The organism is Hyphomicrobium nitrativorans NL23 (assembly GCF_000503895.1).
Lineage (GTDB): Bacteria > Pseudomonadota > Alphaproteobacteria > Rhizobiales > Hyphomicrobiaceae > Hyphomicrobium_C > Hyphomicrobium_C nitrativorans.
Genome location: NC_022997.1, coordinates 2581500 through 2637453, shown reverse-complemented (window position 1 = coordinate 2637453; position 55954 = coordinate 2581500). Strand labels below are relative to the sequence as shown.

Genomic DNA, 55954 nt, shown 5'->3' with positions numbered 1-55954 from the left:
GCGCTCGACAGGAAGACCGGCAAGGTCGTGTGGTTCGAGAAGTTCGAAGACCATACCGCCGGCTACACGATGACGGGCGCCCCCAACATCATCCAGGACCAGAAGACGGGGAAGACGCTCCTTATCCACGGCTCGTCGGGTGACGAGTTCGGCGTCGTCGGCCGCCTCTATGCGCGCGATCCGGACACCGGCAAGGAAATCTGGATGCTCCCGCTCGTCGAGGGTCACAAGCGCCGGCTGAACGGCGAGGAAGTCGGAACGGTCGGCGATGCCGCCGCGCCGTCGTGGCCGAACAACGAAGACGGCACCAAGGTCGAGGCCTGGCATCAGGGCGGCGGCGCGCCGTGGCAGAGCGCCACCTACGACGTCAAGACCAACACCATCGTCATCGGCACCGGAAACCCCGCGCCGTGGAACCATCACTATCGCTCGGGTCCGAACGGCGACTGGAAGCCCTACGACAGCCTCTTCACGTCGGGCCAGGTCTATGTCGAGCCGTCGACAGGCGAGCCGGTCGGCTTCTTCTCGCACACGCCGAACGACGCGTGGGACTACTCGGGCAACAACCCGATCACGCTGTTCGACATGGAAAAAGACGGCCAGACCATCCGCGCTGGCGCTCACGCCGACCGCAACGGCTTCTTCTATGTCACCGACATCGACAAGCTCGCGGCACGCGACGGCAAGATCCACAAGCAGGAAGGCACCGCGATCGGCATCTATCCGTTCGTCCGCGACATCACGTGGGCCACGGATTGGGACATCGCAACAGGCCGTCCGAACGAGGTCGAAGGCCAGCGTCCGCCCGCACCGGCGGCGGGTGAGGACAAGGGTGCTGTGATCCAGGTCACGCCGCCGTTCCTCGGCGGTACGAACTGGATGCCGATGGCTTACAGCCAGGATACGAAGCTGTTCTATATCCCGGCCAACGACTGGACCGAGGACTATTGGACCGAGAACGTCACCTACAAGAAGGGTGCCGCATATCTTGGCCAGGGCTTCCGCATCAAGCGCCTGTTCGATACCCACATCGGCGCGCTGCGCGCGGTCGATCCCACGAACGGCAAGATCGTCTGGGAGCACCTGGAAGAGATGCCGCTTTGGGCCGGCACGCTCGTCACCAAGGGCGGCTTCGTTCTCACCGGCACCAGCGACGGCTACGTGAAGGCGTTCGATGCCAAGGACGGCAAGGAACTCTGGAAGTTCCAGACCGGTTCGGGCGTCGTCTCGCAGCCCATCACCTGGGAGCTGGACGGCAAGCAGTACATCGGTCTGGCCTCGGGCTACGGCGGTGCGGTGCCGCTCTGGGGCGGTGACATGGCCGACATGACGAAGCAGGTCAGCCAGGGCGGTTCGTTCTGGGTGTTCGAGGTGCCGCAACGTACGGCCGCGAACGACTGATCTTTCGCAATCAAGAGCGCGAGCGGCTCCCTTCCTCTCCTCCAGAGATTCCGCTCGCGCACCTTGGGCAGCCGGCTTCGACCCACGAACCTGAGTCGGCTGCCCCTTTGGCTTTTGTCAGGGGGCATTGCCTGCTTCTGGGAGAGATCATGCTCGCGCATTCGAAACGTTTGCTTCCCGGCCTCGTGCTGCCGGTCCTGGCCGTCGCATCGATGATGGCGGCCGGAACGCTTGAAGCGGCCGCAACCGACTATCCCGTCATCCACAATACGGAAGAACGCCCCGATCCTTGGATCGAGAACGGCTGCACGATCGCGCCGAAGACGAATTGCGACGGCGTCGACCTACGCCATGTCGATCTCAGGCAAGCCAACCTCGAAGGCGCGAGCTTGAAAGGCGCCAACCTTGCGCGCGCCAATCTCACGCACGCCAATCTGCAAGGCGCCGATCTTTCGAGCGCCAATCTCGACGGCGCAAACTTGAAGACCGCGTTCATGGGCACAGTGAAGTTGATGCGGGCGTCGCTGCGCGGCGCCGACCTCTCCTTCACGCGCATGGCGAAGGCGAACCTATCCGAAGCCGATCTGACCGCGGCAACGCTGGAAAAGGCGATGGCGAAAGGGGCGAATTTCAGCCGCGCGCGGTTCGTCAACACCGACGTGATGGAAACGAAATTCTACGAGGCCGATCTGTCCAATGCCGTCTTTGACGGCGCGAAAATCCGCTTCGCCATCTTCCAGGACGCCTACATGGAAGGGTGCGAGGGCTGCCCGCACACGTGGCAGAGGGGCACCAAGACATGGGAGCAAGATCACCCGACGCCATCGCAGGCCGCGCGATGATACGCACGGCGTCGACCGTAAGCCGGCTCTCGGCGTTCGGGCTCGGCCTCACGATGTCGCTGCTCGCGACGCAGGCGGGTGCCGCGACGGAAGCGCACGACGCTTTGCGCGCCTGCCGCAACGTCGCGGACGATGCAGGACGCCTTGCCTGCTACGACCGTGAAGTTGTGCGCCTGTCTGCGCCGCGCTTCTCCGGCCGCCTGGGCCGCGTCACCGACCCGTTCGAAATCGACGGTCCAGCCGTCCTCCGCTTCCAGAGCGATGGCGCGATTTTCGTCCTCTATCTCAAAAGCGCAGACGGCGAGGTTCTCCAAAATCTTCATCTCGGCGGCGGCGGAGAAGCCACCTACCGCATCGAGAGCCCCGGCACCTACGTGCTCGACATCAACGGCAGCGAGTCTTGGCGGATATGGCTTGAGCCGATCAACGAAACCCGCATCAATTGACGACGAGGAAGCCCAATGACGTTACGAGCTCTTTTCCTTGCCATGGCCTGCTTGATCGCGGCGCCAGGCCATCAGGCGCTGGCGCATGGCGACGGCGCCCCTCAGCCTGTCGATACCACCGGCCTCACGCCGCTGGGAGACGATTGGCGCGTAACCAACCCGTATCGCGAAGCGGGGCCCGAACACGATCGTGCCATCGAGATCGGCGCCCGCGGCTACAATTCCAACTGCGCCCGTTGCCACGGCCTTGACGTCAAGTCCGGCGGCATGGCGCCGGACCTGCGCCTTCTCGGCGAGACGGAAATGGACGACGCATGGTTCACGTCGCGTGTCCTGGGCGGAGCGAAGACGGGCGACAGCGTAAAGATGCCGCCGTTCGACGGGCTTTTGAGCCAGGAGGCCATCTGGGCCATCCGCACCTACATCGACGCTCAGTCCGAATAGGGGAGGGTGTTATGCAGAGTGTGGTCGGCCGCGCCGGTACGTTCGCAGCGTTTCTTTTGGTTTCCGCAGGGATGGCGGCTCATATCGCGCGAGCCGACGACAGCTCATGGGCCGGGATACGCGCCGGTCTCTATCAGGAACGCGCGATCGAAAGCGGCGGCGAAGCGGTGAAGCTGTTCGCCCCACGCCGGGCGGACGATGCCGCGCTTGTTCCGATCCGCATGTTTGTCGCGGGCGATGTCGTCGCAAAAGCGCAGACGCTCACCCTGATCGTCGACGAGAACCCGGCGCCGGTTGCGGCGGTGTTCCGCTTCGGCCAGTCGTATCGCGCCGGCGGCGACATCGGTGACCGCACCATCGAGACACGGGTTCGCCTTGAAAACATGAGCAACGTCCGCGTCGTTCTCGAAACCGGCGATGGCCGCCTGTACGAGGCGAGCCAGTTCGTCGCCGCGGCCGGAGGCTGCACGTCCGCGTCCCTCAAGGATATGGACGAGGCATTGGCCGGCCTCGGCAAGACGAGGTTCAGGGTTGGCGAGGACGCGACGCGTGGCGAGGCCTGGAGCGAGCTGGTGATCAATATTCGCCACCCGAACTTCTCCGGCATGCAGATCGACACGCGCACCAACGCGTTCGCGCCCGCGCATTTCGTAGAGCATGTCGACGTCCGGATCGGCGACGAAGATCTCGTGTCCATCGAGAGCGGCATTGCCATCTCGGAGGATCCGCACTTTCGCCTGAGCTTTGCCGGCCGCGAGCGCACGACCCTCCGTCTCGTCGCGCGCGACACGGAAGGCGGTGTCTTCCGCGCGAATGGGGAGCACTGAGGCGTTGAGTGCTAGGCTGCGTACTCATAAATGGATGGGACATTGATGAGTCAAGACAAGCCAAAGGCCAGGAAAAGCGCGCAGCGCGATGCCTACGCATCGGGCAAGCGGTTTGACGCCGCCATTGGCTTGTCTTGGCTCACCCCGAAGGGGCGCGGTCCTTTCGCACTGCCGGTTCGTCGCGAAAGCTTGCAAACCATCGAGGTTTGCTGCGCTTTCGCTCCTGCCGGAAGCACGAAAGTCCTCGCGTCAATGCCCATCCATTTATGAGTACGCAGCCTAGAGCACGGCGGCGTGGGCCCGCAAAAGCGGAAGGGATGCGGCTCGCGGCCGTCGTACTGGGGCTTGCCGCACCAGCCAGCGCGTCCGCGGAAATACACGACTACATGATCCGCCGCCTCCTTTATCTCGATACCTCCTGCGGTGTAGACCAGTTGGAACGCCTGCCGCCGCCGACGGAAAGCACGCGGCGATTCAAGGCGCTCTGCCGCAACGTGTCCGCCTATCCGGACGGCATCGTCGTAACCTGCACGGACATCGCCGACGACCGCTCCTGCAAAATCGAAACGGCGCCCAAAACGTTCGACAGCCTGAAGCTCATGCGCCCGGAAAACCGTGAATAAGATGGCCGGTCGTGCGCGCCGGATGCGCGCGTCCGCAAGCCGCACGACCCAGTGTCCCCGTCTTTTTTCGAACGTGGGCAAACTTCGCGGCGAGGTTGTCAGAGCGAGCGGAAACGAGGCTAACAGCTTGGTCGGCCAGACAAAGAGATCGGGACCGGGCATCGTGCGCCATCCGCGGCGGCATTCGTCATGTCACTGAAGAGCAACGTCCGGCTTCGGATGAATACGGAGGGCACTTTGCGGGTTTCTCTTTCCTGCTAGCTTGCCTGGGCGGGCCGCGCGTGGGCTTCCGCCGGGCGGAGCGATCTGGCCAGGCAGCGCCGTTGGGTCCTGTCACACGACTTTCTTGGGGAGAGACATATGTTGAGAGCATGTTTTGAAAGAGCCGCACGCGTTTGTGCGGCGGGGGCTGGGTTTGCAGCAATCGCATGGGCCGCCGCGGCGCTTCAGCCGACGGAAGCCGGTGCCCAGGCCGCGAAGCACGAGATCACCGTAACCGTGACGCGCTTCAAGGCGCTCGACCGTGCGGACGAACTGTCGGCCGGTGACTTCTTCGCACGCGTCACCATCGACGGGGCAAGCCAGCAGACGGCCGTGATCAGCGACAAAGCCGAGGTAAAGCCCGACTGGAAGCTGTCCAAAGAGGTCAAACCCGGCGTACACAAGGTCAAGCTGGAGCTGATCGACAAAGACGTCTCGGTCGACGATCCGATCGACATCAACCGCCTGCCGAACAAACGCGATCTCGACTTCACCGTCGATACGCGCTCCTGCAAGCTCGACGGCTTCGCTCAGAGCTACAAGTGCGGCGCCACGATCACGCGCGCAGGCACCGAGCGCAAGAAGGCGGAGATTTCTTTCAAGGTCGACGTCAAGAAGAAGTAGGCTGCCGCTGGCCATGCGCGGGCTCGCGTGTCAGAACGGAGCCATGAAACGCGCGTCCATCGTTGTCCTCACGGGCGCCGGGCTCTCTGCCGAGTCCGGCGTCCCGACGTTTCGCGACAAAGGCGGCATCTGGGCGCAATACGATTACCGCGAAGTCGCGACGCCCGAAGGGTTCGCGCGCAATCCCGTGCGCTTGCATGAATTCTACAATTTGCGCCGCAAGGCTCACGCGGATGTGCGCGCGAATGCGGCGCACCATGCGCTGGCGACCCTCGAACGAGAGCATGCGGGCGATGTGTGGGTCGTCACGCAGAATGTGGATGCTCTGCACGAGGAGGCCGGGAGCCGCAACCTGATCCACATGCATGGCGAGCTGTTTCGCGCGCTCTGCGGCGCGTGCGGCACGAGCGTATCGTGCCATGAAGATCTTTCGCTTGCCGCCACGTGCCGTGCGTGCGGTGAACAGGGTTTCATGCGCCCTGATGTCGTGTGGTTCGGCGAGATGCCCTATCACATGGAGCGGATCGCCGAGTTGCTCGCAGCGGCCGATCTTTTCATTTCAATCGGAACGAGTGGCAACGTCTATCCGGCAGCAGGCTTCGTCGCGGAGGCGCGCGCCGCCGGTGCGCATACGGTGGAACTCAATCTCGAACCGTCCGAAGGACAGCCGCTGTTTGCAGAAGCCGTTTACGGCCGCGCAACCGAGATCGTTCCTGCGTACGTGGCGAAGCTGCTCTCGGAGAGCTGATCGCACACCCTCTATCATCCCGGAAAGGCGGAGCGTCAGCGGAGCCTTATCCGGGAGCCAGCGTCAAAGTCGTCGAAGACGCAACAATTCGCGATAGAAGCTTTTCCTGGGTCCCGGCTCGGCGTTTCCCCGGCTCAAGGCCGGGGTCAACTTGGCCGGGATGACACGTCTGGCACGGCTTCGGGAGCCTACGCCTCTCCTCGGCCCGCAATTTTTATCGCAAACGCATAGTCGAGCGCGACCTCCCGCAGCCGCTCGTAACGGCCGGACGCCCCGCCGTGTCCGGCTTCCATGTTCGTCTTCAGCAGCACGAGGTTATCGCTCGTGTTAAGCTGGCGCAGTTTCGCAATCCACTTCGCGGGCTCCCAGTAGGTGACGCGCGGATCGGTGAGCCCGCCATAGGCGAAGATGTGCGGATAGGACTTGGCCTCCACGTTGTCGTAGGGGCTGTAGGAGCGGATGATCTCGAAATCTTCAGCGCTCTCGATCGGGTTCCCCCACTCCGGCCATTCGGGGGGCGTGAGGGGAAGGTCTTTGTCGAGCATGGTGTTGAGCACGTCGACGAATGGCACGTCGGCGATGATGCCGAGAAAAAGGTCGGGCGCCCTGTTGGCGACCACGCCCATTAGCATCCCTCCCGCCGAGCCCCCGTTGGCGACGATGCGCCCGCGCTGCGTGAAACCCTTCTGGACGAGATGCTCGCCCGCAGCGATGAAGTCGGTGAAGGTGTTCAGTTTCTTTTTGTGCTTGCCGTCGGTATACCAGCGATAGCCTTTATCCCGGCCGCCGCGCACATGCGCGATGGCGAAGATGAAGCCGCGGTCCACGAGCGAGAGGCGTGCGGTGGAAAACGAAGCTGGGATCGAGATGCCGTAGGATCCGTAACCGTAAAGAAAGAGCGGCGCCGAGCCGTCGAGCGGCGTATCGCGGCGATAGAGCAGCGAGACGGGAACGGTTTCGCCGTCTGCGGCAGGCGCGAACAGCCGGCGCGTGACGTAGTCCGAAGGCTCGTGCCCCGACGGCACCTCCTGGCGCTTGCGCAGGACACGCGTGCGCGCGGCCATGTCGTAATCGTAGGTCTCGGCGGGCGTCGTCATCGAGGAGTAGACGAACCGCAGCGACGTGGTGTCGAACTCGTAGCCCTCGGCCATGCCGAGCGCATACGCGTCTTCGTCGAACGCGATCGCGTGCTCGCTGCCGTCCGCGATGGTGCGGATCACGATGCGCGGCAGGCTGTCCTCCCGTTCGAGGCGAACGATGTGGTCCTTGTAGGCGGCCGTATCCAGGATCAGCCGGCCGGGGCGATGCGGGACGACCTCACGCCAGTTGGCGAAGCCGGGCGCAGCGACGGGCGCTTCGCAGATACGAAAATCTTCCGCGCCTTCCGAATTGGTCAGGATGAAGAGGCGGTCGCCATGGTGATCGACGCTGTACTCGTGCCCCTGCCGCCGCGGCTCGACGACCATCGGTGTCTGGTCGGGATTGTCGGCGTCGAGAAGATGGATCTCGCTCGTCTGGTGGTCGTGCGTGTCGAGTATCAGAAAACGCGACGAGAGCGTTTTTCCAAGCGCGATGGAGAAGCCGCTGTCGGTCTCGGTATAGACGAGTACGTCGTCGGAGGCCGGTGTGCCGAGGCGATGGCGATAGACCACGCGCGGGCGATGATGCGCATCGAGGCGCACGTAGAGAAGTGTATGCCCGTCGTTGGCCCACACCACGTCGCCGCGCGTGTCGGGGATGGTGTCGGGAAGATCGCGGCCCGTCGCGAGATCGCGCACACGGATCGTGTAGAGTTCCGAGCCCTTGTCGTCGACGGCGTAGGCGAGGAGACGATGGTCGGGGCTGTGCGTCGCCGCGCCGAGATCCCAGTAAGGCTTGCCCTCGGCTTCGGCGTTGCCGTCGAGCAGAACCTCTTCCGCGCCGCCCTCGCGCGGCATGCGGCACAGGCGCGGATACTGACCGCCCGTCACATAGTTCGAGAAATAGGCATAGGGCCCGTCAGGGCTCGGCACCGTCCAATCGTCCGGTTTCAGACGGGCCTTCATCTCCGTGAACAGAGTGTCCTGAAGGCCCCGCGTGTCGGCGAGGGCATCTGCGGTGTAGGCGTTTTCCGCTTCCAGATAGGCGCGGATCTCCGGCTCCAGGATAGCCGGGTCGCGCATCACGTCCTGCCAGTTGGCCGCCCGCAGCCAGGCGTAGTCGTCGATGAGCGAGATCCCATGGCGGACTGTGGTGACAGGCTTGCGCGCGGCCTGGGGTGGCGCGGACAGGAGGACGCGCGAAGTGGGCCCATGCATGGCGGGGACCTTTTGACTGGAGTTGCGAAAGGAGTCGCCGGAAACGGCGTTCGGGCTCCCCGCATGTTTCGGCCGGGAGCGCCAAGCTTGTCAAATAGGCATGACCCAGGCCCACCGAAAGGTGTCATGCGGCTCAGCAACACTCTGCCGCGCCCTCAAGTTGGTGCGAGGCAAGAGACGGCAATCCCGTGACATAAAGAAAATTTACCAAGGACTTCGCGGTACTCCGGCGCAAACCGCGCGGGATTTATTAGAGATGGGCCAGTTTGTGCGGCATTTAAGCTTGAGAGATCCGCGTGCACGAAGTGTGGATGGCAAAAAACCCCACATTGTCGCGCCGACATTCAAATAGCCGGAAGTTAGGCATTGACCAAGATTGCGGCGGAGGTCGTTGACATCTAACGGGGAATGTTGTCCAAAGTCGTCAAAAGCCGGAATGCTCGACGGCAGAACAAGCCCAAGGGTCGATAGCACGTTCATATTCAAGTGAGCTTGAGGATGAGGCAGGAAGACTGCGTTAGCCTTGAGTTCGACTTCGCATAGCAAAGGTTTCGGCGTCTGCGCAGAGGCGTGGGATGCTTGGGAAGGATTGATCGATGGAAGAGGGTAGCCGGCCGGAGTTGGTCGAGCTGACAGCGAAGATCGTGTCGGCGTTCGTAAGCAACAATACGATCGGCGCGGAAAACGTGCCGCAACTCATCAACGAAACGCACGCCGCCCTGAGCCGTGCGACGGGTTCGAGCCCGCAGCCCGAGCGTGAGGAATTGAAGCCGAAGGTGCCGGTGAAGAAGTCGGTGATGCCCGACCACATCGTCTGCCTGGAGGACGGCAAGAAGTTCAAATCCCTGAAGCGCCATCTCCGCACGCATTACAATCTCTCGCCGGAGGAATACCGCGAGAAGTGGGGCCTGCCGCACGATTACCCGATGGTGGCGCCCAACTACGCGCGTGCGCGCTCCGACCTCGCCAAGAAGATGGGACTTGGCACGCGCCGCGAGAAGTAAGCGTGTAGGGTGCGATCGGGCAAGGATATGCGGGCGTCGGCTTAACGGGCCGGCGCCCGTTTTCTTTGCGGCTTGCGCGCGCCGCACCGATTTGCAGCATCATGCAGGGCCAACGCGGCGCGCTCCCGTCGCCACGCGGCGAGGAGGGCGGCATGGCGTGCAAGGTCGTAAGTCCAATGTCCACCGACCCCGCGCTGGCGTTCGGCTTTGAGCGCCCGGTAGAGCTTCGCGACGATCCGCGTTCGGCCTGCCCGCGAGGTATCCGCAATCTCCGACGGCCAGAGCGGGACGAGGCGGGCGAGTTCGTCAGCGCGCTCCTCCACGGACCGTTGCGTATCGACATCGGATAAGCGGGCACGAAATTCGGAACGCATCGGCAGAGCGTCTCCTCGGAGCGAGGGACACTGTCCCATGCAACGCAGAGGCGGGGATTGGCGAGGGTGCCGCTGCGCGTTGCTGAGGCCACCGACTTATCCTCGCCGTTCACCGCTCCGGTAGGTTTGGCTCCAGGCCGCACGCATCCGTGCCTATGATCCGTAGAAAGAATGCGGTGGCCGCAAGGTCCAACACGAGGATCGCATGAGCCTCAGATCCGGTATCGAGCAAGGCCATTCCACCCTTCACGCGCTCTTTCGCGACATCGACGGCGACGCTGTCGAGCCGTGGTTCGGACGCGGGCGGGCGAGCGGATGGGAGAATTGGCGCTGCGGCGCACCGGCGCCTCAGGGCAGGCCGTCGGCCGGCGAAGCCGCAAGGCTGCGGCGTATCATCGAAGGGGCGATCGGCGACATCTTCGGCGTACCGCAGGCCGATCTCTCAAAGCCCTCGCGCGGAAAGGCGCCTGTCGCGCTCGCGCGTCAGGTCGCCATGTATGTCGCGCATGTGGCGTGCGGCTTGAGCCTCACGCAAGTGGGGCAGATTTTCGCGCGCGACCGCACCACCGTCGCACACGCGTGCGCCGTCGTCGAAGACAAGCGCGACGACCCGGTGTTCGACCGCGCGCTTGAGCTTATGGAATGGATCGTGCCCGCGATGGTGGGGCAGTCGCTTTCGATGGCGAGTTTCAATTCAGCCTGACGCGTGAACCATCGATCTCATCAATGAGAGGGAGCGTTTTCCATGACACGGTCGACACCAGCCGAAATGCGCCCCAAACGGGCGCGAAAAGTCCGCGCGCCTCTTGCCGATCGTGTCGGGCCCGGCAGGAACGCGTCGGAAAGCCCGCTTGCGTGGCTCTTCAACCGGCGCGACCGCGACGGCAATCCGCTGATCGGGGAAGCCGAGTTCAATGCAGGAGAACGGTTGCGCGCCGATTTCTGGTTTGCGCAGATGTCGCCGAATGTCACCCAGAGTTGGAGCGTCACCGCGTCAACCGGCAGCGGACGGCGTGGGGCACACGCGGCGGATCAGGCCGATAACGTGATCGCTGCGGCCGAACGTGTGCGGCGCGCGCTCGACGCGGTCGGCCCGGAACTTGCCGGCATCCTGATCGACGTGTGCGGACACCTGAATGGCCTGGAGGAGATCGAACGGCGCGCGCGCTGGCCGCAGCGGTCGGCGAAACTCGTGCTCGGCATCGCGCTCTCCGCACTCGCCCGGCATTATGGCTTGATAAGCGAGGCTCCAGCCGCGCCGCGCACGGCACGTGTCCGCCATTGGGGCGCCAACGATTATCGCCCCGCGATCGACGCAGGTTAGCAAGACGATGCGCCGTCAGCCGATCTCAAGCGCCGCGCGTGCGTCCGTCCGGATGCGCTCCACCATCGATGCGAGACCGTTCGAGCGCTGGGGCGTCAGGTGCTCCTTGAGCCCGAGCGCGTTGAAGACGGTTTCCGGTTCGGTGGAAAGAATGTCCTTGGCGGGCTTGCCGTCGTAAAGCGCGAAAAGGATCGCGATCAGGCCGCGCACGATGTGGGCGTCGCTGTCGCCGATGAACCGCAATGTGGGTTCCGCCTCGCCAGAGGTACCGTCGGTCTCGCTGACGAGCCACACCTGGCTGGTGCACCCCCGGACCTTCGTGGCCTCCGTCTTGAGGGCGTCGGGCATGGGCGCCAAGGTGCGGCCAAGCTCGATGATATAGCGGTAACGGTCCTCCCAGTCGTCGAGAAGTTCGAAGTCCGACTGGAGATTTTGAAGCGTCATAGGCAGATGTCCTCCGGGCATCGCGACGAGGCGGCGCTCACGTGCCGATAGGAGGACATAGGCGCCCGCAGGTGGCGTTAGCAAGGGTTCAAACCCGGGCTAGACGCGGGTGTGACGACGCGCGCCTGAGGAGAAAGCAGGCTCAGATGCCGTGCTCTTGCGGGGCACCGCGCCAGTCGGGCTCAAGATCCCGAGGGCTCAGCGTGCCGCGCCCTTCGGACGAAGCCGGGATCGCCTTGAGGCTCGTGTCCTCCGGCCCTGCGGTATGGAGCGCCACGTCGTAGACCAGCTTCCCGGCGAACTCGGCCTTCTTGAGGAAAGCATCCCAAAGTCCGGCCGAGACCTCACACGTGCGCCCGTTGCGGTCGCAGAAGGTCATCGTCCAATGAGCGGCCGAGGCCGCGCGCGTATACAGCTCTTCTTGCTGCGCCCGGTCGGACGGCATCACGGCCACCCCGAGCGAGAGGACAATCGCAATCCTGAACAAGGACATGCCGCGTTACTCCGGTCACACACCTTCGGGAAAGCCGTTTGAGGCCCCGATGGTTGCGACGCTACCGGAGAAGATTTGAGGAAGCCCGGCCTCACAGCCGTCAATTTAAGGAATCATTGAAGCAACTTAAGCGAAAATCTGAGACGAATTTTATCGATCTCGGAGAGGACGCGTGCCGGGCAAGGCGTGCTGGGTTAACGGGATCTTAAAATGTGTCCGCAACACTGGTGCGGTTCTCCCGGGGACTGGGGACATGGTCCAAGGGGCTTGGGACCGGGAGCGAAGCCGAAAATGACTCCGACTTCTGTACGATTGGGTGTCCTCGCCTTCACGCTGCTGACGGGCGCCCTCGCGACGAACATGTTCATCCTGCAACCGCCGGGCCGGCAGATCGCAGGGCTCGATAGCGCGCGTCAGCCCGGCGTCGTCGAGGCGGCGCGCACGCCCCAATCCGGCCGGTCCGCAGCGGCGCCGAACGCCGTCGTGCCGCCGCTCGCCATCGAGACGGGCGCCGTGCGGCCGCTTGCCGGAGCGAGCGACACCTCCGACCTGACGCGTGCGATCCAGCGCGAGCTCAAGGCGCAAGGATACGAGACGGGCGCCGTGGATGGCGTCCCGGGTCTCGTGACGCGCGGCGCCATCATGGCTTACGAAAGCGACGCAAACCTGCCCCTGACCGGCGAGCCGCGCCACGCGCTGCTACAACACATCGTGCTGGGCTCGGCGGAGATCGCCCCCGCTGATCGGACCCGCCCGGCCGCGCCTGGGCCCGAGGCCGAGGCCGTCATTCGGGCCGTGCAGAACGCGTTCCGCCAGCTCGGCTACATGACGACGGTGCCCAACGGCCGGTTGAACGAGGAGACGAGACGTGCGATCCGGAAGTTCGAAACGGAGCGCAACCTGCGCGAGACGGGCCGCATCTCGGGCGAGTTGCTGGCGCGTCTTGCAACGCTGGCCGGCGATGCGCTCCGCACTGCGGAGCGGTGATAGTCTGAGAAGACGCACGCCGCCCGTTTTCATCGGAAACGCAAAACCGGGACGCGATGCGGCTCAAATCCGAGATCTGGGTCAAGGCTTATGTGCGCCGCCTCGCGAGTGCGGGCCAGCAGGCCTATGTCGTGCGTCACGGAGACGATGACGCGGGCGCCATCTATATCCGGATCAATCTGCTTGACGGCACGTCGTGCCTCTTCGGCCCGGCGCCGGCGAGCCTCTCGGGCGCGGAGACCGACAGGCGCTGGGTCGGCCACTTCAAAGGCGAAGCGCGCGCCGACATGGAAGTCGACGCCTCACTGGAACGCGAAGCGCGTACCGATCCCGATCTCTGGATCGTGGAGGTGGAATCCCGCAATGGCGCCCATGGCCTCGAAGGCTGGCTGACGGACGCGTGAGGGTTTTGGGCAACGTACCGGGTTGCGAACCGAACGCGCGAAGAATCGGACACCGCGATGTCGAGGCGCTTTTGTGCCTCGCCGCCAGTGATCGTTATGCCGCGCTCATCTCCTCGATCTGGTCGAGTTGCGTTTTCAGCGCCTTCTCGGCGATCTTGAGATCGTAGCCCGTCTGCATACTTATCCAGAACTCAGGCGAGGTCTTGAAGAACTTCGCCAGACGCAACGCGGTGTCGGTCGTGATCCCAGTCTGTTCGGCAGCGATGCGCTCGATCCGTGTGCGGGGTACGCCGAGGCGTTTTGCGAGGGCGCCGGGGCTCAATTTGAGCGGAACAAGGAATTCCTCGCGCAAGTATTCTCCGGGATGGATTGGAGGCAAGATGCTCTTGTTCATCGGATGCTCCTTCCGTCAATGGTAATCGACAATTTCAACCTGTTCCGGTCCGGCTTCGGTCCACACGAAACAGATGCGCCACTGGGCGTTGATGCGGATCGAGTGCTGCCCCTTGCGGTCGCCTTTGAGAGCTTCGAGGCGGTTTCCCGGTGGGCTCCGAAGGTCATCAAGGGTCTTCGCGTGATCCAGGGCCAAGAGCCTTAGAAGTGCGCGCCTTGCGAGGTCGGCCGGGAAGCCCTTCGGCGCTTTTCCCCTGGCGACCGCCTCAGTCATCGCGTTCCGGTAGCTCTTGATCATCGAGCGTCCCTCTCCGTCCGGATTGTATCATCGCGTGATACGGACGAAATCGCAAGAGATAATGTATCACCAGGAGATACAATCTTGCTGCCCCAAGGCAGTCCGGCAGTGTGTGGGGGATGGCATGGCAGGCGCGCGGCTGGCGTTGCACGCGGACAACGCGATCGAGCAACAACGTGCTCGCCCTGCGTTTCTCGTCGGCGACGGAACGCGCGTTAAGATCTCGTTAACCGAAGCAGAAGCGAAATCGTCTGACCCGCTAGATGGAGTGCTTCCGGAAAAGTGGGAACCGGTCATGGCGGAGCCATGCAACGCACGATGGCCGATCAGAAGCACGACCAGACAAAAGCCGAGAGCCGTTCCGCGATTCCACCAAAATCGGAACGGCTCTAGGAAAAGAAACGTCGGAGCGAATGGCCCCCGACAGGGGAGAGGAAACGAGGTCGCACGGAATAAGGAGCCACGTCGATGGCCAGTATTCTGGAGTTCAGAAGTCTGCCCGCGAATGCGAAGCCGCGCTCTACGGCCGATGGGACGAGAGGCACGGCCGACATCGTTCTCTTCCCCGGCGTCCGCTACGAGCGGATGACCGAAGACGCGGAGCCGGCGCAGAAGCCGCGTGGTCGCGCGCGCCGCGATCGCCTCGAACTCGACGGCTGAGATCGAAAGCCCTCACGTAGCGTTCGAGATCTCTAGGCTCCAAACCCAATCAGGATGGCATCACGATGAGATAAGATTGATCGAGGGCCAGGAGAAGCGCGAAGAGCGATGCCTACGCATCGGTCGAGCGCTTCATGCCGGAGGCGTGCTTCCAGCACGACGCCGCCATCGATCAATCTTGTCTCACGGCGGAGCCGCGCGGCTCTTTTGCCCGTCTGGTTCATGCCGGAGGCGTGCTTCCAGCACGCCGCAAAGTCTTGCAAACCATGAGGTTTGCTGCAACCTCGCTCCTGCCAGCCGAACAAAAGCCCTCGCGTCGTGATGCCATCCTGATTGGGTTTGGAGCCTAGACCATGATCGCTTCAGGCCCTGTCAGCCTGAAGCGTGAATCATCGGTCTCATCAAAAAAGTAGAGCGTGATTTCAATTCAATCAGAAACAATCACACTCTACGAGGTGCGGCCTTTGCTGGGCTCGCACAGCGCCCGGCCCAACTCGGCGAGTGTACGGTTGCGGTAGGCTTCGCCCTGATCGGGCGCTCGGAGCACGGCAATGCCCTCGTTGGCGGGAATGGTGAGCATCGAATCGCGCGAGACCGTGGTCAGCGTTCCGCGGTTCGTGAGTCCGGTGACGAGGCCCGTGGGGCGGGCGCCCATGCGCCATATGTCCTCTCCCGGCACGATCATGAGCGACACCTCGGTGCGGCGCACCGGCGTGCCGACGGATGTGAAGAACGCCTCGCCCTGGGGCGAATAGAGCGCCAGCATCCATCCAGGCTCCGGCAGAACGGCCGAGAGCGAGACGGCGCCGTCGGACGTGTCGAAATGGCAGACGGCATAACGGGCATCCGACGAGAGGAACGGCAGTGGCTGGGCCCCCGGCGCCACCTCGGGCAGGAGGTGCATGGTATTGGCGGGAAGCGCGCGCGCGAGGCGGTCGTAAGCCGAGGTCGGCGTGAAGAGCGGCGTGGCGAGGGTGGCGAGAATGTGCAGGATCGCGCTGGCGAAAAGCGCGGCCGCCACGAGGGGAACGTTGATATTCGTCACGCGGGCCCAGAGCTTTTTGAGCATTCCTAGCAATCCTTCCGCGTGACGGCGGGGAGGAAGGGCACGACCTCCTCGCCTTGCGTAAGCGAGCGCGATCCGTGATCGAGCACCGTGAAGACAAGCGCGAGACGCCCCGCGCCTCCAATCGGAAGCCAGTTGCCGGGATGCGCGTCGCGAGACAGCGTGGCGAGGAACGTGCCGTTGCCGCGGATGGCCATCGTATCGCTGGTGTAGGCGGAACGGCCGAGCGTGTTGGGGATGAGACGGCCCTGCGCATCGAACACGGTGAGGCTCCACCAATGGGTGGGTAGCTCGTGGCCTTCGACCGCGTAATCGCATGAAGAATGGAGGGCGCGCCCCTCGCTGTCGGTCCGTGCGATGAAGGTCTGCGCGATTTCCGTGCTGAGCGGGAGAATGCCGAGCCGGGCTTCGTGCGCGCGCGTGTAAGGATCGGAATCGACGCGCGCCGCCGAGACCCACGACACCCAAGGCCCGGCCGTCAGCGTCGTGAGCGGCGAGCCGCGTTCGATCATATACCAGCTTGAGCCGAGGCCGAGGATGAGTACGACGCCGATGAAGAGCGCCCAGTCGGCCGTGTAGGCGACGGCCGCGGCGAGACGCTTCTTGAGCCGGTGAAGCGTGAAGCCCATCAGGTTCGAGGCGGAACGTGAGCGTAGGACGCCGGAGCGAAGCATGAGGCCTCAGGGAATGGTGGCGGAGGGAGCGCGAACGGGGCCGAGGTCGGCACGGTCGCCTGATGTGCGGGACGCGGGAGCGGATGGTCCAGGCGTGGATGCGGGTTCGGGCTCGGCGACGCCGGCCGCCCTGCGCAGCTCGGATGTGATCCGTTTCAACGCGTCGCGCGCCGGGGTGGACATGGTGAGGGACGGAGCGCGTCTTGCGCCGGATAGCGCGGCGGCGGCAGCCGGGTCTGTGCGTTTGAGCTCCGCGATGCGCTGCTGTTCGGCGATCTGAACCGGATGAGGTTGAAGGCCCGGAATGGTCGGGATGTTCATGCTCCGATGCGCGACCGACATGAAGGAAGCCCAAAGCGGCGCGGCGAGCTGGCCGCCGGTGTTGCCGTTGGCCATCGGCCGGTTGTCGTCGTTGCCGAGCCAGACGGAGCCGACGTATTTGCCGGTGAACCCAAGGAACCAGACATCGCGCGGGCCGGTGCTGGTGCCGGTCTTGCCGACGACGTGCGTGAAATCGAGCGCGGCACGTTGGCCGGTGCCGGAGGTCACGACCTGATGCATCATCTGGTTCAGGCCTTCGGCCACCTCCTGGCTCACGAGGCGCTCGCGCTCGGGCTCGTCCCGCGCGCGATCGTAGATGAGTTCGCCGCGCGAGTTGACGATGTCGAGGATGCCGTAAGGCGTGGCGCTCATGCCGCCGTTCGCGAACACGGCGGCGGCGCCCACGTGCTGAATGGGCGGGAAGCCGTAATCGCCGAGCGCCATGGAGCACGTCTTGCGGATGCCGGTGATGCCGAGCCGCTGCGTGAGCTCGATGACCTTTTCGCGCCCGACGGCGAAGGAGAGCTCGGCTGCGGTCGTGTTGAGCGAGCGGGCGAGCGCCATGCTGAGCGGCATGCGCGCACCGCTGCCACGGCTGCCGCCATAGTTCTGCGGATGCCAGCGGCCGCAGGAGCGCGACGTGTCCCGTACCATCGACGACGGCTTGTAACCGTTTTCGAGCGCGGCCGCGTAGACGTAGATCTTGAACGAGGAGCCTGGCTGCCGGCGTGCGTGCGTGGCGCGGTTGAACTGGCTCTCGCCGTAGTCCGGGCCGCCGGTCAACGCGCGAACCGCGCCGTCCGTCTCCATGGCGACGATGGCGCCCGAGTTCATGCGCAGCCGCCGCCCGTTCTGCTTGAGGAAAGAGACGAGCGCCTCGTCCGCCTGTTTCTGCATGGTGAGATCGACGGTGGTGCGCGCGGTCAGAACGTACTGGTTCTTGCCCGCCATCAGGCGCTGGATCTCTTCGAAGGCCCAATCGAGGAACCAGTCGGGGCTCGTCGCGGTCCGCGTCTCCACGATCTGCGCAGGATTGAGGCGCGCTTCGTGCGCCTGGGCGGCGGTGTAGTAGCCGGCATCGACGAGGTTCTGCAGCACCTCGTTGGTGCGCGCCCGCGATGCAGGCAGGTTGACGTGCGGAGCGTAACTCGTGGGCGCCTTGTAAAGGCCGGCGAGAAGCGCGGCTTCCGCGAGGTTCACCTCGCGCACCGACTTTCCGAAGTAGAACTGAGAAGCCGCCTCCACGCCGAATGCGCCGCCGCCTAGATAAGCGCGGTCGAGATAGAGCTTGAGGATTTCACGCTTTGTGAAGCGCGTTTCGAGCAGAAGCGCAAGGAAGGCCTCCTTGATCTTTCTGTCGAGCGAGCGTTCGGAGGATAGGAAAAGGTTTTTTGCGAGCTGCTGTGAGAGCGTGGAGCCGCCCTGCACGACATCGTTGGCGCGCAGGTTCTCGATCAGGGCGCGCGTTGTGCCGATGACGTCGACGCCGAAGTGCTCGAAGAAGCGGCGGTCCTCCGTTGCGAGCGTGGCGTGGACGACGGCGTCTGGAATCTCTTCGAGCGGCACCGCGTCGTTATGCAGAATGCCGCGCTGGCCGATTTCGTTGCCGGCAGCGTCGAGGAAGGTGACGCTGTAGCGGCCGGTGAAGAAGCGGGCCTCGTCGAAGTCGAGAAAAGCCGGAAGCGCGAGGGCATAGAGAACGAAGAAGCCGCCGAGCGAGAGCGTGAGGCTCTCGGAGCCCGCTTCGGCCAGGAGGCGGCGCCATCCCGTGAGCTTGAAGCGCGCGAAAAAGCTGGAGCAGGCGTCCCAGACGTCCTTGCAGAAAGACCAAAGGTCCGAGAGGGCGGAGTCGAGCCGCGAATCGAGGCTCATCCAGTCGATGCCCGTGCGGCGCCCGCGCTTGAAGAACCAGTCGCTCAACCTGTGCGTCCCGTGCTTTGAAGAGTTCGACGTTGCCGGACGGAAGAAGGCTCCGGCAGCCTCGCGGTGCTGGTGGTCTTCGGAGCGTCGTCCGGACTCAAATCACCATGGCATTATGGTTATTTATACGCGCGCCGGAAGGCGAGCGGGAGCCCCTTTGCTGGGTTTCGAGGCCGCGAGCGCATTTCGCGGGCGAAGTTATCCCCGTGGGCATCCCGAGATGTACTGTAGCGGGTTGAGGAATATTCAAGAACATCTATGTTCTCGTGAAGAATATCTAAAACATTACATAGAATGATGTTGACACCGCAGCGGTGGTTCTGTAGTATTTGCGTATGGCCGGAAGAGTGTCGATCACCTTCCGCATCGCGGCTCGACCGCTCATCTCCTTCAGACAATCCGAATTAGCGATGTGGCGGCGGCATGCAGCTCGACGACGAGACGTGGGCCGACGTGCGCCGCGCTTATGAGGACGGCACGGCTCCTCTCAAGGAGATCGCGGCCCGCTTCGACGTGACGCCGCAGCGGATTGGCGTTCGGGCGAAGAAGGAGGGTTGGGACGGGCGGGAGCGGAGCCGCCGACCTGCGCGCCTGAAAGAGAAGAAACCGCAACCCGTGACGGGGGCGGCCCAAGCCGCAGAGGAATCCGGTCGTGGAAAGACGCCGGCGCTCCGGCGCACGGTATTGCCGACGCGGGGCGCGCAACGGGCGCTGATCGGGCGCCTCTACCGCGCGATCAGTTTGAAGCTCGAACATATGGAGATGAGAATGGCGAGCGGTGAAGCCCGTTCGGCCCAGGACGAGGAACGCGAGAGCCGCGCCCTCGCCACCCTGATCAGCAATTTTGAGAAGGTGACGGAGGCCGTCGCTGACCTGGACCGAGACAAGGATGCCGCCCGCGGAACGGGCCGCGTCGGAGCCGATGCGGAGCGCATGCGCCGCGAAATTGCGGAGCGTCTTGAGCGCCTCGGCGGCGTCGGGCCTGCTGGCCGACCATCTGGCAAGTCTCGATCGTGAGAGCCTCAGCTTCATCCTCGCCGATTGGCAGATATGGGCGCGCGACGATCAGTTGCCGCCCGGTCAAACCCGAACCGGCGGCGATTGGCGCGTTTGGCTGATCCTCGGCGGGCGTGGCGCGGGAAAGACGCGGGCCGGTGCGGAATGGGTGCGCGCCAAAGCGCTCGGCATTCCGCCGCTCGGTGCGGAGCGCGCCAGTCGCATTGCGCTGGTGGGTGAAACCCTTGCCGATGTCCGCCGCGTGATGATCGAAGGCGTATCGGGATTGCTGGCGATCCACGGAGACAATGAACGCCCGGCGTTCGAAGTTTCGAAGTCGCAGCTTGTCTGGCCGAATGGAAGCATCGCGCAGATGTTTTCGGCGGAAGACCCGAACAGCCTGCGCGGGCCGCAGTTCGACGCGGCCTGGTGTGACGAGCTTGCAAAGTGGCGCTACGCGGAAGAGACGTGGGACATGCTGCAATTCGGTCTGCGCCTCGGAACGGCACCGGCGATTGCGGTCACGACGACGCCGAAGCCGCTACCGCTGTTGAAGAGCATCATGAGTGATCCGGCGACCGCGATCACGCGAGCCGCGACCGCGGCCAACGCGGCACATCTGGCGCCTGCATTCATCGCCGAGATGGAGCGGCGCTACGCCGGGACGGCGTTGGGACGACAGGAATTGCTGGGCGAAATCGTCGATGAGCAATCCGGCAGCCTGTGGCGGCGGGATTGGATCGAGCAAGCGCGCGTCGCGGTGTGTCCTGAGCTGAGAAACATCGTCGTCGCCGTCGATCCGCCGGTGACGGCGACCGCGCGCTCTGACGCGTGCGGGATCGTCGTTGCAGGCATCGGCGCAGACGGGCGTGCGTACATCGCGGCCGACCGCACGCTGCAAGGTCGTTCGCCGGACGTATGGGCGCGTGCGGCCGTGCGGGCGTACCACGAATTCATGGCCGACCGCGTCGTCGCGGAGGTGAACCAGGGCGGCGATCTCGTGGTCTCGGTTTTGCGCCAGATCGACGAGGCCGTCGCTGTCCGCAAGGTGCGTGCAACGCGCGGTAAGTGGCTGAGAGCGGAGCCGGTGGCCGCGCTCTATGCCGAGGGCCGTGTGGCACATGTGGGTGTGCACGCGATACTCGAAGAGCAGATGCTCGCCTTCGGCGCGGACGGGCTGTCGCGAGGGAGAAGTCCGGATCGTGTGGACGCGCTGGTGTGGGCGCTGACCGATTTGATGATCGAGCGCACGGCCCAGCCGGGAATCCGGCAGCTATAAAGACGAGATCGAAGCAAGGATCACTCAATGCCGCGTATTCTGGAGACGCTGGCGGGCCTTTGGCCTGGCCGGGCGAAACCGTCTGCTGCTCTTCCGTCCGCCAACGAAGCGAAGGCGAGCGCAGCGGGACCGCTGATCGTGCTGGAGACGCTCGGCCGCCCTGTCTGGACGCCGCGCGACTACGAGGCATTCGCCCGCGAAGGCTTCATGCAGAACGCAATCGTCTATCGCGCGGTGCGTATGATTTCGGAAGCGGCGGCGTCCGTGCCGTTGTTGCTGTACGAGGGCGACGCGGAGATCGAACAGCATCCGCTGCTCGACCTTCTGGCGAGGCCGAGCGTCGACCACACGAGCGCGGATTTTCTGGAGAGCTGGTACGGCTATCTGCTCGTCTCGGGCAACGGCTATGTCGAGGCGGTTGCGGTCGATGGAAAGCTGCGAGAGCTTTATGCGCTGAGGCCCGACAGGATGAAAGTGGTGCCGGGCGGCGAGGGCTGGCCGGAAGCCTATGAATACACGTGTGCAGGGCGCACCGTGCGCTTCGACGAAGAGCCGATCGAAGGCGTGCGCCCGATCCTGCACGTGCGCCTCTTCCATCCGGCGAACGACCACTATGGCATGAGCCCTGTCGAGGCAGCCGCGCAGGCGATTGACATTCACAACACGGCGGGACGTTGGAACAAGGCGTTGCTCGACAATTCGGCGCGCCCGTCTGGAGCGCTGGTCTACGGCGGCGCGGACGGGCGGATGACGCCGGAGCAGTTCGAGCGCCTGAAGGCGGAGTTGGACGATGGGTTCCAAGGACCTCAACGCGCCGGGCGGCCCCTGCTGTTGGAGGGCGGCCTCGATTGGAAGCCGCTCAGCCTGTCGCCGAAGGATATGGACTTCGTCGAGGCGCGGAACGGCGCGGCGCGGGAGATCGCGCTGGCGTTCGGCGTGCCGCCGATGCTGCTCGGCATCCCCGGCGACAACACATACTCGAATTACCAGGAGGCGCAGCGTGCGTTTTGGCGCGGCACCGTGCTGCCTTTGGTCGTGCGCACGGCGAAGGCCATGTCGTCATGGCTCGCGCCCGCGTGGGAAACGGCAAGACCGAGCGTGCCTTCGATGCATGGAGAGCGACGTCTCGAACTGCGCCCCGATCTCGATCAGATCGAAGCGTTGACGAGCGAGCGCGAAGCGCTTTGGGCGCGCATCGAAAGGGTGAGTTTCCTGACGCAGAACGAGAAGCGCGCGGCAGTGGGCTATGCGCCGCTAGAGACTGAGGCGATCGCCGACTTGCCCTCGGAAGAGTAAGCGGCGGAGACCAAGGGCCCGCATCGCCGCTTCGAACAGACACCAGATAAATCCGGAGTTCCATGAATGGGCGCTTCTCAAGCGAACCGAACGACGACGCGCGGGGGCGTGCCGGCCCCGGCACCCGAGATGAAATTCGTCTCGCTCGACTTCAAGCACACGGAGGCCGACGGAACGTTCGAGGGCTACGCAAGCCTGTTCAACCGCGAGGACCTGGGACGCGACGTCGTCATGCCGGGCGCATTCCGCGAAAGCCTGGCGAGCCGCGGGCCGCGCGGCGTCAAGCTGCTCTTTCAGCACGACTCGAACCAGCCGATCGGGGTCTGGACGGTGCTGCGGGAAGATGCGCGCGGGCTCTACGCACAGGGCCGCCTGATGCGCGAGGTATCGAAAGCGCGCGAGGTGATGGCGCTGATGCGGGCCGGCGCGCTCGACGGACTTTCCATCGGCTTTCGTACGGTGAAGGCGCGGCGCGACAAGGCATCGGGGGTGCGCAGGATCGACAAGATCGATCTTTGGGAGATTTCCATCGTGACGTTTCCGCTGCTGCCCGAAGCGCGGATCACGACAACGAAACAGAAGCCGTTCGCGTCGGGCCCTCCGACCGAGCGCGAATTCGAGCGGTGGCTCACGCGGGATGCTGGGCTGACGCGAGGCGAGGCCCGCGCGGTGCTCCGCTCGGGGCTCTCAGGCCTCAAAGCCCTGCGGGATGCGGGCGGAGGCATGACGACGGAGGCTCAGCTTGCGGCCCGCATGCGGGAAGCAGCCATCGCTCTCCGGTCGTGACGTGAACACAGGCATCCACAAGGACAGCATCGATATGGCAGACCATGACGACATCGAAACGAAAGCCGGCGGCAGCGTGAGCGCGGCATTCGAAGATTTTATGCGCGCGTTCGAAGCTTACAAGGAGACGAACGACGAGCGGCTCGGCGAAATCGAACGCCGCTCGGCATCGGACCCGCTGATCGACGAGCGCCTGGCGCGGATCGACCGCGCCATCGATGAAACGAAGCGCACGGCGGATCGCTTGGCGCTCAAGGCCGAGCGGCCGCATATCGGCGGCGGCGCGCCGGAGACGGGCGCCGTGCGCGAGCACCGCCAAGCTTTTCATGCCTATGTCCGTAAGGGCGACGCTGCAGGCCTTCACCTCCTGGAGCAGAAGGCGCTCGCGGTGTCGACGAACAGCGGCGCCGACGGCGGCTATCTCGTTCCGCCCGAGACGGAGCGGGCTGTGATGTCGGCGCTGAAAAACATCTCGCCGATCCGCGCCATCGCATCCGTGCGGCAGGTGTCGGGCTCGGTCTACAAGAAGCCGTTCTCGACGACCGGATTTGCGCACGGCTGGGTGGCGGAGACGACGGCACGAACGCAAACCAGTACGCCGACACTCGTCGAGATCCCGTTCGCGACGAAGGAGCTTTACGCTATGCCGGCGGCGTCCGCGACGCTGCTCGACGACAGCGCCGTTGACATCGACGCATGGATTGCCGAGGAGGTGCAGGGCACGTTTGCCGAGCAGGAAGGCAAGGCCTTCGTCAGCGGCAATGGCACGACGGAGCCCACGGGCTTCATGAGCTACACCAAGGAGCTTGCGGGCGACGAGGAGTGGGGCGAAATCGCCTACATCAAGACGGGCGTGAACGGTGCGTTTCCGGCCGAAAATCCCTCCGACAAGCTGATCGACCTCGTCTACACGCTGAAGGCGGGGTATCGGGCGAACGGAACGTTCGTCTTCAATCGCGGAACGCAGGCGGCGATCCGCAAGATGAAGGACGACGACGGCACCTATCTGTGGCAGCCGGCCGCGGCGGCGGGCGAGCCGTCGCTTCTGATGGGCTATCCGGTGATCGAATCCGAGGACATGCCGGCGATCGCAAGCGGCGCCTACGCCATGGCCTTCGGCGACTTCCGGCGCGGCTACCTCATCGTCGACCGGGTGGGCATCCGCGTGCTGCGCGATCCGTACTCGGCGAAGCCCTACGTCCTCTTCTACACGACCAAGCGCGTGGGTGGCGGCGTGCAGGACTTCAACGCGATCAAGCTGCTCCGCTTCGCGGAGTAAGAGCGAGGGCGCCAAGCTCCGCATGAGCTGCGCCGCCCCCGCGGAGCGCCAGCGCGCCTGAAAGGCGCGCGAACAGGCGCGTGAGCGAAAACAGAAACCCCGGCGGGTCTCCTCCCTCTCGCCGGGTGAGAGCGAAGCCGCCGGTCCCCCTCCGGCGGCTTCGCTCGTTGGGGGGCTGATCGATCAATGAGGAGAGGAAGCATGGCTTTGACCCTGATGGGCGCACCTGCCGTCGAGCCGGTCTCGGTGAGCGCAGCGAAGGCGCATCTGCGCATCGACGGAGACGCCGAGGACATTCTGATCGCAAGCCTGATCGTGACCTCGCGGCTGCACGTCGAAGCCGCCCTCGGGCTCGCGCTGATTAGCCAGGAATGGCGCCTGACGCTCGACAAATGGCCTGAGCCGCGGTCGTCGAAAAATGCAGCGGTGCGCTTTCCGCTGAGGCCCGTGCACAGCATCGAGGAGGTGCGCGTGCGCGGTGCGGATGGCACGCCGGACGTGCTGCCGCCCGAGCGCTATCTGCTCGACCAGGACGCCTTGACGCCGAGGCTTGTCCCCAACGGTGAAAGCTGGCCGGCACCGGGTCTGCCGGTGAGCGGCATCGAGATCGACTTCGAAGCCGGCATGGGCGCGGAGGCGGAAGAGGTGCCGGAGCCGATCCGGCACGCGATCCTGCTACTGGTCGCGCATTGGTATGAGCACCGCGATCCCATGGAGATCGGGTCTGCGGGCGCCGCAATTCCACACGCCGTATCGGATCTCTTGAAACCCTATCGGGAGGTGCGGCTGTGACGCGCGTATCGTTTGGGGAGATGAGGCACAGGCTCGGGCTCGAAGAGCCAGTCGATACGGCCGACGGCGGGGGCGGCGCGACGCGCGTGTGGTCGCTCGTGGCCGAAGTGTGGGGAGCCGTAGAGCCGCTCTCGGGCAGCGAACGTATCGAGGCCAACGGGATTCAAGGGCGTGTGAGCCACGAGATCTGGGTTCGCCATAGAGCAGGGCTCGGGCCGCACATGCGCTTCAAGATGGGAACGAGAATTTTCGAGATACGCGCCGTGATCGATAGCGGCGAGCGCCGGCGCGTCATGCGCTGTCTCGTCGAGGAGCGCGTGCCGTGAAGATCGGAGCGCGTCTCGATGGGGGCGGATTTCAACGCATCGAGGCGTTGGTTGCGGCTGTGCGGCGGCGCGCCATGGCGCGGGCTGAGGTCCTGCGCGCCACGCGAACCGAAGCCGGCACAAGGCCGCGAGAGACGCAACCGCGCGTCGAGCGGGGCGATGACGAGGCAATGAGGTAATGGATGTCGAGCGCAGCGTGGGAACTTCAGAAGGCGGTGTACGGCGCGCTCGTGGCGAATGCGGACCTCGTTGCGGCGCTCGGTGGCGCACGGATTTACGACGAGGTGCCGCGCGGTGCTGCGTTCCCGTATGTCACGCTCGGTCCGACCACGACGCGCGATTGGAGCACCGGCACGGAGGAAGGTGCGGAGCATGCGCTGACGCTGATGGCCTGGTCGAAAGCTCCCGGCGCGCGCGAAGTGCATCTTGTGCTCGACGCGCTTCGCGCCGCCCTGCACGAGGCTGCGTTGTCGGTCTCGGGACAACGGCTTGTGAGCATCCGCCACGAGGCGAGCGATACCGTGCGCGAGAGAGACGGCGAGACATGGCAGGGCATCGCGCGATTTCGCGCCGTGACCGAGCCGAACCCTTAGCAAGAGCATCGGAGATGACATGGCGGCGCAGAAAGGCAAGGACCTTCTCTTGAAGGTCGACAGCAACGGCTCGGGAAGTTTCACGACGGTCGCAGGATTGCGGGCGAGAGCCATCGCGTTCAATGCCGAGACGGTGGACGTGACGCATCAGGAGAGTGCGGGACAGTGGCGCGAGCTTCTGGCGGGGGCGGGCGTCAAGAGCGCGCGGCTTTCGGGATCGGGCATCTTCAAGGATGAGGAATCGGACGCGCTGATCAGGAGCTACGTGTTCGATGGAACGATCCGCGACTGGCAGGTCGTTGTGCCGGATTTCGGCGTCGTGGAGGGCGCGTTTCAGATTACCTCGTTCGAGCTCACTGGGCGGCACGACGGAGAAGTGGCGTTCGAGATCGCGCTCGAATCCGCGGGCGCGCTGAGTTTCGACGCAGACTGATCGGGAGGATGACGACATGGCCAACCGCCATCGGGGCGAAATCGACGCCGTGCTCGACGGCAAGCCCTATCGGCTCTGTCTGACGCTCGGTGCGCTGGCGGAACTCGAATCCGCTTTCGGCGACGAGGACATGCTCGCGCTCGCAACGCGCTTCGAAGCGGGGCGCATTTCCGCGCGCGATTGCCAGCGTATTATCGGGGCTGGGCTTCGCGGGGCGGGCTTCGACGTGAGCGATCTTGCGGTGTCGGCGATGCGCGTCGAAGGCGGGGCGGCGGGATACGTCGACATCGTGGCGCGTTTGCTGGCGACGACGTTCTCCGCGAGGTCTGGCGGCGACGGATCGGATTGCGAGGGAGGCGAGGCCGCCGGCCCTTTCCCTGGCAGGACGTAATGGCCGTGGGCTTTGGCGTACTCGGCCTCGAACCGCGCGCCTTCTGGAGCCTGACGCTTGCGGAACTCGACGCGGCGGTGCGTGGCCGCTTCGGCGCCACGCGGGCTGAGGAGCCACCGTCGCGAAGCGACCTTTCGGACCTTCAAGACCGCTATCCCGACGGACCAGAATGAGGCGCTCCCATGAATGAATTTAATACGCCGGCTGAAACGTGGACGGTCGCGATCAATGCCGACACGACGGGTCTCTCGTCGGAACTTCGCAACGCAGCGCGCCTCGGCCGCCAGTTCTCGACCGTGCTCGCCGGTGCGTTCGACGGCATCGCCGTCAAAGGGCGTGCGGTGGGAGACGTGTTGCGGACGCTCGCGCTCCGGCTTTCGGACATCGTTCTCAAAGCCGCGCTTCGGCCGCTGGAGCAAGGATTTGGCAATCTGGTGTCGGGGTTGATGTCCGGCGGTGTTGCGTTCGCGAAAGGCGGCGCGATCCGGCAGGGCCTACCTGTCCCGTTCGCGTCCGGCGGCGTCATCCAAAGCCCCATATCGTTTCCGCTTGCCGGTGGACGTTTCGGCATCGCGGGCGAGCGCGGAGCGGAGGCGATCATGCCGCTGTCGCGCGGCCCGGACGGTCGTCTGGGTGTTGCGGCACGCGGCGGCGCGGGTGTCGCGGTGACGTTCAACGTCAACACGGCCGACGCTGAGAGCTTTGTGCGCTCGGAGGCGCAGGTTGCCGCCATGCTGGCGCGGGCCGTCTCGTTTGGACAACGCAATCTTTGAGTCGACGAGAGGAGAGAGCGCGTGAGCTTTCACGAAATCCGCTTTCCGACCGGAATTTCGCGGGGTGCCCAAGGCGGCCCCGAGCGGCGAACCGATGTCGTGGTGCTCGGGTCGGGCTTCGAAGAGCGCAACACCCGCTGGCTCGCGTCGCGCCGGAGCTACGATGCCGGCTACGGCGTGCGTTCGCTCGATGCGTTGCATGAGGTGATTGCGTTTTTCGAGGAGCGGCGCGGAAGGTTCCATGGGTTCCGATGGCGCGACCACACGGACTGGAAGTCTGGCGCGCCAGGCGCGCAGACGACTGCGTTCGATCAGGTGATTGGCGAGGGGGACAGCTCGGCCCGAGCGTTTCAACTCCGCAAGACGTACGGTGCGCTCCATGCCCCATTCGTCCGTGATATCGCAAAGCCGGTCGCCGGCAGCGTGAAAGTCGCGGTGAACGGCGCTGTGCGAATAGAGGGCACGCATTTCAGCGTCGATGCCGCCACGGGGATGGTCCTGTTCGGCGAGGAAGAAACGCCCGCAGCGGATACCGTCGTAACGGCGGGTTTCGAGTTCGATGTGCCGGTGCGGTTCGATACCGACAAGCTGGAGATCAATTTGTCGGGGTTCCAGAGCGGGGCGATCCCGCGCATTCCCATCGTCGAGATCCGCCTATGAAGCAGCTTCCGAGCGGACTTGAGGCACATCTCACCTCCGGCGCGACGACGCTGTGCTGGTGCTGGCGGCTTGCGCGCCGCGATGGCGTCGTCATGGGGTTCACCGATCACGACCGCGACGTGGCGTTCGGCGGAACGGTGTACGAGGCCGCGGCCGGCATGGGCGCGAGCGAGATCCGCGATGCGGTGGGTCTCGGAGTGGACAACCTGGAAGTGACCAGCGCCATGACGTCGGAGCGCCTTGCCGAGGGCGATCTCGCGGCCGGAATCTACGACAATGCCGAAGTGGAAATCTATCGTGTGAACTGGATGACGCCCGCCGAGCGGGTGCTCATGCGCAGGGGAAATCTCGGTGAGGTGAAACGCAGCGGAAAGGCTTTCGCGGCCGAAGTCAGAGGGCTCGCTCACCTTCTTCAGCAAACGAAAGGGCGCATTTTTCAGTACGCCTGCGATGCCGATCTCGGAGATGCGCGCTGCCGCGTTGCCCTCGCCAATGGGGAATTCACCGGGAGCGGCGCACTTCAGAATATCGACAGTCCAAGACGGTTCACGGCAAGCGGGCTCGCCGCATTCGCCAGCGGTTGGTTCACGCACGGGCTTTTGAGCTTCACGTCCGGTGCGGCGGAAGGCCAGAAGGTCGAGGTGAAGAGCCATACGCACGCGGGCGGAGTGGTGACGGTCGAGCTGTGGAGCCAGGCGCGCCTGCCGCTCGCACCAGGACAGACGTTTACGGTGAGCGCGGGCTGCGACAAGCGTCTTACGACGTGCCGCGCGAAATTCGCGAATGCCGTCAACTTTCGCGGATTTCCGCACATGCCCGGCAACGATTTCCTCACCGCTGTCCGCAGGCCGGGGGCCACGTCGCGCTGAGAGGCAGGTGATCGTGAAAGAGCAAAGAGCCCGCTACCGCGCGCACGGTGGCGACGAAATCGTTGTGGCAGCGCGCCGGTGGATCGGGACGCCGTATCATCATCAGGCGAGCGTCGTCGGCGTAGGGGCCGACTGCCTCGGCCTAATCCGGGGCGTATGGCGCGAGATCTACGGCGAGGATGCGGAGACGCCGCCCGGCTATTCGCGCGACTGGGGCGAGGCGAGCGGGAAGGAGACGCTCATCGAGGCCGCGCTGCGCCACCTCGTGCCCCGCAGAGAGGGCGAGCCGGAGATCGGTGACGTTTTGATCTTCCGCATGAAGCCGGGCGCGATCGCGAAGCACGCAGCCTTGCGCGCGACGGCCGATACGATGATCCACGCGATGGAGCATTGCCGCGCGGCTGAGGTGCCGTTCAGCCCGTGGTGGCGCCGCCGCCTGGCGGCGAGTTTCGCATTTCCAGGGACCGTTCGATCATGGCCACGCTAGCCCTTGCAGCCGTCGGCGCCGCCGCCGGAAGCGCGATCCTGCCCGCCGGCGTTTCGATGCTGGGAATGACGCTTTCGGGCGCAGCAATCGGAAGCCAGATCGGGGCCTTCGCGGGATCGTACATCGACAATGCGCTGTTCGGCCCGTCGGGTCAGCGCCGCACGGTGGAAGGCCCGCGTCTCAACGATCTCCACATCACGTCCTCCACGGAAGGCGCGCCGATCCCGCGCCTCTACGGCCGCGCGCGTCTTGGCGGTCAGTTGATCTGGGCCGACCAGATCCGCGAGCACATCGTCACGACGCGGACAGGCGGCGGGAGCGGAAAGGGCGGGGGACAATCGAAAGGGTCCGTGACGGAAAGCACCGAGTATCGCTACACGGCGAGCTTTGCGGTGGCGCTGGCCGAAGGCCAAATCAACGGCATCGGCCGCGTATGGGCGGACGGAGGAGAGCTGGACCTCGCGCTGATCAAGTATCGCGTGCACCAGGGCAGCGACACCCAGGCGCAAGACACTTTGATCGCGGCGCTGATGGGCGCGAATGCCGCCCCGGCCTATCGGGGGGTCGCCTATGTGGTGTTCGAGGACATGCCGCTCGGCGACTATGGCAATCGCATTCCGCAGCTTTCGTTCGAGGTTCATCGCGCGGTCGAACCGTTCGGGGATGAAATCCGGGGCGTGTGCGTGATTCCGGGATCGGGCGAGTTCATTTACGCGACGACCCCTGTCAGCAAGAGGCTTGCGCGCGGTGTTTCGCAATCCGAGAACGTGCATACGCGCCAAGGCGGAACCGACTGGAGCGTCGGGATCGATCAGTTGGAGGCGACGCTGCCGAATGCGAATTCGATCTCGCTGATCGTGAGTTGGTTCGGAACCGACTTGAGAGCTGGTGACTGCGAGATGAAGCCGGGCGTCGAGGTCAGCCAGAAGACGACGACGCCGATGACGTGGAGCGCGGCGGGCCTGACGCGTGCGACGGCGCATCTTGTGAGCACGAAGGACGGGAGGCCGGCGTACGGTGGGACCCCGGCCGATGCGGCTGTCGTCCAGTCGATTGTAGATCTGAAGGCCCGCGGCAAAAGCGTCGTGCTGACGCCGTTCATTCTGATGGACGTTCCAGGCGGTAACGCCTTGCCCAATCCTTACGGCGGTATCGGGCAGGCGGCGTATCCGTGGCGCGGGCGCATCACGTGTGATCCGGCACCCGGCGCAAGCGGGAGCCCCGACAAGGCATCGGGCGCTGCAAGCCAGGTGGCCGCGTTCGTGGGCACGGCGGCTGTGTCGGATTTCGCCGTGTCCGGAAGCGGTGTGGTCTACACCGGGCCGAACGAGTGGTCCTACCGCCGCATGATCCTGCACTACGCGCATCTCGCAAAAGCGGCGGGCGGTGTCGACGCGTTCCTGATCGGCACGGAAATGCGCGGGCTGACGCAGGTGCGTTCGGATGCGGCAAGCTATCCGTTCGTGGCCGCGCTCGCCGCTCTCGCAGCGGATGTAAAGAGCGTCTTGGGTAGCGGCACAAAGGTGACGTATGCCGCCGATTGGTCCGAGTATTTCGGTCACCAGCCTGCCGATGGATCGGGCGATGTCTACTTCCATCTCGACCCGCTTTGGGCCTCGCCCCATATCGACGCGATCGGCATCGATTGCTATTGGCCGCTGGCCGATTGGCGCGACGGGACCAGTCACGTGGATTATCTCGCGGGCGCGCGCACGATCTACGACGAAGAGTATTTGAGGTCGAACGTCGCAGGCGGTGAGGGTTTCGATTGGTATTATGCGAGCGCGGCCGATCGCGAGGCGCAGATCCGCTCTCCGATCAGCGACGGTCACGGTAGCCCGTGGGTGTTCCGCTACAAGGACATCCGCTCGTGGTGGCAGAACCCGCATTTCAATCGCCCGGGCGGAACGCCGAGTGGAACGCCCACGGCATGGGTGCCTCAGTCGAAACCGTTCTGGCTGATGGAGATCGGCTGTCCCGCGATCGACAAGGGGGCAAACCAGCCGAACGTATTCGTCGATCCGAAATCGAGCGAGAGCTTCTTTCCCTATTTCTCGCGGGGCACGCGCGACGATCTCATTCAGCGCCGCTACCTGAAGGCGCTGATCGAAACGTTCGATCCCGCGAGCGAGACATATGTGGCGGGACGGAACCCGGTATCGTCCGTGTATGGCGGGCGGATGGTCGATCTTGCGCGCATTCATGTCTATTGCTGGGATGCGCGGCCCTATCCGGTGTTCCCCTACAACCTCGACGTCTGGAGCGACGGCGAGAACTGGCATTTCGGCCACTGGCTCAACGGGCGCTTCTCGGTCGGTGCGCTGGCGGAGATGGTGGACGCAATCCTTGCCGACTACGGGTTCGAAAATCACGACGCAAGCAGGCTTGCCGGGATCGTGCCCGGCTATGTGATCGATCGGCTGATGTCGCCGCGCGACGCGCTGCAGCCGCTGGAGCTTGCATACTTCTTCGACAGCTTCGAGAGCGAAGGGCTGATCCGCTTTCGTCATCGCGGCGCTGAGCCGCCGGTTCTGACGCTCGGCGAAGAGGATCTGGTGGAGGAGCGTCCGGGCGATGCGCTGCTGACGATGACGCGCGCACAGGAAACCGATCTGCCCGCTTCCGCAAAGCTTAGCCACATCGTGGCTTCCGGAGACTACCGGCAAGCCGTGGCTGAGGCGCGACGCCTGACCGGCACGAGCGGCCGCGTGGCGCGGGCCGAGTTGCCGATTGTCTTGGAGCACGAAAGCGCGTCACGCATTGCCGATGCGTGGCTGTTCGAAACGTGGGCCGCACGCGAGAGAGCAGCGTTCAAGCTGCCGCCGAGCGCGCTGGGAGTCGAGCCGGGTGACGTCGTTTCCGTCGAGACGGACGGGGTTGGCTATCTCGTGCGCGTGACCGAAATCGGCGAGCGGGGTCTGCGCGAGATCGAAGGGTTGAGCATCGATCCCGATATTTATCGGGGAGGGATGCCGCGCGACCGGGAGACCGTGGTGGAAGGTGTCGTCTTCGACGGCATGCCGCACGTCGAATTTCTCGATCTTCCGCTCTTGCGCGGCGATGAACGGCCGGAAGACGGTTATGTCGCCGCCTTCCAGCTTCCGTGGCCGGGAAGCGTGGCCGTCCTGAGTTCGCCCGAGGATGCAGGCTACGTGCTCCGCGCGGTAGCATCGGCGCCTGCCGTGATGGGCGTGACACTCGATCCGCTATTGCCGGGGCCGCTCGGGGTCATCGATAAGGCAACACGCCTGCGCATCGCGATCACGGGAGGCGATCTCGCCTCGGTGACGCGGTTACAGCTCCTTGCCGGCGCAAATGCTGCAGCGATGAAGAACGAGGCGGGCGGCTGGGAGGTCATCCAGTTCGAGAACGCAACGCTGGTGGGGACCGGCATCTACGAGCTGTCGAACCTGCTCAGGGGGCAAGGCGGGACGGAGCTCGAACGACGCTCACAGCTTCCCGAAGGCGCGACGTTCGTCCTGCTTGCCGGTATCGCGCGCGTGAGCGTGGCGGCGGGCGAGATCGGGTTGCCGCTCTTTTGGCGGTACGGGCCCGCCAATCGCGACATCGCCGACCGCTCGTACGCAGGCGCGACGCACGCGTTTGCGGGGCGTGGGCTGAAGCCCCTGTCTCCGGTTCACGTGCGGGGAGTGCGAGCCGCAAACAACGATCTCTCGTTGGGCTGGATCCGCAGGACCCGCGTGGGGGGCGACGGCTGGGATACGGCCGAGGTGCCGCTGGCGGAGGACGCGGAAGCCTACGAGGTGGACATCCTCGATGGCGATACGGTCAAGCGCACCATCGCAACGGCGACGCCTGATTGTGTCTACGCAGCCGCCCAGCAGGTGGACGACTTCGGAAGTCCGCAAGCGACGGTGAGCGTGGCCGTCTACCAGATGAGCAGCGCCTACGGACGCGGGAGCGCGAAGTTCGCAGTCGTCTGAGCGGGCGCGCGCGAACAGGCGCCTGAGCAAAAATCGAGGATCGTACATGGATGACGCACGCTGGCTGAAAGAAGCCTGGCGCGAGTTCGGCCAAGCCGAGCAGGCAGGTGCGCGCGCGAACCCGCGCATTGTTTCGCTGTTCCGCGACGCGGGTCATCCGAAGGTGACGCGTGACGAGGTGGCGTGGTGCGCGGCGTACTTGGGTGCGTGCCTGGAACGGGCAGGCACTCGCTCGACGCGTTCGCTGATGGCGCGGTCGTACCTCTCGTGGGGCCAGCGGCTCTCGGAGCCGCGCATGGGGGCCGTCGCAGTATTTTCGCGCGGACGCAATCCGGCGCTGGGTCACGTGGGGTTCTGGCTCGGCGAAACGGACGAGCACGTGGTGCTGCTTGGAGGCAATCAGGGCAACGCCGTTTCGGTCGCGCGCTATCCGAAAAGCCGCCTCCTGGATTTGCGTTGGCCGGAAATGCGGGCTGAAACGCAGCAGGATGAGACCCTGTTCGAGCGGGCGCTCGCCCACGTGCTCAAGATGGAGGGTGGATACACAGACGATCCCCATGATCCCGGCGGGCCGACCAACAAGGGCATCACGCTGGCCGTGTTCGCGCTCTGGCGCAAGGTTAGGCTGAGCGCTGCAAATCGCGCGCGCATGGTCCGCGATCTCAAGCGGATCGACGACGCGACGGTGCGTGAAATTTACCGGCGGCGGTATTGGGACGTCGCGAGATGCGCGGAAATGCCCGCGCCGCTCGCGCTCATGCATTTCGATGCCGCCGTGAATCACGGACCGGTTACGGCAATCCGCATTCTGCAGGAAGCCGTCGGCACCACGGTCGACGGAAAGATCGGGCCGCTCACGCGCGCGGCCATCTCGCGGATGCCGTTGGCCGATGCGCTCGCCGCTTACGCCGCCATTCGCGAGCGGCGCTATCGCGCGCTTCCCCACTTTCCCCGCTTCGGCCGCGGCTGGCTCAGGCGCGTCAACGCGACGCTCAAGCTCGCGCGCGCCATCGAGGCCGAGACCCAACGCGAACCATCCGACAAGCGTGAAGGAGAAAACGAGATGAGCAAGACACCGACCACATCCGGCAACGGCAAATGGTGGGGCCATTCCATCACCATCTGGGGCACGATCGTCACCATGCTTTCGGTCGTCGTGCCCGCGATGGCGCCGGTGACCGGCATCGACATTTCGGGCGACGAGGTGCGCGATGCGGGCGAGCAATCCGTGGAGGCGATACAAGCCGTGGGCGCACTGATCGGCACCTTGCTCACGATCTTCGGCCGGATGCGCGCGAGCCAGCCCATCGCGCGTGCCTTATTCAAGGGGAAAGAGTAGCGCCCAGGAGGGCGATACGTCCCGCTCGAACGCCAACGGCCGACGGACATGCGCCCGTCGGCCGTTGGCGTGAGTGAGCCTGGCACTAGGCTCGGCTCGTACGGCCGACTATAGTCGTCGGGGCCAACCAGGGCTTAACCAACTGCGAGAGACGTCACGTGCGCATACTGGTCGTGGAAGACGACAAGGATCTGAACCGCCAGCTCAATGCTGCGCTGACGGGGGCGGGCTATGCCGTCGATCAGGCGTTCGACGGCGAGGAAGGTTACTTCCTCGGCGATACCGAACCGTACGACGTCGTCATTCTGGACTTGGGTCTGCCCAAGATGGACGGGATCTCGATCCTGGAACAATGGCGGCGCGCGAGCCGCAACATGCCGGTGATCATCCTGACGGCCCGTGACCGCTGGAGCGACAAGGTGTCCGGCATGGATGCGGGTGCGGACGACTATCTCGCCAAGCCTTTCCACATGGAGGAATTGCTTGCGCGCGTCCGCGCGCAAGTGCGCCGCGCCTCGGGTCACGCCAAGAGCGAGATCGAGTGTGGCCCTGTGCGCCTCGACACCAAGACCGCGCGCGTGACCTGCGACGGCCAGCAGGTGAAGCTGACGTCTCACGAATACCGCCTTTTGGCTTATCTGATGCATCACGGCGGGCGCGTCGTCTCGCGCACCGAACTCGTCGAGCATCTCTACGAGCAGGATTTCGACCGCGACAGCAATACCATCGAGGTGTTTATCGGGCGGCTGAGGAAGAAACTGCCCGCCGATGTGATCGAGACGGTGCGGGGCCTCGGCTACCGCATGAGCCGTGGAGCCGATGAAGCTTAAGTCCCTCGCGTTCCGGCTGTTTGCGACGTCAGCGGCATGGACGCTTCTGGTGCTGCCGATCGCGGGCCTCATCATCTACGAGCTGTACCGCGACGACGTGCAGGCGACGTTCGATGCCCGCCTCGAAAAGCTCGTCTATGCCATCGCCGTCGATAGCATGGTGGGTGCCGCGACGCCCATCGCGCCGAACAACCGCTACGAGCCGCTGTTCGAGGATATTCACTCCGGCTGGTACTGGCAGATTCAACCCATCGACGATGCCACGGCACCGCGTCTCGGCTCGGCGTCTCTCGATGGCGCCGAGATCGACATTCCGTTTCGCCACAACATCAAGCCCGACGCCAATGGCGCACGCTGGATGAACTCCACGGGGCCCATGGGCGAGCAACTGCGCATGGTCGAGGTGATCGACACGCCGTACTATCATCGCGAGGGGCCGCGCTATTCGGTGCTGGTGGCTGGGCCCATCGACTGGCTTGAGAGCCGTGTCGCGAACTTTCTAACGCGCCTTGCCGTAGCGCTCGCGCTGACGGGCATCGGTCTCGTGACGGTGACGCTGTTTCAGGTGCGTTTTGGCCTTTTGCCGTTGCAGCGCATCGAGCAGGGGCTGGCAGAAATCCGCTCGGGCGCGGCAGGCAAGCTCGACGGCGAACTCCCCGCCGAGATCGAGCCATTGCAGGTCGAGCTCAATGCTCTGATCGCATCGAACCAGGAAATCGTCGACCGCGCGCGAACCCAGGTCGGAAATCTGGCCCACGCGTTGAAGACGCCGCTGGCGGTCATCACCAATGAGGCACGCGAGGACAAAGGCCCGCTCGGGGACAAGATCGCCGAGCAGGCGGAGATCATGCGTGATCAGGTTAACCACTATCTCGACCGCGCGCGGATGGCGGCACAGGTTCGCGTGATCGGACGCGCGACGCCGGTGCTGGACGTGCTGGAACCGTTGAAGAGAGCGCTGGAACGCATCCACCGCGACAGGGCGATCGACATCGAGATCGCCTGTCCGCCGCACGTCCGTTTCGCCGGGGAACGTCAGGACCTGGAGGAAATTCTCGGCAACGTCTGCGACAACGCCTGCAAATGGGCCGAGAGCGAAGTGAAGGTCCGCGTGGCGGCGGACAATCGGCGCATCCCCGGCCGGGTGGAGATCACGGTCGAGGATGATGGGCCGGGGTTGTCGGACGAAGAGCGCGCCCGGATCGGCAAGAGGGGAGTGCGGCTCGACGAGACAAAGCCGGGCTCTGGGCTTGGCCTCTCCATCGTGACGGACCTTGTCCAGTCCTACCGGGGCACCCTCAAGCTCGCGCCATCCACAATGGGTGGCCTACTTGTTCGCATGGAGCTTCCCTCTGCCTGAGCAAAAGCCCATATTTCCAGTGCGCAACGTCGAATTTTCGCCTGAATCCCGGTAGAAACGGGGTTATGGATGTGCTTGAAGACGAGTCACATTCCGGCAATGCCTGGGCATTGGGGAAGATGTCCGGCGCGCCTCAGGCTGTGGTTCCGACTTCGGCGAGGCGCCGGGCGGGAATGTGAACTCGGCCAGAATTCGTCGAGAAGAGAATTCGTCGAGAAGAGAATTCGGCAAAAAGAATTCTGCAAGAAAACGGGGATCTTCATGCGCACGCTTTGCGCTTCCGCGCTTCTCATCGTTTCGATCGGTCTCGCAGGCTGCGGGCCTGAAGGGCCGAGCAAGGCCGATACGGGCATGGTCGTCGGCGCGGTCGCGGGCGGCATCCTCGGCAATCAGGTCGGCAAGGGCGGCGGCAACATCGCGGCGACCGCCATTGGCGCTGTGGTCGGCGGCATCGTCGGCAGCGAGATCGGCCGCTCCATGGACGAGCAGGATCGCCGTCTCGCGCAGGAAGCCGAGTTCGATGCGCTTGAGCGCGGCCAGTCGGGTGTTTCCCGCCAGTGGCGCAACCCCGACAACGGACGCTACGGTGAAGTCGTGCCGAGCCGGCCCTATAAGCGCGGCCAGATCGATTGCCGCGACTACACCCACAAGATCTACATCGATGGTCGCCCGCAGTCGATGCGCGGCACGGCCTGCCGCAATCCTGACGGCACGTGGAGCAACGTCGCCTGACGCCACGCCGCACGACCATCCGATGGGTTGAAATCGAGCCGGGCCTTCCGCTGCAATGCGGGAGGCCCGGCTCTTTTTTGTGGGGTGCGACGGAAAAGATCGTCACGAGCGCGCGAAACGCAGCTCAATTGGCATCGCGCCCCTTGTCAGTGCGGCCCCCCACGCCTATTGAACCCGGAGAAATAGAAGTCTTCTAAGGTTCCCGATGCTTCTTTGGGTCTCGTTCGCGATTTTGACGGCGGCCGTCGTCGCGTACCTGTTACGGCCGCTGAGGCAGGCTCAAGGGCCTGCGGCTATCGCGTCCGAAGCAGCCGACGTCGCCGTCTATCGCGACCAGCTCAAGGAACTCGACGCGGAGCGCGAGCGCGGCCTCATCCCGGCGAACGAACATGCCAGCGCACGCGCCGAAATTGCCCGCCGCTTGATCAAGCGCGCGGGGAAGGCTGAGAGCGTCGCCGCCGAGGCGGAACGGGCCGGTGAGAATTCCAAGTTTGCGCGCAGGATCTACGCGAGCATGGCTGCCCTGGTGCCTCTGCTTGGGATCGTGCTCTATCTGGGCATGGGCTCGCCACACTTGCCCGCTCAGCCGTTCGCGGCGCGCGATACGGGGCCCGGCAGCGAGATCGCGATTGCTGGCCTCATCCAGCGCGTCGAGGAACGTTTGCGAGAGCATCCGGAAGACGGACAGGGATGGGACGTGATCGCGCCGATCTATCTCAGGATCGGCCGCTATCCCGAAGCCGCTCACGCGTATGCGGAAGCGAACCGCCTCCAAGGCGAATCCGACCGGCGCTTGCTGGGCTTCGCCGAAGCGACGCTGCTGGCTGAAAGCGGCGTCGTCACCGAGCCTGTCCGCACCGCGGCACTTCGGCTCCTTCAGCTCGATGCGACGCATGTCCAGCCGCGGGTCTGGCTGGCACTCGCGCGCGAGCAGGACGGGGATTTGGCAGGCGCGGTTGCGGATTATCGGACGCTGTTGTCGGGCGCGCCCGACGACGCACCCTGGCGGGATGCCGTGGCCGAGCGCCTCTTGCTGGTCGAGGCGCGCCTGAGGGGAGAGAAAGTCGAAGCCCAGCCAGCGCCGGGTACGGCCGATGGGCCGCAATCGGCCGCGCCAAACGAGGGCGAAGTCAGCGTCAATCCGGCCGACGTTTCCTCGATGTCGCGCGAAGAGCAGGACGCGTTTGTGGGTGACATGGTGGCGCGGCTTGCGGCCCGCCTCGAAGAAACCCCACAGGATATCGAGGGATGGCTGCGGCTCGCGCGGGCCTATAAGGTTCTGGGCCGCGACGATGACGCGCGCTTGGCCATCGTCAAGGCGCGCGGCGCGTTCGCGGGCGACCAAGAGGCGTTGGGCAGAATTGCGGGGGCCGAAACCGCCCTCGGCCTCGGCGCCAAGGAGGATCGGACCACGCCATGACCCGAAAGCAACGACGGGGACTGTTGATCGGCCTGGGCGTGGGCGTGCTGTCGCTTGCAGCCGTCCTGATGATGTTCGCGTTCCGACAATCGATCGTGTTCTTCCACACGCCGAGCGACATCGCTGAGAAGAAGATCGAGGCTGGCACGCGCTTTCGTCTCGGCGGTCTTGTAGAGAACGGCTCGGTCGCGCGCGGTGAGGGCACGTTCGTACGCTTTGCCGTGACCGATACGTTGAAATCCGTGCCGGTGAGCTACGAGGGCATTCTGCCGGACCTGTTCCGCGAAGGACAGGGCGTCGTTGCCGAAGGCACGCTCGGGGATGACGGCCACTTCGTCGCCGACACCGTGCTTGCAAAGCACGACGAAAATTACATGCCGCCGGAAGTGGCCAAGGCGCTCGAAGAGCGGGGCGTCAAGCTCGGACCGGGCGCCACCCACCCGGGCGGGACCGAAGGGACGAGCAGCTACGGAAGCGGCGGCAACACGTACGGCGGCACCGAGACGCAATAGAAAAACGCGAGAGAGCAGCGGGCGGCTTTGTCACGCCGCTGCGGGCGAGGATGATGTGATCGTCGAAATCGGACATTTTGCGCTGATCCTTGCTCTGCTGGTCGCGGCCGCGCAGACGATCATTCCGGCCTGGGGTGCGCAAAAACGCGATGCGGCGCTCATGGCATTCGGGGACACCGCAGCGTCGGCCCAAGTTGTGCTTATCCTTCTCTCTTTTCTGGCGCTGACGTACGCCTACGTCACGTCCGACTTCTCCGTCGCCAACGTGGTGGCGAACTCTCATTCGACCAAGCCGCTGATCTATCGCATCTCGGGCGTGTGGGGGAACCACGAGGGCTCGCTCCTGCTGTGGGTGCTGATCCTCGCGCTCTTCGGCTGGGCCGTCGCGGCCTACGGCAACAACCTGCCCGCGACCCTGAAGGCCAACGTGCTCGCCGTGCAGGGCTCGATCGCGGTGGCGTTCCTGCTCTTCATGCTGCTGACGTCGAACCCGTTCGAGAGGCTCGATCCCGCGCCGCTCGACGGACGCGGCCTCAACCCGATCCTGCAGGACCCGGCGCTCGCCATCCATCCGCCGTTTCTTTACATGGGCTACGTCGGCTTCTCGATTGCGTTTTCATTTGCAATCGCCGCCCTGATCGAGGGACGCACGGATGCGGCGTGGGCGCGCTGGGTACGCCCCTGGACGCTGGGCGCCTGGATGTGTCTCACGGTCGGCATCGCGCTCGGTTCGTGGTGGGCGTACTATGAGCTCGGCTGGGGCGGCTGGTGGTTCTGGGATCCCGTAGAGAATGCGTCGTTCATGCCCTGGCTGGTCGGCACCGCGCTTCTGCACTCCGCGATCGTGATGGAGAAACGCGAGGCGCTGAAGGTCTGGACCATCCTGCTTGCCATCCTTGCATTCTCGCTGTCGCTGATGGGCACGTTCCTTGTGCGCTCGGGCGTGTTGACCTCCGTGCATGCGTTCGCGGTCGATCCCGACCGCGGTGTGTTCGTGCTCGGCATTCTGGCGTTCTTTACGGGCGGCGGTCTTGCGCTGTTCGCCTGGCGTGCGCGAGACCTGCAGCAGGGCGGCGTGTTTTCGCCGATCTCGCGCGAGGGCGCTCTCGTGCTCAACAACGTGTTGCTGACGACGGGGTGCGTGACGGTTCTCGTCGGCACGCTCTATCCGCTGGCGCTCGAATCCCTGACCGGCACCAAGATTTCCGTCGGTGCGCCGTTCTTCAACATGACGTTCGTGCCGTTGATGATCCCGCTGCTGCTTGCTGTCCCGCTTGGGCCGCTGCTTGCGTGGAAGCGGGCGGATCTCGCGGCCGCCTCCGAGCGGCTTCTGGCGGCGGGTGTCCTTTCCATCCTGGTGATCGTCGCGACGTTCGCTCTGACGGAGCGGGGACCGTGGATCGCGCCGTTCTGCCTTGCCATCGGCGTGTGGGTGATGGCGGGCGCGGTGTCAGAGATCGCCTATCGCATCAAGCTGGGCTCCGCGCCGGTCGCCGACTCTTGGCGGCGCTTCAGGGGCCTTCCGCGCGCAGCCATCGGCACCATGCTGGCCCATTTCGGCGTCGGCCTGATGGTGTGCGGCATTGTCGGGACGAGCGCCTATAAGAGCGAGCAGATCCTGCTGATGCGTCCGAACACGACGAGCGAAATCGCCGGCTACGAATTGACGTTCCGCGGCGCGGCGCCGTCGCGCGGTCCGAACTACACGGAAACGATCGGCGTGTTCGACGTGACGCGGGGGGGAAGCGCGATCACGCAGCTTATGCCCTCGAAGCGGCTTTACAATGCGCCGCCGCAGCCGACATCGGAAGCCGGCATCCACGCCTCCTGGCGTGGCGATCTCTACGCGGTGATCGGCGACCAGCAACCGGATGGCGCGTTTACCGTGCGTCTCTACTTCCACCCCCTGGTCCGCTTCATCTGGATCGGCTGCTTCATTATGTTCATCGGCGGCGCGGTCTCGCTCAGCGACCGGCGGCTCCGGATCGGCGCGCCGCAGCGGGCCGCGCGCACGACACCGCCTGCCGGCGTCCCAGCGGAGTGAGGAGACGACGATGAGGTTCGCTGCGAGCGTCGTGCTGGGGGTTGCCGTTCTTTTTGCGGCCGTCTCGTGGGGCGGAGATGCGCTGGCGCTTCAGCCCGACGAAATCCTGTCCGATGCGGCGCTTGAGAAGCGCGCGCGCGGACTTTCGGCCGAGCTTCGCTGCCTCGTGTGTCAGAACCAGTCCATCGACGATTCCGACGCGCCGCTTGCGCGCGACTTGCGGCTCCTGGTTCGCGAGCGCCTGGTCGCGGGCGATACCGACACCGAGGTGCGGGATTTCGTCGTCGCGCGCTATGGCGAGTTCGTGCTGCTGAAGCCGCCGTTCTCGGTCGAGACGCTGCTGTTGTGGTTCATCCCGCTGCTCGCGCTCCTCGCGGCGGTTGCGATTTTGTGGTCGAGCTTTCGCGCCGGACAAACGACCGCACATGAGCCTGTGGGCGAGGTCTCGGCAGGCAGTGCCCTGACGCCCGATGAGCAAGCCAAGCTCGATGCGCTGCTGGCCGAAAAGACCGACGGGAAGGCGTAGGTTTCACTCAACGTGTTTTGCGGCGCTTGCGCGGGCCGTCGTACCCGCCGACGCTTCCTGTTTCGATATGCAAGGATTGGGAAGGCGACGGCTGCGCGCCACGCCGTTCCGCATCGCGCGCCGAAAGCCTCTTGAGCAACTCAACGGTTGCAAGGCCCGTTACGGCGCGTCCCTCCGCCTGCTCGAAGGCGCGGATCGCGGTGCTCAGTTTCGGTCCATAGCGACCATCCTCGGCTCCCACGGCGTAACCTTCTGACGCAAGCAGACGCTGCAAGGCCCGCATCTCGTCGCGAGCGGCGAGGATATCCGCGCGCAGAAGCGCGTCGAGAACGCTGCGGAACGCTTCCGCGCTCACCGCCGTGTTGGCGACCGTCTTCGATTTGTAGCGGTGGACGACCTGCCCCTGCTGGGTAAGCACACGCGACTGCAAGTACGTGCCGACGTTGATGCCCACGACCTCCGGCCCGGCCGGCCCATCGGTCAGCATCGGCGAGCCGGACGACGCTTCTCCCGTGTCGCACGTGTGAAGGATGACGTGGCGCGCGTCGGTGAAGTCCTTCGAGATCGTCTCCCAATCGGCCCCCGCGAACGAGCGGCGGATCGCGCACGGATGTCCGAGCGCAAGCTCCCAGTTTCCGAAGTCCCGATGATAGCTCACCTGGTAGACACGCTGCGCCGTGGAAAGCTCGACGAGTTTGTCCGCGGGCTGGCGGCTGAGCGGTAGCGAGCGGCCTTTGCAGATCGGTTCCTCCAGGCGCATCAGCGCCCAGTCGGACGAAGCGTCGATGGGGGGGCGGACGCGGAGCTTGAGCGTTCCGGCCGCAACGTTCTGGGGCGCACCGCTCTGTTGGGCGCCCGCAATGCGTGTGACCGCCTCCCGCGCGCCTTTGGGCGCGAGGCGGAACGTGAAGCCTTGAAGCCGCGGCGCGTGTTCTCCGGCCGTTCGGAACAGGCAGTGACCGGCGGTCGCCGCCACATCGTCCCCGACGCAGAAGGCTGTGCACACCGACTGCGAGCCAGGTTCGTAGATGAGGCCGATGGAGGCGGTGAGGTCCGCCCGGTCGTCGGGGAGGGGGATGCGGTCGTCGGCTCCGAACACCGCGATTCGATCGACGGGAGACCGATCCGGCGCCGACGCGGGCGCTGCGTTCGGCCAGAGCGGGCCCGCTCTGCCCGGCGCCAGGCTGAGCGCCGTGAGCAGCGCCGCCGCGAGAGAGAGCGAAAAGACGGAAAAAACAGAGAACCTGCGCCGCATTACCAACTCTTAACGTGGCCGAAAGGCAGCCGTAAGGCCGGAGCCACTACCTGTCTGAGCAACACTCTCTCATCGTCCCAGTGGAGGAATTGGAATGCTGAAGTCCGGTGACGCTCAACCCGGAGCAAGGAACGGGCCAAAGTCGTCGTTGAAGCGGGTTGGCCAGCGGGCCGGCACGGCTCTGACCATGGCGGCCTGCGCAACTCTGCTTATCGGTGGCTTTGCTCTGACGCCCTCGGTTGCGCAGTTGAAGCCGGCCGATGCCGGCGTCGAGACGCCGTTCGGGCGCGCGCCGCTCTCGTTCGCGGACGTGATCGAAAAGGTTAAGCCGTCGGTCGTCTCGATCTCGGTGACCGGCTCGAACCGCGCAGCGCAGCGCGGAGGCGGCGCCGCACCCGCGCCCGGCCAGCCTTCGCCGTTCCCGGACATTCCCGAGGACAGCCCGTTCTACGAGTTCTTCAAGAACCTGCCGCGTGAGTTCCGCGGTCAGCCGCAGCCGCGCCCGACACAGGCTCAGGGCTCGGGCTTCCTCATTTCCGAGGACGGCTACGTCGTCACCAACAATCACGTTATCGACGGCGCAGGTCGCATCCAGGTGAGCTTCGACGATCAGGAGAAGCTCGAAGCTGAACTCGTCGGCACCGACGCGCGCACCGATCTCGCGCTTCTCAAGATCAAGGCCGAGGGCAAGACCTTCCCGCATGTTTCGTTCGCCACCAACGACGCACGTGTCGGCGACTGGGCGCTTGCGGTCGGCAACCCGTTCGGTCTCGGCGGTACGGTCACGGCGGGCATCGTCTCGGCGCAGGGCCGCGACATCGGCTCCGGCCCCTATGACTTCCTGCAGATCGACGCCGCCGTGAACCGCGGCAACTCGGGCGGTCCCACCTTCAACCTTCAGGGCGAGGTGATCGGTGTCAACACCGCGATCTTCAGCCCGTCGGGCGGCAACGTGGGCATTGCTTTCGCGGTCCCCGCGCGCACCGCGGTGGAGGTGATCAATCAGCTTCGCGAGAAGGGCGCCGTGAGCCGCGGCTGGCTCGGCGTGAAGATCCAGAACGTGGACGAGGACACGGCCGCCGCGATTGGCTTGACGCAGTCCAAGGGCGCGCTCGTGAGCGAAATCACGCCAGGCGGACCGGCTGCCGACTCGGGTCTCAAGGCGCAGGACGCGATTTTGCAGGTCAACACCGATGAGATCTCCGACAGCCGTGATCTTGCCCGCAAGATCGCCGGATACGCTCCCGACACGACCGTCGACGTCAAGGTCTGGCGCGACAACAAGGAAGAGATCGTCAAGGTGAAGCTCGGGACGTTTCCTGGCTCCGCCGAGGAGATTGCGCGCCTTGAGCAGGGCAATCCGACCGACGACACCGCCGGGACCGAGCTGCAGCAGCTCGGTCTGACCCTGGCCCCGATCCGGACCGGGGAGGAAGGCGTGTCTGTCTCCGAGGTCGACCCCGAATCCGACGCCGCCCAGAAGGGCGTTCGCGCAGGCGACGTGATCCTCGAAGTCGGCGGCACTGTGGTGAACGGCCCGAACGACGTGGTGGAAGGCATTCGCAAGGCCAAGGAGCTTGGCCGCCGCGCGGTGATGCTCTCCATCAAGTCTCAGGAACAGCGGCGCATCGTGCCGATCCAGCTCAAACAGGGCTGATCCGGATCGACGAAACGAAAAGCGAGGCGGCGCGGCACTTGAGGGGCCGGGCCGCCTCGATGTATCTGACGGACTAGGTCGTGAACTCATAAATGGATGGGCATTGACGCGAGAACTTTCGTGCTGCCGGCAGGAGCGAAAGCGCAGCAAACCTCCATGGTTTGCAAGCTTTTGCGACGCACCGGCAGTGCGAAAGGACCGCGCCCCTTCGGGGTGAGCCAAGACAAGCCAATGGCGGCGTCAAACCGCTTGCCCGATGCGTAGGCATCGCGCTGCGCGCTTTTCCTGGCCCTTGGCTTGTTTTGGCTCATCAATGTCCCATCCATTTATGAGCTCACGACCTAACCTTTCCTGAAATCCGATCCCATATCATCTTGAGGCGGAAGATGGTGGCGGCGGCAGAACGGCGAAAAAGCGAGGAGAGCGATGCGCGTCCTGGTGATTGAAGACGACCGAGAGACGGCGCAGTTCCTGCAGAAGTCGCTGAAGGAAAGCGGGCACTCCGCCGACACGGCCGGTGACGGCGAAACCGGCCTCTCCATGGCGCAGGGCGGCGCGTACGACATTCTGATCGTCGACCGCATGCTGCCGCGCCTCGATGGTCTCTCGGTCGTCAAGACGCTTCGCTCCGAAGGAAGCCGAACGCCCGTGCTCATTCTTTCCGCTCTTGGCGACGTCGACGATCGTGTGAAGGGCCTGCGGGCTGGCGGCGACGATTACCTGACGAAGCCTTATGCCTATACCGAGCTGCTCGCGCGCATCGAAGCGCTAGGGCGGCGCGCCGTTCCCGAAGAGCAGGAAACGCGCTATGCGGTGGGCGACCTTGTGCTTGACCGCCTGTCCCATAGGGTGACACGCGCTGGCGAGCAGATCCAGCTCCAGCCGCGCGAATACCGCCTGCTCGAATACCTGATGAAGAACGCGGGCCAGGTGGTCACGCGCACGATGCTTCTCGAAAACGTGTGGGACTATCACTTCGACCCGCAAACCAACGTCATCGACGTGCACGTCTCGCGGCTGCGCTCGAAAATCGACAAAGGCTTCGACAAGCCACTGCTGCACACGGTGCGGGGTGCGGGATACATGGTCCGTGACGGCAGCCTCTGATCTCATCCTGCGCGTGATCAGCACGCAGGCATTCCGCCTCGCGGCGATGAGCGCTGCTGGCTTTCTTTTGGTCTCCGCGCTGATCGTGGGCGTGCTCTTCTGGCAGACCAATACGGTGCTGACGGATCACGTCGTGGACGAGCTACGCGCCGAGGCGGCCGAATTGGCGCGAACGCTGGCGGGTGCTGATGCAAAGACGGTGGCCGAGACCGTTCGCCTGCGCAGCGGCGTGGGAGGCGCGGGTCTCTATCTGTTGTGGGACCCGGCGCGTGGAAAGATAGCCGGAAACGTTGCGGCGGTGCCGCCGGAGCTTGCAGCGAACCCGGGCGGCGGACGTGTATTCCGCTACCGGCCGAAGGACGCGCCGGGCACGAGCCGGCTGGGGGTCGGCATTCCGATTGCGACGGGATCGGGACTTTCGCTTGTGATCGGCCGCGATGTCGAGGATCAGGTGGCCCTCGCCGACAGGATCAAGCGCACGTTCCTCTGGGGCTTCGGTGCGCTGGCGCTGGCGGCGCTGATCGCGGGCATCTGGATCGGTCGCTCGGTGTTGGGCCGCATCGAGGTCATCAACGCGACGGCGAGCTCGATCATGGCCGGCGATCTCTCGCGACGCGTTCCCGTGAGCGGAAGCCACGACGAACTGGACACGCTGTCCGAAAGCCTCAATGCGATGCTCGACCGCATCGAGCAGCTCATGAGCGGCCTCAAGGAGGTCTCCGACAACATCGCCCACGATTTGAAAACGCCCCTCAACCGCCTGCGCAACAGCGCGGAGGCGGCTTTGCGGGACAGCCGTGGCGCGGAGGCCTATCGCGAGGGGCTCGAATCCACGATCGAGAAGGCCGACGAGCTGATCAAGACTTTCAACGCGCTGCTGCTCATCGCCCGGCTCGAAGCCGGAGTGGTGGAGGAAAGCGCGGAAGCCTTCGATCTTGGCAGCCTTGTGCGCGACGTGGCCGAACTATACGAGCCCGTCGCAGAGGAAGCGGGCCTCGGCCTTGAGATCGAAGCCGGCGAGGGCATGAGCATCCGCGCCAACCGGCAACTCGTCGGTCAGGCGGTCGCCAACTTGGTGGACAACGCCATCAAGTATTCGGCCAGGTACGCGGCATGCGCCGCCGAGGAGCGGGGGGCGTCCAATGCCGCGACGGCCACAGCCGTGGCCGTACGCGTGACGAACCAGGGCGACACAGCGGAAATCTCCGTCGCCGACAGGGGACCCGGTATCGCGGCCGAAGATCGCGAGCGTGCGCTCCGTCGTTTCGTTCGTCTGGAAAAGAGCCGGACCCAGCCCGGCACGGGCCTCGGCCTCAGTCTCGTCGCGGCGGTCGCGCGGCTCCACAATGGCTCGGTGCGGCTTGAGGATAATGATCCGGGCCTACGGGTTGTGGTAACGCTTCCCCTGGCGAGAAGACAACGAGCGGTGTCGGGTCCGGTTTAGGTCCGCACCGCCAATCCGAGGGGGAAAGAGATGCCGGGAGAACACGCGGCCCAGGGCCCGCTGATCGCGCGCATCGATGCCGCGAGCCGTCTGCCGCAGGATCCGGCGGACGGCGCGAGCCTGCACCCTCTGCTCGCGGACTGGCGCAAGAGCGAGGCGCGCGCCGGCCTCGTGGACGTGATCGAGCACGAGCCTGTACGGACGCTGATCGCAGGTGTCGTTGCGGGGTCTCCCTATTTGAAGAGCGAGATCGTCCGCAATCCGGATCGCCTCGAAGCTATCCTCCGCGACAGCCCCGAGCAGCGTTTCGCGACCCTCACGCAGACACTCGCAACCCGCCTGGCCGAGATCTCCGAAATAACGGAAGCCATGACGGCGTTGCGCATCTACAAGGCCGAGGTCGCGCTGATGACGGCGCTTGCCGATCTCGGCGGCGTTTGGGGCGTGATGCAGGTGACGCGCGTGCTGTCCGAAGCTGCCGACGCCGCGTTGCGCGGGGCCGTTCGGTTTCTCTTCCGCCAAGCCGCGGCCAAAGGCGACTGGCTGCCCGAAGATCCGGAGGAGCCGGAGCAAGGCTCGGGCTACATCGTGCTCGCAGTCGGCAAGTATGGCGCCTTCGAGCTCAACTATTCGAGCGACATCGATCTCATCGTATTTTACGAGCGCGCGCTGGCGCGATTGAAGCCGGGCCTCGAAGCGCCGACGTTCTTCGTGCGGCTCACGCGCGATCTCGTCCGCCTCATCGACGAGCGGACGGCCGCAGGCTATGTGTTTCGCACGGACTTGCGCCTTCGTCCCGATGCGGGCGCCACGCAAATTGCGCTCTCGACCGACGCCGCCGCGCAGTACTACGAAAGCTTCGGCCAGAACTGGGAGCGCGCGGCCCTCATTAAGGCGCGCGCGTGTGCGGGCGACATCGAGGCGGGCGAAGCGTTCCTCGCGGAGCTTGCGCCGTTCATCTGGCGGCGGAACCTGGATTACGCGGCGATCGCCGACATCCACGCCATGAAGCGGCAGATCCATGCGTTTCGTGGTTTTGGCGCGGGGATTGGCGTTGCCGGACATAACATCAAGCTCGGCCCCGGCGGGATCCGCGAGATCGAGTTCTTCGTCCAGACGCAGCAGCTCATCGCTGGCGGGCGGCAACGCAACCTCCGCACCCGGCGCACGCTCGATACGCTTGCAACGCTCGTCGCCCTCGCCTGGATCGAAAAGCCCGTCGCCGACGAGATCATCGGCGCCTATCTCTATCTGCGCGAGATCGAGCACCGCCTGCAAATGGTCGCCGACGAGCAGACGCATGTGGTGCCCGACGATCCCGTGCGCCTCGAAGCTTTCGCCCGCTTCGCGGGCTACGAGAGCACGGCTGCATTCTCCGAAGCGCTGCGCGCCGTGCTCATGCCGGTGCAGGGGCATTACGCGCGCCTGTTCGAAAGCGCGCCGGAACTCACGGCCGCCGGTGCGAACCTGGTGTTTGCGGGCGAAACGGACGATCCAGATACGGTGGCCGCGCTGGCGCGCATGGGCTACGCGCGCCCTTCCGACGTGCTCGCGGTCGTCCGCGGTTGGCATCACGGACGCTACGGAGCCGTACGCACGGCCCGCGCGCGTGAACTTTTGACGGAGGTGCAGCCGCTGCTCGTGCAGGCCTTCGCCGAAACCGCCGATCCGGATCGCGCCATCACCACGTTCGACCGCTTCCTCGCTGCGTTGCCCGCGGGCGTTCAGCTCTTTTCGCTACTGAAAGCCAATCCGCCTCTCATGCGCCTGCTGGCCGATATGATGGGCACGGCCCCGCGTCTTGCGCGCATTCTCTCTCGCCGCCGTCGCTTGCTCGATGCCGTCATCGATCCGCGCACGTTCAGAGCGCTTCCAACCGCGACGGAACTGGACGAGGCTATCGCAGCCGAACTCAAAGACGCCATCGATCCGCAGGATGTGTTGGATCGCGCGCGTGTGATCGGCAGCGAGCAGGCCTTCCTGATCGGCGTGAAGGTGCTCTCTGGCGCCATCAACGCGGGCGAAGCAGGAACCGCGTATGCGGTGCTTGCCGAACGGCTGATCGCGGCGATGGTCGATGACGTCGAGCGCGAAATGGAACGCGTCCACGGGCGCATACCGGGTGGCGGCGCGGTGGTCGTGGCGATGGGGAAGCTCGGCGGACGCGAACTCTCCGCATCCTCCGACCTCGATCTCATTGTCGTGTACGATTTCGATCCCGCGGCCAACCAATCCGACGGCGAAAAGCCGCTCGCACCGAGCCAGTATTACGCCCGCTATACGCAACGCCTCATCGCACATCTCTCCGCGCCGACCGCCGAGGGAACGCTTTACGAGGTGGACATGCGGCTGAGGCCTTCGGGGCAGAAAGGCCCCGTCGCAGCCCAGCTCTCCACCTTCCGCGAATACCAGGCGACGGAAGCATGGACGTGGGAGCACCTGGCGTTGACGCGCGCCCGCGTCATCACGGGCCCGCCCGAGCTGCGTAGCGCCGTCGAGGCCGCGATCCGCGATACGCTCGTGCGGCCGCGCGACCGTGCCGTCATCGCCAAGGACGTGCAGGACATGCGCGCCCGCATCGCGGCCGATAAGGGGACGGACAGGATCTGGGACCTGAAACAGGTGCGTGGCGGCCTCGTCGACCTCGAATTCATTGCTCAGCATCTGCAACTCATGCATGCGGCGGCGCATCCCGAGGTGCTCGACCAGAATACGCTCGGGGCCTATCGCAAGCTTGCCGAGGCAGGGGTCTTATCGGGCGTCGACGCTGAACGCCTCACGCAGGCGACGCGCCTGTTGCACAACCTCACTCAAATCCTAAGGCTTTGTCTTGAAGAGACTTTTGACCCTGCAACGGCGCCGAGCGGCCTTAAGGCCCTGCTCGCGCGCGCAGGCGACGCGCCTGATTTCTCAACCCTCGAAGCCGAACTCGCCGAGACGCTGGCCGGGGTAGCCACAAGATTTCCCGAGTTGGTAACGTAGCCCGCGACGGAATTCGAAGGGCCCGGCCGTTCCGCAGACATGAGCATCTGCGGGAGCTAAGAGTTGACGCTGCCCAAGACACAGATGAGAGCAGACGAGGCGATGGTGGGGTCGGGGCCAACCGGACCGAAGGGGTCGACGCCAGGGGGGCCACGGGGCGACGTGCGCCAGGGCCCCTGGCCTGACGCTGCGGAGGATCGTGCGCTGTTGGCGCGCGTGGGCCGCCAGGATCGGCAGGCCTTCCGGACGCTGGTCGATCGACATCTGGGCGCAATCGTCATCCTCGCGCGCCGCATGTTGAAGGACGAGGCAGAGGCCGAGGACATCGCCCAGGAGGCGCTGCTCCGGCTTTGGCGCTCGGGAGAGACCTTGGAATTGGGGCCTTACGGTCTCCGGCCCTGGTTGAGGCGCGTTACGTCGAACCTCTGCCTGGACCGGATCCGCCAGTCCCGCCGCACGGTGGTGACGGACGAGGTCCCCGAGATTGAGGAGGCGCCGACGCAGATGGCGAACCTCGAAGAGCAGGATCTCGCCCGCCGCGTGGGCGAAGCGATGGCCGCGCTCCCCGAGCGCCAACGCCGCGCGCTGACCCTGTTCCACCACGAGGGCCTGAGCCAGGCCGAGGTGGGCGAGGTGTTGGGTGTGTCCGATGAAGCCGTCGAATCGCTCCTTGCCCGGGCAAGACGCGCATTGCGCGTGAGCCTGGAGAAAGACTGGAAAGGTCTTTTGCAAAGCGACGCGTGACGCGAGTGAAGGAAACGAAAGGGCGAAAGCCCGAAATAACGGCTCGGGATGCGGGCCAAGGATACGAACGATGACTGAGAACGGCAGGATTGAAGGAGACGGCCTCACGGCGTTCGAGCAGGTGCTTGAGCGCTACGGCAGCGACCGCACGCGCTGGCCGGCGCCTGTGAGAATGCGGTTTGCCCGCCTCCTTTCCGAGGATGACGCGGCCGGGCAGCGTCTCAAGGAAGCCGAGGCGCTGGATCGCCTGCTCGATCTGGCCCCGCCTCCGGCTGTCGATAGCCGCATGCTGGCGGATCGGATCATGGCGGCGGTCGATGCAGAGGCCGGCGCGCCCACGCGTCAGGTGCCGAACCGCGTTTGGAATCCCGAGATCGTGCGCAAGCGTGTCGCGACGAGCGGGCGGACGCATGGGCCCGCGGCCGCGTTGCTCGCAGCCTCGCTCGTGCTCGGCATGTTCTCCGGTCTCTCGGGCACGTTCGACACTGCCGTCCCGCCGATGGTCGCGGACGCGGCGTACGAAGGAGATGTGGATCTCGGCCAGATCGCATTCGACAGCAACGCAACGAGCTTCTTCGAGGAGGACTACCTGTGAGCGAGACTTCGCCGCCGGGCACTGGATCGCGGCGCATGAAATATCTTCTGATCGGCTCGCTGGCGCTGAACCTCCTGTTCGTCGGTGGGCTCGTCGGCATGAGCTTCAAAAAGCACGGACACGGACCCCACCATGCGGCGCGCGAGCATTTCGGGCTGATGGGTCTGACGCGCGTGCTGCCTGAAGATCGGCGCAAGGACGTGCTGGAGCAGTTGAAAAAGGAATACGGCGAGATGCGCCCCGCGATGGAGGATCTCCGGACGGCGCGGATCGAGGCGGCGGATCGCCTCGCGGCCGAACCGTTCGACCGCGCGGCGCTGGAGCAGGCCATCGCGAATGTCGCCGGTAAGGAGCAGGCCCTGCGCGCGACGACGGTCGAGACGTTCCTCGTGCAGGCGGCGCGCTTGAGCGCCGACGAGCGGAAGCAATTGTCCGAGCGCTGGCGCAAACGCGCCGACTGGATGGCCCATCGCGGCAAGAAAAACAACAAAGACAAGCAATAAGTGACGGCCTGCTCAGCAGGCCTGCTGCACCGGCGCGCGCATTTCCTGATACGCGGGCGTCGCGAAGAAATCGTTCTGTGCCGCGCATTCGAGCACGGTGACGACCCGCCAGGTTGCGTGCGGATCGTCGACTTCGATCAGCGTCGCGCCTTGCAGTTCGAGCAGCGCGTGCGCGAGCGAGACGGGGAGCGACGCTTGCCCGACGCTCGTGCTGTCCGGACGGCCCCTCAGAAACACCTCGATCTGCACGAGGTCGCCATCGACGGTGGCGACGAGCCCGACCGTGCCGCGTGCGTCCGAGCGGCGAACGGCTTCGGCGAAAAGGTTGATGAGGATCTGCTTCAGCGGCCGGTGCTCGATCAGAACTTCGAGCCCCTCCGGAATTTGCGCTTCGAGCGTCAGGCCGTGCAGGCTCGGCGGCTCGCTGTGGAAGGCCCAGGCTTCTCCAACGGCAGCCTTGAAATCGACGCGCGCGTCCGCGCGGGCTTCCGGATCGTGATCGAGGAGACAGGTGATGGCGAGCGTGTCTTCCGCCGATTTCAAAAGCTCGCGGCTGCTATCGCGGATGTGGCGTGCATATTCGCGGTAGCGCGGATGTCCGACGGGGCCGAAGAGTTCCGCGTCGAGGACGTCGGAGAAGCCGATCACGGCATTGAGAGGCGTGCGCAACTCGTGGCTGACGCGGGCTGTCAGGTCGGCCCAAATCTGTCGGCGGACGGGAGACACGCGCCTGAGCCGCTGCGCCGCCCGCGCGAGGACTGCGAGTTGTGCCGTGTCGTCGCGGCCGGGCACGATCCGTTCTCCTATGAAGGGCAGCGGGGAGGGCGATGCCCCGCTGCCCTCAACCTTCGGGGAGAGATCGTCGGTGGCAACGTCTGCCGGACCATCTTTGCGCGCCTCTTCGGCCGGCTGCGCGGAAAGCCGCGGCAGTGCGAGCGCGAGCAACGCCGTGAGCGAGGCGCCCGCCAAAAGGGCCGTAACGGGCAGTTCGATTGGTGTGGCAAGGGGCAGCGCGAGGGCGCCGGCATGGACGAGCGTCGCCGCCTGGAGGAGGCGCAGAGGGCCGCCACCGTCCCGGAATCCGGCGAGCGCGGCCGGGATCGGCCGGATGGCGACCGCCTGATCGGTCGGGGCACACGTCTCCCGTGGACAAGCCGACAGGGTCTGAGCCATCCCATCCTCCAAATTCGAATTTTTGAGCTTTACGTGCGCGGTACGACGGCGAAGCGCACCCTTAGTTCACCGATTCGTGTGGCTCGTGTCGAGGGAGAAAAATTCAGAAGAGTCAGAGATTTTCGGAGTGTTACTGATCTAGCATCTTAGCTACGATTTCGGTCACGTCGCGGGAAAGAGACCCGGCCTTTGCGATCCGCTGGAGAGCCTTTTTGGCTGCGGCCCGGCGGCCGGATTCGAGGGTCGCCCAGGCTCGGAAAGCGCCCAGGAGACGGGCTGCGATGGACGGGTTGAAGCCATCGATTTCAAGCACTTGGGCAGCCAGGAAGTCGTAGCCGGCGCCGTCTGGCCGGTGGAACTGAACCGGGTTTTGCAGTGCGAACGCGCCGATCAACGCGCGGACCTTGTTCGGCGTCGTCAGGCTGAACAGCGGATGGCGCGTGAGCGCCTTCACCTGGCTCAACGCTGCGCGGAGCGGCGATTGCGCCTGAGCCGCAAACCAGGTGTCGATCACGAGGTGATCGTCTTTCCAGCGGTCGTGGAAGCGCGCGAGCGCCTCCTCCCGCAGCGTGCCGGAACGCCCAGCGATCAACACGAGCGCGTGCGCTTCTTCCGTCATGTTGCGCGCGTTGAAGAAATGGTCCGAAAGCCGCTCGACGTCCGCCGCCGTCCCGCGCGCGGCGAGCAGCGTGAGCGCCACGTTCCCGAGCGCGCGCCGTCCCGCGCTCTCCGCATCGGGAGAGAACGCGCCACGATCCCGCGTCGCGCGATAAACGTCTTCGAGCTGTGCACCCAGCGTCGAGCCGACGACGCGCGTGAGCTGGCGATACGCGCGGAAAATGAGTCCGGGATCGACATTGCGGCCGATCTCGCGCGCGATGTCGCTCTGGCTCGGCAGTTTGAGAAGTTCGGCGCGATACGCGAGTTCGAGATCGGGCGCGCTGACGGCCGCTTCGAGCGCGCGCGCGAATGCCGTCGCCCGTTGTGTCGCCCGCTCGCCCTTCTTGAGACGCCGCACCATGTCGACGAGCGTGCGGGTTGCGAACGTGTTGGCGGCCTGCCAGCGATTGAACAGATCCCGGTCGTGCGCCATCAGGAACGCGAGATCGGATTCCGAAAGGCTCATTGTGAGATTGACCGGCGCCGAGAAGCCGCGAAGCAGCGAAGGCACGGGCGCCGAGGGGACATCGACGAAACGGAACGTCTCGGAACGGCGCGTGAGGTTGAGCACGCCATCCTCGATCGCTTCGCCGGTGTCGCGGACGAGCGGGATCTCCTGCCCGTTGCCGCCGATGAGACCCACTCGGATCGGGATGTGCAGCGGCTTCTTGCGTGCGTCGCCCGGCGTGGGAGGCAACGCTTGCTCGATTTTAAGCTCGGCCGATTTCTTGTGCCGGTCGTAGGCGAGCGAGCACACGAGTTCGGGCGTACCCGCTTGCGAGTACCAGAGCTTGAAATGAGACAGATCGCGCTTCGAGGCGTCTTCGAAGCACGCGATGAAATCCTCGATTGTCGCGGCGCAGCCGTCGTGGCGCTCGAAATAGAGATCCATCCCGGCGCGGAAGGCGTCGCGCCCGAGGATCGTCTCGATCATGCGGACCAGTTCCGCGCCCTTCTCGTAAACCGTCGCCGTGTAGAAGTTGTTGATCTCGATATAGCTCTCGGGCCGCACGGGATGCGCGAGCGGGCCCGCGTCCTCGGCGAACTGCGTCGCGCGCAGCGTGCGCACGTCCTGGATGCGCTGCACCGTGGCCGAGCGCTCGTCGGCGGAGAACTCCTGGTCGCGATAGACGGTGAGCCCTTCCTTCAGGCAAAGCTGGAACCAGTCGCGGCACGTGATGCGGTTGCCGGTCCAATTGTGGAAGTACTCGTGCGCGACCACGCTCTCGATGCGCCCGAAGGCGTCGTCCGTTGCCGTTTCGGGCGAAGCGAGGACGAGCCGGTCGTTGAAG

58 protein-coding genes (2 of these 58 only partly in view) are annotated in these 55954 nt (G+C 65.1%); 46 read left to right on the top strand and 12 right to left on the bottom strand.

All coding sequences use genetic code 11. From position 1 onward, the window contains the following. The 9 genes from W911_RS12280 to W911_RS12245 all read left to right on the top strand — a co-directional run. Positions 1-1401, top strand: partial view of a methanol/ethanol family PQQ-dependent dehydrogenase gene (locus W911_RS12280; protein ID WP_023787870.1) — the 3' portion only. Its footprint begins 507 nt before the window's first position; only the last 1401 of its 1908 coding nucleotides appear in the window; its start codon lies off the left edge, out of view; it ends in the stop codon at positions 1399-1401. A gap of 149 nt (positions 1402-1550) precedes the next feature. Next, positions 1551-2243 carry a pentapeptide repeat-containing protein gene (locus W911_RS12275; RefSeq protein WP_023787869.1) on the top strand — a complete coding sequence of 231 codons (693 nt, stop codon included), beginning with the start codon at positions 1551-1553 and terminating at the stop codon, positions 2241-2243. Next, positions 2201-2689, top strand: a complete 489-nt coding sequence (locus tag W911_RS12270; RefSeq protein ID WP_144083590.1) for a hypothetical protein — start codon at positions 2201-2203, stop codon at positions 2687-2689. The genes W911_RS12275 and W911_RS12270 overlap by 43 nt, the downstream gene beginning before the upstream one ends. A gap of 15 nt (positions 2690-2704) precedes the next feature. Next, positions 2705-3133 carry a cytochrome c-550 PedF gene (gene pedF / locus W911_RS12265; protein ID WP_041316522.1) on the top strand — a complete coding sequence of 143 codons (429 nt, stop codon included), beginning with the start codon at positions 2705-2707 and terminating at the stop codon, positions 3131-3133. An 11-nt stretch (positions 3134-3144) separates the two neighbouring features. Further along, positions 3145-3960, top strand: a complete 816-nt coding sequence (locus W911_RS12260; protein WP_023787866.1) for a quinoprotein dehydrogenase-associated SoxYZ-like carrier — start codon at positions 3145-3147, stop codon at positions 3958-3960. Positions 3961-4005: 45 nt separating this feature from the next. Further along, positions 4006-4230 (top strand): hypothetical protein, encoded by a 225-nt coding sequence (locus W911_RS18185; RefSeq protein WP_144083589.1) that lies wholly within the window; start codon positions 4006-4008, stop codon positions 4228-4230. A gap of 47 nt (positions 4231-4277) precedes the next feature. Continuing rightward, on the top strand, positions 4278-4583 hold the full coding sequence (locus W911_RS12255) for a hypothetical protein (RefSeq protein ID WP_023787865.1): 306 nt from the start codon (positions 4278-4280) through the stop codon (positions 4581-4583). 360 nt (positions 4584-4943) lie between these two features. After that, the gene (locus tag W911_RS12250) at positions 4944-5468 is read left to right on the top strand and encodes a hypothetical protein (protein WP_023787864.1); all 525 of its coding nucleotides are present in this window, start codon (positions 4944-4946) and stop codon (positions 5466-5468) included. Positions 5469-5511: 43 nt separating this feature from the next. Continuing rightward, on the top strand, positions 5512-6216 hold the full coding sequence (locus tag W911_RS12245; protein WP_041318629.1) for an NAD-dependent deacylase: 705 nt from the start codon (positions 5512-5514) through the stop codon (positions 6214-6216). 188 nt (positions 6217-6404) lie between these two features. On the opposite strand, the gene W911_RS12240 is transcribed toward W911_RS12245, so the two are convergent. Continuing rightward, positions 6405-8513 carry a S9 family peptidase gene (locus W911_RS12240; protein WP_023787862.1) on the bottom strand — a complete coding sequence of 703 codons (2109 nt, stop codon included), beginning with the start codon at positions 8511-8513 and terminating at the stop codon, positions 6405-6407. Between the two features lie 596 nt (positions 8514-9109). Here W911_RS12240 and W911_RS12235 point away from each other — a divergent pair. Next, positions 9110-9517 carry a Ros/MucR family transcriptional regulator gene (locus W911_RS12235; protein ID WP_023787861.1) on the top strand — a complete coding sequence of 136 codons (408 nt, stop codon included), beginning with the start codon at positions 9110-9112 and terminating at the stop codon, positions 9515-9517. Between the two features lie 41 nt (positions 9518-9558). Here the strand turns inward: W911_RS12235 and W911_RS18485 are convergent, their stop codons facing one another. Then, on the bottom strand, positions 9559-9891 hold the full coding sequence (locus W911_RS18485) for a hypothetical protein (protein WP_023787860.1): 333 nt from the start codon (positions 9889-9891) through the stop codon (positions 9559-9561). 205 nt (positions 9892-10096) lie between these two features. On the opposite strand from W911_RS18485, the gene W911_RS17870 reads away from it, so the two are divergent. Further along, positions 10097-10594: a helix-turn-helix domain-containing protein gene (locus W911_RS17870; protein ID WP_023787859.1), complete on the top strand. Its 498-nt coding sequence runs from the start codon at positions 10097-10099 to the stop codon at positions 10592-10594. 42 nt (positions 10595-10636) lie between these two features. Then, on the top strand, positions 10637-11215 hold the full coding sequence (locus W911_RS12220; RefSeq protein WP_081717724.1) for a DUF6456 domain-containing protein: 579 nt from the start codon (positions 10637-10639) through the stop codon (positions 11213-11215). A gap of 15 nt (positions 11216-11230) precedes the next feature. On the opposite strand, the gene W911_RS12215 is transcribed toward W911_RS12220, so the two are convergent. After that, entirely contained in the window at positions 11231-11659 is a 429-nt protein-coding gene (locus W911_RS12215; protein WP_023787857.1) for a SufE family protein, read from the bottom strand. A 142-nt stretch (positions 11660-11801) separates the two neighbouring features. Beyond that, a complete protein-coding gene (locus W911_RS12210) occupies positions 11802-12152 on the bottom strand; it encodes a hypothetical protein (RefSeq protein ID WP_023787856.1) in 351 nt (116 codons plus the stop codon). A 291-nt stretch (positions 12153-12443) separates the two neighbouring features. Here W911_RS12210 and W911_RS12205 point away from each other — a divergent pair, with 291 nt between their 5' ends. Both W911_RS12205 and W911_RS12200 read left to right on the top strand, forming a co-directional pair. After that, on the top strand, positions 12444-13139 hold the full coding sequence (locus W911_RS12205) for a peptidoglycan-binding domain-containing protein (protein WP_023787855.1): 696 nt from the start codon (positions 12444-12446) through the stop codon (positions 13137-13139). A 56-nt stretch (positions 13140-13195) separates the two neighbouring features. Beyond that, a complete protein-coding gene (locus W911_RS12200) occupies positions 13196-13543 on the top strand; it encodes a DUF1491 family protein (protein ID WP_023787854.1) in 348 nt (115 codons plus the stop codon). Between the two features lie 94 nt (positions 13544-13637). Here W911_RS12200 and W911_RS12195 read toward each other — a convergent pair whose 3' ends face one another. Then, positions 13638-13937 carry a HigA family addiction module antitoxin gene (locus tag W911_RS12195; protein ID WP_023787853.1) on the bottom strand — a complete coding sequence of 100 codons (300 nt, stop codon included), beginning with the start codon at positions 13935-13937 and terminating at the stop codon, positions 13638-13640. Between the two features lie 15 nt (positions 13938-13952). Continuing rightward, on the bottom strand, positions 13953-14234 hold the full coding sequence (locus W911_RS12190; protein WP_023787852.1) for a type II toxin-antitoxin system RelE/ParE family toxin: 282 nt from the start codon (positions 14232-14234) through the stop codon (positions 13953-13955). Between the two features lie 468 nt (positions 14235-14702). Here W911_RS12190 and W911_RS12185 point away from each other — a divergent pair, with 468 nt between their 5' ends. Beyond that, positions 14703-14894 (top strand): hypothetical protein, encoded by a 192-nt coding sequence (locus tag W911_RS12185; RefSeq protein WP_023787851.1) that lies wholly within the window; start codon positions 14703-14705, stop codon positions 14892-14894. A gap of 448 nt (positions 14895-15342) precedes the next feature. On the opposite strand, the gene W911_RS12175 is transcribed toward W911_RS12185, so the two are convergent. The 3 genes from W911_RS12175 to W911_RS12165 are packed head-to-tail and all read right to left on the bottom strand — an operon-like array spanning position 15343 to position 18875. After that, positions 15343-15963, bottom strand: a complete 621-nt coding sequence (locus tag W911_RS12175; protein ID WP_023787849.1) for a hypothetical protein — start codon at positions 15961-15963, stop codon at positions 15343-15345. Positions 15964-15965: 2 nt separating this feature from the next. Beyond that, entirely contained in the window at positions 15966-16634 is a 669-nt protein-coding gene (locus W911_RS12170) for a DUF1214 domain-containing protein (protein ID WP_081717722.1), read from the bottom strand. 6 nt (positions 16635-16640) lie between these two features. Next, the gene (locus W911_RS12165) at positions 16641-18875 is read right to left on the bottom strand and encodes a transglycosylase domain-containing protein (RefSeq protein ID WP_023787847.1); all 2235 of its coding nucleotides are present in this window, start codon (positions 18873-18875) and stop codon (positions 16641-16643) included. Positions 18876-19298: 423 nt separating this feature from the next. Here W911_RS12165 and W911_RS12160 point away from each other — a divergent pair, with 423 nt between their 5' ends. From W911_RS12160 to W911_RS12045, 24 genes are all read left to right on the top strand, one after another. Next, a complete protein-coding gene (locus W911_RS12160) occupies positions 19299-19892 on the top strand; it encodes a hypothetical protein (RefSeq protein WP_023787846.1) in 594 nt (197 codons plus the stop codon). Next, complete coding sequence (locus W911_RS12155; protein WP_023787845.1) at positions 19798-21150, top strand: DNA-packaging protein; 1353 nt, start codon at positions 19798-19800, stop codon at positions 21148-21150. The genes W911_RS12160 and W911_RS12155 overlap by 95 nt, the downstream gene beginning before the upstream one ends. Before the next feature lie 27 nt (positions 21151-21177). Continuing rightward, positions 21178-22446, top strand: coding sequence for a phage portal protein (locus W911_RS12150; RefSeq protein ID WP_023787844.1), 1269 nt, complete (start codon positions 21178-21180; stop codon positions 22444-22446). A gap of 66 nt (positions 22447-22512) precedes the next feature. Next, positions 22513-23232 (top strand): HK97 family phage prohead protease, encoded by a 720-nt coding sequence (locus W911_RS12145; protein WP_023787843.1) that lies wholly within the window; start codon positions 22513-22515, stop codon positions 23230-23232. Positions 23233-23266: 34 nt separating this feature from the next. Next, complete coding sequence (locus W911_RS12140) at positions 23267-24511, top strand: phage major capsid protein (RefSeq protein ID WP_041318612.1); 1245 nt, start codon at positions 23267-23269, stop codon at positions 24509-24511. Between the two features lie 201 nt (positions 24512-24712). Further along, complete coding sequence (locus W911_RS12135; RefSeq protein WP_023787841.1) at positions 24713-25303, top strand: head-tail connector protein; 591 nt, start codon at positions 24713-24715, stop codon at positions 25301-25303. A 20-nt stretch (positions 25304-25323) separates the two neighbouring features. After that, positions 25324-25629, top strand: coding sequence for a phage head closure protein (locus W911_RS12130; RefSeq protein WP_041318607.1), 306 nt, complete (start codon positions 25324-25326; stop codon positions 25627-25629). Positions 25630-25811: 182 nt separating this feature from the next. Then, the gene (locus tag W911_RS12120; RefSeq protein ID WP_023787838.1) at positions 25812-26222 is read left to right on the top strand and encodes a DUF3168 domain-containing protein; all 411 of its coding nucleotides are present in this window, start codon (positions 25812-25814) and stop codon (positions 26220-26222) included. Between the two features lie 19 nt (positions 26223-26241). Then, positions 26242-26655 carry a phage major tail protein, TP901-1 family gene (locus tag W911_RS12115; RefSeq protein WP_023787837.1) on the top strand — a complete coding sequence of 138 codons (414 nt, stop codon included), beginning with the start codon at positions 26242-26244 and terminating at the stop codon, positions 26653-26655. A gap of 16 nt (positions 26656-26671) precedes the next feature. Next, positions 26672-27046, top strand: a complete 375-nt coding sequence (locus W911_RS12110) for a gene transfer agent family protein (protein WP_023787836.1) — start codon at positions 26672-26674, stop codon at positions 27044-27046. Then, on the top strand, positions 27046-27219 hold the full coding sequence (locus tag W911_RS17865; protein ID WP_081717721.1) for a phage tail assembly chaperone: 174 nt from the start codon (positions 27046-27048) through the stop codon (positions 27217-27219). The genes W911_RS12110 and W911_RS17865 overlap by 1 nt, the downstream gene beginning before the upstream one ends. A gap of 9 nt (positions 27220-27228) precedes the next feature. Beyond that, entirely contained in the window at positions 27229-27819 is a 591-nt protein-coding gene (locus W911_RS12105; protein ID WP_023787834.1) for a phage tail tape measure protein, read from the top strand. Between the two features lie 21 nt (positions 27820-27840). Next, positions 27841-28479, top strand: a complete 639-nt coding sequence (locus W911_RS12100; RefSeq protein WP_023787833.1) for a DUF2460 domain-containing protein — start codon at positions 27841-27843, stop codon at positions 28477-28479. Then, positions 28476-29348: a DUF2163 domain-containing protein gene (locus W911_RS12095; protein ID WP_023787832.1), complete on the top strand. Its 873-nt coding sequence runs from the start codon at positions 28476-28478 to the stop codon at positions 29346-29348. Before W911_RS12100 ends, W911_RS12095 begins: the two co-directional genes overlap by 4 nt. Before the next feature lie 13 nt (positions 29349-29361). Then, positions 29362-29835, top strand: coding sequence for an NlpC/P60 family protein (locus W911_RS12090; RefSeq protein WP_244438515.1), 474 nt, complete (start codon positions 29362-29364; stop codon positions 29833-29835). Next, a complete protein-coding gene (locus W911_RS12085) occupies positions 29823-33779 on the top strand; it encodes a baseplate multidomain protein megatron (RefSeq protein WP_023787830.1) in 3957 nt (1318 codons plus the stop codon). Before W911_RS12090 ends, W911_RS12085 begins: the two co-directional genes overlap by 13 nt. A 46-nt stretch (positions 33780-33825) precedes the next feature. Further along, the gene (locus W911_RS12080; protein ID WP_023787829.1) at positions 33826-35118 is read left to right on the top strand and encodes a TIGR02594 family protein; all 1293 of its coding nucleotides are present in this window, start codon (positions 33826-33828) and stop codon (positions 35116-35118) included. A 158-nt stretch (positions 35119-35276) separates the two neighbouring features. Continuing rightward, on the top strand, positions 35277-35948 hold the full coding sequence (locus tag W911_RS12075) for a response regulator transcription factor (protein WP_023787828.1): 672 nt from the start codon (positions 35277-35279) through the stop codon (positions 35946-35948). Beyond that, positions 35938-37308: an ATP-binding protein gene (locus W911_RS12070; protein WP_041316516.1), complete on the top strand. Its 1371-nt coding sequence runs from the start codon at positions 35938-35940 to the stop codon at positions 37306-37308. Before W911_RS12075 ends, W911_RS12070 begins: the two co-directional genes overlap by 11 nt. A 261-nt stretch (positions 37309-37569) precedes the next feature. Then, positions 37570-38040, top strand: coding sequence for a glycine zipper 2TM domain-containing protein (locus W911_RS12065; protein ID WP_023787826.1), 471 nt, complete (start codon positions 37570-37572; stop codon positions 38038-38040). Between the two features lie 205 nt (positions 38041-38245). Beyond that, positions 38246-39460 carry a c-type cytochrome biogenesis protein CcmI gene (gene ccmI / locus W911_RS12060; RefSeq protein ID WP_023787825.1) on the top strand — a complete coding sequence of 405 codons (1215 nt, stop codon included), beginning with the start codon at positions 38246-38248 and terminating at the stop codon, positions 39458-39460. Next, positions 39457-39972, top strand: coding sequence for a cytochrome c maturation protein CcmE (gene ccmE / locus W911_RS12055; RefSeq protein ID WP_023787824.1), 516 nt, complete (start codon positions 39457-39459; stop codon positions 39970-39972). The genes ccmI and ccmE overlap by 4 nt, the downstream gene beginning before the upstream one ends. 55 nt (positions 39973-40027) lie before the next feature. Beyond that, the gene (locus tag W911_RS12050) at positions 40028-42016 is read left to right on the top strand and encodes a heme lyase CcmF/NrfE family subunit (RefSeq protein WP_023787823.1); all 1989 of its coding nucleotides are present in this window, start codon (positions 40028-40030) and stop codon (positions 42014-42016) included. A gap of 10 nt (positions 42017-42026) precedes the next feature. Further along, complete coding sequence (locus W911_RS12045; RefSeq protein WP_023787822.1) at positions 42027-42542, top strand: cytochrome c-type biogenesis protein; 516 nt, start codon at positions 42027-42029, stop codon at positions 42540-42542. Positions 42543-42549: 7 nt separating this feature from the next. On the opposite strand, the gene W911_RS12040 is transcribed toward W911_RS12045, so the two are convergent. Then, the gene (locus tag W911_RS12040) at positions 42550-43797 is read right to left on the bottom strand and encodes a peptidoglycan-binding protein (protein ID WP_023787821.1); all 1248 of its coding nucleotides are present in this window, start codon (positions 43795-43797) and stop codon (positions 42550-42552) included. A gap of 94 nt (positions 43798-43891) precedes the next feature. Between W911_RS12040 and W911_RS12035 the strand changes: the two genes are divergently transcribed. The 7 genes from W911_RS12035 (at position 43892) to W911_RS12005 (ending at position 52829) form a co-directional block, all read left to right on the top strand. Further along, positions 43892-45454: a Do family serine endopeptidase gene (locus W911_RS12035; protein WP_051388552.1), complete on the top strand. Its 1563-nt coding sequence runs from the start codon at positions 43892-43894 to the stop codon at positions 45452-45454. A 426-nt stretch (positions 45455-45880) separates the two neighbouring features. Then, positions 45881-46561 (top strand): response regulator transcription factor, encoded by a 681-nt coding sequence (locus tag W911_RS12030; protein ID WP_023787819.1) that lies wholly within the window; start codon positions 45881-45883, stop codon positions 46559-46561. After that, positions 46545-48005, top strand: coding sequence for an ATP-binding protein (locus W911_RS12025; protein WP_023787818.1), 1461 nt, complete (start codon positions 46545-46547; stop codon positions 48003-48005). The genes W911_RS12030 and W911_RS12025 overlap by 17 nt, the downstream gene beginning before the upstream one ends. A gap of 30 nt (positions 48006-48035) precedes the next feature. Then, a complete protein-coding gene (locus tag W911_RS12020; RefSeq protein WP_023787817.1) occupies positions 48036-50987 on the top strand; it encodes a bifunctional [glutamine synthetase] adenylyltransferase/[glutamine synthetase]-adenylyl-L-tyrosine phosphorylase in 2952 nt (983 codons plus the stop codon). 84 nt (positions 50988-51071) lie between these two features. After that, positions 51072-51731 carry a sigma-70 family RNA polymerase sigma factor gene (locus W911_RS12015; protein ID WP_244438513.1) on the top strand — a complete coding sequence of 220 codons (660 nt, stop codon included), beginning with the start codon at positions 51072-51074 and terminating at the stop codon, positions 51729-51731. Between the two features lie 70 nt (positions 51732-51801). Further along, positions 51802-52326 (top strand): hypothetical protein, encoded by a 525-nt coding sequence (locus W911_RS12010; RefSeq protein ID WP_023787815.1) that lies wholly within the window; start codon positions 51802-51804, stop codon positions 52324-52326. After that, a complete protein-coding gene (locus tag W911_RS12005) occupies positions 52323-52829 on the top strand; it encodes a periplasmic heavy metal sensor (protein WP_144083588.1) in 507 nt (168 codons plus the stop codon). Before W911_RS12010 ends, W911_RS12005 begins: the two co-directional genes overlap by 4 nt. Positions 52830-52841: 12 nt before the next feature. On the opposite strand, the gene W911_RS18905 is transcribed toward W911_RS12005, so the two are convergent. Both W911_RS18905 and pepN read right to left on the bottom strand, forming a co-directional pair. Beyond that, the gene (locus tag W911_RS18905; protein WP_023787813.1) at positions 52842-54002 is read right to left on the bottom strand and encodes a sensor histidine kinase; all 1161 of its coding nucleotides are present in this window, start codon (positions 54000-54002) and stop codon (positions 52842-52844) included. A 130-nt stretch (positions 54003-54132) separates the two neighbouring features. After that, positions 54133-55954, bottom strand: the 3' portion of a protein-coding gene (pepN, locus tag W911_RS11995; RefSeq protein WP_023787812.1) for an aminopeptidase N. Its footprint extends 770 nt past the window's final position; only the last 1822 of its 2592 coding nucleotides appear in the window; its start codon lies beyond the right edge, outside the window; its stop codon occupies positions 54133-54135.

Bases quoted from the DNA above. Each gene is read 5' to 3' on its own strand.
- W911_RS12275 (WP_023787869.1), top strand. From the start codon at position 1,551: ATGCTCGCGCATTCGAAACGTTTGCTTCCCGGCCTCGTGCTGCCGGTC.
- W911_RS12270 (WP_144083590.1), top strand. From the start codon at position 2,201: ATGGGAGCAAGATCACCCGACGCCATCGCAGGCCGCGCGATGATACGC.
- pedF (WP_041316522.1), top strand. From the start codon at position 2,705: ATGACGTTACGAGCTCTTTTCCTTGCCATGGCCTGCTTGATCGCGGCG.
- W911_RS12260 (WP_023787866.1), top strand. From the start codon at position 3,145: ATGCAGAGTGTGGTCGGCCGCGCCGGTACGTTCGCAGCGTTTCTTTTG.
- W911_RS18185 (WP_144083589.1), top strand. From the start codon at position 4,006: ATGAGTCAAGACAAGCCAAAGGCCAGGAAAAGCGCGCAGCGCGATGCC.
- W911_RS12255 (WP_023787865.1), top strand. From the start codon at position 4,278: ATGCGGCTCGCGGCCGTCGTACTGGGGCTTGCCGCACCAGCCAGCGCG.
- W911_RS12250 (WP_023787864.1), top strand. From the start codon at position 4,944: ATGTTGAGAGCATGTTTTGAAAGAGCCGCACGCGTTTGTGCGGCGGGG.
- W911_RS12245 (WP_041318629.1), top strand. From the start codon at position 5,512: ATGAAACGCGCGTCCATCGTTGTCCTCACGGGCGCCGGGCTCTCTGCC.
- W911_RS12240 (WP_023787862.1), bottom strand. From the start codon at position 8,513: ATGCATGGGCCCACTTCGCGCGTCCTCCTGTCCGCGCCACCCCAGGCC.
- W911_RS12235 (WP_023787861.1), top strand. From the start codon at position 9,110: ATGGAAGAGGGTAGCCGGCCGGAGTTGGTCGAGCTGACAGCGAAGATC.
- W911_RS18485 (WP_023787860.1), bottom strand. From the start codon at position 9,891: ATGCGTTCCGAATTTCGTGCCCGCTTATCCGATGTCGATACGCAACGG.
- W911_RS17870 (WP_023787859.1), top strand. From the start codon at position 10,097: ATGAGCCTCAGATCCGGTATCGAGCAAGGCCATTCCACCCTTCACGCG.
- W911_RS12220 (WP_081717724.1), top strand. From the start codon at position 10,637: ATGACACGGTCGACACCAGCCGAAATGCGCCCCAAACGGGCGCGAAAA.
- W911_RS12215 (WP_023787857.1), bottom strand. From the start codon at position 11,659: ATGACGCTTCAAAATCTCCAGTCGGACTTCGAACTTCTCGACGACTGG.
- W911_RS12210 (WP_023787856.1), bottom strand. From the start codon at position 12,152: ATGTCCTTGTTCAGGATTGCGATTGTCCTCTCGCTCGGGGTGGCCGTG.
- W911_RS12205 (WP_023787855.1), top strand. From the start codon at position 12,444: ATGACTCCGACTTCTGTACGATTGGGTGTCCTCGCCTTCACGCTGCTG.
- W911_RS12200 (WP_023787854.1), top strand. From the start codon at position 13,196: ATGCGGCTCAAATCCGAGATCTGGGTCAAGGCTTATGTGCGCCGCCTC.
- W911_RS12195 (WP_023787853.1), bottom strand. From the start codon at position 13,937: ATGAACAAGAGCATCTTGCCTCCAATCCATCCCGGAGAATACTTGCGC.
- W911_RS12190 (WP_023787852.1), bottom strand. From the start codon at position 14,234: ATGATCAAGAGCTACCGGAACGCGATGACTGAGGCGGTCGCCAGGGGA.
- W911_RS12185 (WP_023787851.1), top strand. From the start codon at position 14,703: ATGGCCAGTATTCTGGAGTTCAGAAGTCTGCCCGCGAATGCGAAGCCG.
- W911_RS12175 (WP_023787849.1), bottom strand. From the start codon at position 15,963: ATGCTCAAAAAGCTCTGGGCCCGCGTGACGAATATCAACGTTCCCCTC.
- W911_RS12170 (WP_081717722.1), bottom strand. From the start codon at position 16,634: ATGCTTCGCTCCGGCGTCCTACGCTCACGTTCCGCCTCGAACCTGATG.
- W911_RS12160 (WP_023787846.1), top strand. From the start codon at position 19,299: ATGCAGCTCGACGACGAGACGTGGGCCGACGTGCGCCGCGCTTATGAG.
- W911_RS12155 (WP_023787845.1), top strand. From the start codon at position 19,798: ATGCGGAGCGCATGCGCCGCGAAATTGCGGAGCGTCTTGAGCGCCTCG.
- W911_RS12150 (WP_023787844.1), top strand. From the start codon at position 21,178: ATGCCGCGTATTCTGGAGACGCTGGCGGGCCTTTGGCCTGGCCGGGCG.
- W911_RS12145 (WP_023787843.1), top strand. From the start codon at position 22,513: ATGGGCGCTTCTCAAGCGAACCGAACGACGACGCGCGGGGGCGTGCCG.
- W911_RS12140 (WP_041318612.1), top strand. From the start codon at position 23,267: ATGGCAGACCATGACGACATCGAAACGAAAGCCGGCGGCAGCGTGAGC.
- W911_RS12135 (WP_023787841.1), top strand. From the start codon at position 24,713: ATGGCTTTGACCCTGATGGGCGCACCTGCCGTCGAGCCGGTCTCGGTG.
- W911_RS12130 (WP_041318607.1), top strand. From the start codon at position 25,324: ATGAGGCACAGGCTCGGGCTCGAAGAGCCAGTCGATACGGCCGACGGC.
- W911_RS12120 (WP_023787838.1), top strand. From the start codon at position 25,812: ATGTCGAGCGCAGCGTGGGAACTTCAGAAGGCGGTGTACGGCGCGCTC.
- W911_RS12115 (WP_023787837.1), top strand. From the start codon at position 26,242: ATGGCGGCGCAGAAAGGCAAGGACCTTCTCTTGAAGGTCGACAGCAAC.
- W911_RS12110 (WP_023787836.1), top strand. From the start codon at position 26,672: ATGGCCAACCGCCATCGGGGCGAAATCGACGCCGTGCTCGACGGCAAG.
- W911_RS17865 (WP_081717721.1), top strand. From the start codon at position 27,046: ATGGCCGTGGGCTTTGGCGTACTCGGCCTCGAACCGCGCGCCTTCTGG.
- W911_RS12105 (WP_023787834.1), top strand. From the start codon at position 27,229: ATGAATGAATTTAATACGCCGGCTGAAACGTGGACGGTCGCGATCAAT.
- W911_RS12095 (WP_023787832.1), top strand. From the start codon at position 28,476: ATGAAGCAGCTTCCGAGCGGACTTGAGGCACATCTCACCTCCGGCGCG.
- W911_RS12085 (WP_023787830.1), top strand. From the start codon at position 29,823: ATGGCCACGCTAGCCCTTGCAGCCGTCGGCGCCGCCGCCGGAAGCGCG.
- W911_RS12080 (WP_023787829.1), top strand. From the start codon at position 33,826: ATGGATGACGCACGCTGGCTGAAAGAAGCCTGGCGCGAGTTCGGCCAA.
- W911_RS12070 (WP_041316516.1), top strand. From the start codon at position 35,938: ATGAAGCTTAAGTCCCTCGCGTTCCGGCTGTTTGCGACGTCAGCGGCA.
- W911_RS12065 (WP_023787826.1), top strand. From the start codon at position 37,570: ATGCGCACGCTTTGCGCTTCCGCGCTTCTCATCGTTTCGATCGGTCTC.
- ccmI (WP_023787825.1), top strand. From the start codon at position 38,246: ATGCTTCTTTGGGTCTCGTTCGCGATTTTGACGGCGGCCGTCGTCGCG.
- ccmE (WP_023787824.1), top strand. From the start codon at position 39,457: ATGACCCGAAAGCAACGACGGGGACTGTTGATCGGCCTGGGCGTGGGC.
- W911_RS12045 (WP_023787822.1), top strand. From the start codon at position 42,027: ATGAGGTTCGCTGCGAGCGTCGTGCTGGGGGTTGCCGTTCTTTTTGCG.
- W911_RS12040 (WP_023787821.1), bottom strand. From the start codon at position 43,797: ATGCGGCGCAGGTTCTCTGTTTTTTCCGTCTTTTCGCTCTCTCTCGCG.
- W911_RS12035 (WP_051388552.1), top strand. From the start codon at position 43,892: ATGCTGAAGTCCGGTGACGCTCAACCCGGAGCAAGGAACGGGCCAAAG.
- W911_RS12030 (WP_023787819.1), top strand. From the start codon at position 45,881: ATGCGCGTCCTGGTGATTGAAGACGACCGAGAGACGGCGCAGTTCCTG.
- W911_RS12020 (WP_023787817.1), top strand. From the start codon at position 48,036: ATGCCGGGAGAACACGCGGCCCAGGGCCCGCTGATCGCGCGCATCGAT.
- W911_RS12015 (WP_244438513.1), top strand. From the start codon at position 51,072: ATGAGAGCAGACGAGGCGATGGTGGGGTCGGGGCCAACCGGACCGAAG.
- W911_RS12010 (WP_023787815.1), top strand. From the start codon at position 51,802: ATGACTGAGAACGGCAGGATTGAAGGAGACGGCCTCACGGCGTTCGAG.
- W911_RS18905 (WP_023787813.1), bottom strand. From the start codon at position 54,002: ATGGCTCAGACCCTGTCGGCTTGTCCACGGGAGACGTGTGCCCCGACC.